At 71.5% G+C, this 55,707-nt stretch carries 51 protein-coding genes; 17 read left to right on the top strand and 34 right to left on the bottom strand.

What is annotated here, in order from left to right:
* Positions 1-55 precede the first annotated feature (55 nt).
* Together G4G93_RS10440 and G4G93_RS10435 are read right to left on the bottom strand one after the other, a co-directional pair.
* Entirely contained in the window at positions 56-1,066 is a 1,011-nt protein-coding gene (locus G4G93_RS10440; RefSeq protein WP_165083868.1) for a zinc-binding alcohol dehydrogenase family protein, read from the bottom strand.
* The gene (locus G4G93_RS10435; protein ID WP_165083866.1) at positions 1,063-2,229 is read right to left on the bottom strand and encodes a mannitol dehydrogenase family protein; all 1,167 of its coding nucleotides are present in this window, start codon (positions 2,227-2,229) and stop codon (positions 1,063-1,065) included. Before G4G93_RS10435 ends, G4G93_RS10440 begins: the two co-directional genes overlap by 4 nt.
* Positions 2,230-2,758: 529 nt before the next feature.
* On the opposite strand from G4G93_RS10435, the gene G4G93_RS10430 reads away from it, so the two are divergent.
* The gene (locus G4G93_RS10430; RefSeq protein WP_165083864.1) at positions 2,759-4,240 is read left to right on the top strand and encodes a TolC family protein; all 1,482 of its coding nucleotides are present in this window, start codon (positions 2,759-2,761) and stop codon (positions 4,238-4,240) included.
* Positions 4,241-4,483: 243 nt separating this feature from the next.
* Here G4G93_RS10430 and G4G93_RS10425 read toward each other — a convergent pair whose 3' ends face one another.
* The 8 genes from G4G93_RS10425 to rocF all read right to left on the bottom strand — a co-directional run bounded on the left by G4G93_RS10425 (position 4,484) and on the right by rocF (position 11,982).
* A complete protein-coding gene (locus G4G93_RS10425; RefSeq protein ID WP_165083862.1) occupies positions 4,484-6,637 on the bottom strand; it encodes a peptidase domain-containing ABC transporter in 2,154 nt (717 codons plus the stop codon).
* Between the two features lie 19 nt (positions 6,638-6,656).
* Positions 6,657-7,934 (bottom strand): HlyD family secretion protein, encoded by a 1,278-nt coding sequence (locus G4G93_RS10420; RefSeq protein WP_165083860.1) that lies wholly within the window; start codon positions 7,932-7,934, stop codon positions 6,657-6,659.
* Between the two features lie 21 nt (positions 7,935-7,955).
* Positions 7,956-8,900, bottom strand: a complete 945-nt coding sequence (locus G4G93_RS10415; protein ID WP_165083858.1) for a hypothetical protein — start codon at positions 8,898-8,900, stop codon at positions 7,956-7,958.
* A 52-nt stretch (positions 8,901-8,952) separates the two neighbouring features.
* Positions 8,953-9,093, bottom strand: coding sequence for a hypothetical protein (locus G4G93_RS10410; RefSeq protein ID WP_165083856.1), 141 nt, complete (start codon positions 9,091-9,093; stop codon positions 8,953-8,955).
* A gap of 55 nt (positions 9,094-9,148) precedes the next feature.
* A complete protein-coding gene (locus tag G4G93_RS10405; RefSeq protein WP_165083856.1) occupies positions 9,149-9,289 on the bottom strand; it encodes a hypothetical protein in 141 nt (46 codons plus the stop codon).
* Positions 9,290-9,344: 55 nt separating this feature from the next.
* Positions 9,345-9,485 (bottom strand): hypothetical protein, encoded by a 141-nt coding sequence (locus G4G93_RS10400; protein ID WP_165083854.1) that lies wholly within the window; start codon positions 9,483-9,485, stop codon positions 9,345-9,347.
* Between the two features lie 505 nt (positions 9,486-9,990).
* On the bottom strand, positions 9,991-11,043 hold the full coding sequence (locus tag G4G93_RS10395; RefSeq protein ID WP_165083852.1) for an ornithine cyclodeaminase: 1,053 nt from the start codon (positions 11,041-11,043) through the stop codon (positions 9,991-9,993).
* Positions 11,044-11,982, bottom strand: a complete 939-nt coding sequence (gene rocF / locus G4G93_RS10390; RefSeq protein WP_312891866.1) for an arginase — start codon at positions 11,980-11,982, stop codon at positions 11,044-11,046.
* Positions 11,983-12,148: 166 nt separating this feature from the next.
* Between rocF and G4G93_RS10385 the strand changes: the two genes are divergently transcribed.
* A complete protein-coding gene (locus tag G4G93_RS10385; protein ID WP_165083850.1) occupies positions 12,149-12,586 on the top strand; it encodes an Lrp/AsnC family transcriptional regulator in 438 nt (145 codons plus the stop codon).
* A gap of 152 nt (positions 12,587-12,738) precedes the next feature.
* Here the strand turns inward: G4G93_RS10385 and G4G93_RS10380 are convergent, their stop codons facing one another.
* From G4G93_RS10380 to ndk, 3 genes are all read right to left on the bottom strand, one after another.
* Positions 12,739-13,095 carry a hypothetical protein gene (locus G4G93_RS10380; protein ID WP_165083848.1) on the bottom strand — a complete coding sequence of 119 codons (357 nt, stop codon included), beginning with the start codon at positions 13,093-13,095 and terminating at the stop codon, positions 12,739-12,741.
* A 115-nt stretch (positions 13,096-13,210) separates the two neighbouring features.
* The gene (locus tag G4G93_RS10375; RefSeq protein ID WP_165083846.1) at positions 13,211-15,301 is read right to left on the bottom strand and encodes a molybdopterin-dependent oxidoreductase; all 2,091 of its coding nucleotides are present in this window, start codon (positions 15,299-15,301) and stop codon (positions 13,211-13,213) included.
* 83 nt (positions 15,302-15,384) lie between these two features.
* Complete coding sequence (ndk, locus tag G4G93_RS10370) at positions 15,385-15,807, bottom strand: nucleoside-diphosphate kinase (RefSeq protein WP_048429253.1); 423 nt, start codon at positions 15,805-15,807, stop codon at positions 15,385-15,387.
* A 368-nt stretch (positions 15,808-16,175) separates the two neighbouring features.
* On the opposite strand from ndk, the gene G4G93_RS10365 reads away from it, so the two are divergent.
* Positions 16,176-16,682 (top strand): DUF2147 domain-containing protein, encoded by a 507-nt coding sequence (locus G4G93_RS10365; RefSeq protein ID WP_165083844.1) that lies wholly within the window; start codon positions 16,176-16,178, stop codon positions 16,680-16,682.
* 17 nt (positions 16,683-16,699) lie between these two features.
* Here the strand turns inward: G4G93_RS10365 and G4G93_RS10360 are convergent, their stop codons facing one another.
* Entirely contained in the window at positions 16,700-17,377 is a 678-nt protein-coding gene (locus tag G4G93_RS10360; protein WP_165083842.1) for a glutathione S-transferase family protein, read from the bottom strand.
* Between the two features lie 262 nt (positions 17,378-17,639).
* Between G4G93_RS10360 and G4G93_RS10355 the strand changes: the two genes are divergently transcribed.
* Complete coding sequence (locus G4G93_RS10355) at positions 17,640-17,900, top strand: hypothetical protein (protein WP_165083779.1); 261 nt, start codon at positions 17,640-17,642, stop codon at positions 17,898-17,900.
* A gap of 355 nt (positions 17,901-18,255) precedes the next feature.
* Here G4G93_RS10355 and G4G93_RS10350 read toward each other — a convergent pair whose 3' ends face one another.
* A complete protein-coding gene (locus tag G4G93_RS10350; protein ID WP_165083840.1) occupies positions 18,256-19,890 on the bottom strand; it encodes a porin in 1,635 nt (544 codons plus the stop codon).
* A 1,088-nt stretch (positions 19,891-20,978) separates the two neighbouring features.
* Between G4G93_RS10350 and G4G93_RS10345 the strand changes: the two genes are divergently transcribed.
* The 4 genes from G4G93_RS10345 (at position 20,979) to G4G93_RS10330 (ending at position 25,936) form a co-directional block, all read left to right on the top strand.
* Positions 20,979-21,299, top strand: a complete 321-nt coding sequence (locus tag G4G93_RS10345) for a hypothetical protein (protein ID WP_165083838.1) — start codon at positions 20,979-20,981, stop codon at positions 21,297-21,299.
* Between the two features lie 27 nt (positions 21,300-21,326).
* Positions 21,327-21,671: a hypothetical protein gene (locus G4G93_RS10340; protein ID WP_165083836.1), complete on the top strand. Its 345-nt coding sequence runs from the start codon at positions 21,327-21,329 to the stop codon at positions 21,669-21,671.
* A 72-nt stretch (positions 21,672-21,743) separates the two neighbouring features.
* Entirely contained in the window at positions 21,744-24,158 is a 2,415-nt protein-coding gene (locus G4G93_RS10335; RefSeq protein WP_165083834.1) for a HAMP domain-containing sensor histidine kinase, read from the top strand.
* Between the two features lie 68 nt (positions 24,159-24,226).
* On the top strand, positions 24,227-25,936 hold the full coding sequence (locus G4G93_RS10330; protein ID WP_312891862.1) for an ABC transporter substrate-binding protein: 1,710 nt from the start codon (positions 24,227-24,229) through the stop codon (positions 25,934-25,936).
* Here G4G93_RS10330 and G4G93_RS10325 read toward each other — a convergent pair.
* On the bottom strand, positions 25,909-27,342 hold the full coding sequence (locus G4G93_RS10325; protein WP_165083830.1) for a protein adenylyltransferase SelO: 1,434 nt from the start codon (positions 27,340-27,342) through the stop codon (positions 25,909-25,911). The two genes, G4G93_RS10330 and G4G93_RS10325, sit on opposite strands and share 28 nt — an antisense overlap.
* Before the next feature lie 400 nt (positions 27,343-27,742).
* Here G4G93_RS10325 and G4G93_RS10320 point away from each other — a divergent pair, with 400 nt between their 5' ends.
* The 3 genes from G4G93_RS10320 (at position 27,743) to G4G93_RS10310 (ending at position 29,229) form a co-directional block, all read left to right on the top strand.
* The gene (locus G4G93_RS10320; RefSeq protein ID WP_165084263.1) at positions 27,743-28,522 is read left to right on the top strand and encodes a cold-shock protein; all 780 of its coding nucleotides are present in this window, start codon (positions 27,743-27,745) and stop codon (positions 28,520-28,522) included.
* Positions 28,523-28,630: 108 nt separating this feature from the next.
* On the top strand, positions 28,631-28,891 hold the full coding sequence (locus tag G4G93_RS10315) for a hypothetical protein (RefSeq protein WP_165083828.1): 261 nt from the start codon (positions 28,631-28,633) through the stop codon (positions 28,889-28,891).
* Between the two features lie 131 nt (positions 28,892-29,022).
* Positions 29,023-29,229: a hypothetical protein gene (locus G4G93_RS10310; protein ID WP_165083826.1), complete on the top strand. Its 207-nt coding sequence runs from the start codon at positions 29,023-29,025 to the stop codon at positions 29,227-29,229.
* 247 nt (positions 29,230-29,476) lie between these two features.
* Here the strand turns inward: G4G93_RS10310 and ppa are convergent, their stop codons facing one another.
* A complete protein-coding gene (gene ppa / locus G4G93_RS10305) occupies positions 29,477-30,010 on the bottom strand; it encodes an inorganic diphosphatase (RefSeq protein ID WP_165083824.1) in 534 nt (177 codons plus the stop codon).
* Between the two features lie 242 nt (positions 30,011-30,252).
* Positions 30,253-30,759: a GNAT family N-acetyltransferase gene (locus G4G93_RS10300; RefSeq protein ID WP_165083822.1), complete on the bottom strand. Its 507-nt coding sequence runs from the start codon at positions 30,757-30,759 to the stop codon at positions 30,253-30,255.
* A gap of 196 nt (positions 30,760-30,955) precedes the next feature.
* Here G4G93_RS10300 and G4G93_RS10295 point away from each other — a divergent pair, with 196 nt between their 5' ends.
* Positions 30,956-31,681 carry a fused DSP-PTPase phosphatase/NAD kinase-like protein gene (locus tag G4G93_RS10295; RefSeq protein ID WP_165083820.1) on the top strand — a complete coding sequence of 242 codons (726 nt, stop codon included), beginning with the start codon at positions 30,956-30,958 and terminating at the stop codon, positions 31,679-31,681.
* A 6-nt stretch (positions 31,682-31,687) separates the two neighbouring features.
* On the opposite strand, the gene G4G93_RS10290 is transcribed toward G4G93_RS10295, so the two are convergent.
* The 5 genes from G4G93_RS10290 to dapA all read right to left on the bottom strand — a co-directional run bounded on the left by G4G93_RS10290 (position 31,688) and on the right by dapA (position 36,212).
* Positions 31,688-32,605 carry a DMT family transporter gene (locus tag G4G93_RS10290; protein WP_165083818.1) on the bottom strand — a complete coding sequence of 306 codons (918 nt, stop codon included), beginning with the start codon at positions 32,603-32,605 and terminating at the stop codon, positions 31,688-31,690.
* Positions 32,602-34,389, bottom strand: a complete 1,788-nt coding sequence (locus G4G93_RS10285) for an ABC transporter ATP-binding protein (protein WP_206289681.1) — start codon at positions 34,387-34,389, stop codon at positions 32,602-32,604. The genes G4G93_RS10290 and G4G93_RS10285 overlap by 4 nt, the downstream gene beginning before the upstream one ends.
* 96 nt (positions 34,390-34,485) lie before the next feature.
* On the bottom strand, positions 34,486-34,668 hold the full coding sequence (locus G4G93_RS10280) for a hypothetical protein (RefSeq protein WP_165083816.1): 183 nt from the start codon (positions 34,666-34,668) through the stop codon (positions 34,486-34,488).
* A gap of 98 nt (positions 34,669-34,766) precedes the next feature.
* Positions 34,767-35,240 carry an SsrA-binding protein SmpB gene (smpB, locus tag G4G93_RS10275; RefSeq protein WP_091747410.1) on the bottom strand — a complete coding sequence of 158 codons (474 nt, stop codon included), beginning with the start codon at positions 35,238-35,240 and terminating at the stop codon, positions 34,767-34,769.
* Positions 35,241-35,309: 69 nt separating this feature from the next.
* The gene (gene dapA, locus G4G93_RS10270) at positions 35,310-36,212 is read right to left on the bottom strand and encodes a 4-hydroxy-tetrahydrodipicolinate synthase (RefSeq protein ID WP_165083814.1); all 903 of its coding nucleotides are present in this window, start codon (positions 36,210-36,212) and stop codon (positions 35,310-35,312) included.
* 342 nt (positions 36,213-36,554) lie between these two features.
* On the opposite strand from dapA, the gene G4G93_RS10265 reads away from it, so the two are divergent.
* The gene (locus tag G4G93_RS10265) at positions 36,555-38,828 is read left to right on the top strand and encodes a lytic transglycosylase domain-containing protein (RefSeq protein ID WP_165083812.1); all 2,274 of its coding nucleotides are present in this window, start codon (positions 36,555-36,557) and stop codon (positions 38,826-38,828) included.
* 258 nt (positions 38,829-39,086) lie between these two features.
* On the opposite strand, the gene G4G93_RS10260 is transcribed toward G4G93_RS10265, so the two are convergent.
* From G4G93_RS10260 to G4G93_RS10245, 4 genes are all read right to left on the bottom strand, one after another.
* Positions 39,087-39,860: a hypothetical protein gene (locus G4G93_RS10260; RefSeq protein WP_165083810.1), complete on the bottom strand. Its 774-nt coding sequence runs from the start codon at positions 39,858-39,860 to the stop codon at positions 39,087-39,089.
* A gap of 280 nt (positions 39,861-40,140) precedes the next feature.
* Entirely contained in the window at positions 40,141-40,878 is a 738-nt protein-coding gene (locus G4G93_RS10255; RefSeq protein WP_165083808.1) for a Crp/Fnr family transcriptional regulator, read from the bottom strand.
* A gap of 306 nt (positions 40,879-41,184) precedes the next feature.
* The gene (gene htpG, locus G4G93_RS10250) at positions 41,185-43,065 is read right to left on the bottom strand and encodes a molecular chaperone HtpG (RefSeq protein WP_165083806.1); all 1,881 of its coding nucleotides are present in this window, start codon (positions 43,063-43,065) and stop codon (positions 41,185-41,187) included.
* 62 nt (positions 43,066-43,127) lie between these two features.
* Positions 43,128-43,691, bottom strand: a complete 564-nt coding sequence (locus G4G93_RS10245) for a TetR/AcrR family transcriptional regulator (protein WP_206289679.1) — start codon at positions 43,689-43,691, stop codon at positions 43,128-43,130.
* An 86-nt stretch (positions 43,692-43,777) separates the two neighbouring features.
* Between G4G93_RS10245 and G4G93_RS10240 the strand changes: the two genes are divergently transcribed.
* Positions 43,778-44,332, top strand: coding sequence for a sugar O-acetyltransferase (locus G4G93_RS10240; RefSeq protein ID WP_165083802.1), 555 nt, complete (start codon positions 43,778-43,780; stop codon positions 44,330-44,332).
* 296 nt (positions 44,333-44,628) lie between these two features.
* Here G4G93_RS10240 and G4G93_RS10235 read toward each other — a convergent pair whose 3' ends face one another.
* The 5 genes from G4G93_RS10235 to G4G93_RS10215 all read right to left on the bottom strand — a co-directional run bounded on the left by G4G93_RS10235 (position 44,629) and on the right by G4G93_RS10215 (position 49,061).
* On the bottom strand, positions 44,629-45,084 hold the full coding sequence (locus G4G93_RS10235) for a MaoC family dehydratase (protein ID WP_165083800.1): 456 nt from the start codon (positions 45,082-45,084) through the stop codon (positions 44,629-44,631).
* Between the two features lie 2 nt (positions 45,085-45,086).
* The gene (locus G4G93_RS10230; protein ID WP_165083798.1) at positions 45,087-46,472 is read right to left on the bottom strand and encodes an MATE family efflux transporter; all 1,386 of its coding nucleotides are present in this window, start codon (positions 46,470-46,472) and stop codon (positions 45,087-45,089) included.
* Positions 46,473-46,582: 110 nt separating this feature from the next.
* The gene (locus G4G93_RS10225; protein WP_165083796.1) at positions 46,583-46,819 is read right to left on the bottom strand and encodes a hypothetical protein; all 237 of its coding nucleotides are present in this window, start codon (positions 46,817-46,819) and stop codon (positions 46,583-46,585) included.
* Positions 46,820-46,976: 157 nt separating this feature from the next.
* Positions 46,977-47,891, bottom strand: a complete 915-nt coding sequence (locus G4G93_RS10220) for an alginate O-acetyltransferase AlgX-related protein (protein WP_165083794.1) — start codon at positions 47,889-47,891, stop codon at positions 46,977-46,979.
* 141 nt (positions 47,892-48,032) lie between these two features.
* Positions 48,033-49,061 (bottom strand): extracellular solute-binding protein, encoded by a 1,029-nt coding sequence (locus G4G93_RS10215; protein WP_165083791.1) that lies wholly within the window; start codon positions 49,059-49,061, stop codon positions 48,033-48,035.
* Between the two features lie 489 nt (positions 49,062-49,550).
* Between G4G93_RS10215 and G4G93_RS10210 the strand changes: the two genes are divergently transcribed.
* Both G4G93_RS10210 and G4G93_RS10205 read left to right on the top strand, forming a co-directional pair.
* Positions 49,551-50,240, top strand: coding sequence for a response regulator transcription factor (locus G4G93_RS10210; RefSeq protein WP_165083789.1), 690 nt, complete (start codon positions 49,551-49,553; stop codon positions 50,238-50,240).
* 829 nt (positions 50,241-51,069) lie between these two features.
* Positions 51,070-52,176: a PAS domain-containing protein gene (locus G4G93_RS10205; RefSeq protein ID WP_246736678.1), complete on the top strand. Its 1,107-nt coding sequence runs from the start codon at positions 51,070-51,072 to the stop codon at positions 52,174-52,176.
* A 113-nt stretch (positions 52,177-52,289) separates the two neighbouring features.
* Here G4G93_RS10205 and G4G93_RS10200 read toward each other — a convergent pair whose 3' ends face one another.
* A complete protein-coding gene (locus G4G93_RS10200; RefSeq protein WP_165083785.1) occupies positions 52,290-52,820 on the bottom strand; it encodes a DoxX family membrane protein in 531 nt (176 codons plus the stop codon).
* 56 nt (positions 52,821-52,876) lie between these two features.
* On the bottom strand, positions 52,877-54,178 hold the full coding sequence (locus G4G93_RS10195; RefSeq protein ID WP_165083783.1) for a multidrug effflux MFS transporter: 1,302 nt from the start codon (positions 54,176-54,178) through the stop codon (positions 52,877-52,879).
* Between the two features lie 384 nt (positions 54,179-54,562).
* Between G4G93_RS10195 and G4G93_RS10190 the strand changes: the two genes are divergently transcribed.
* On the top strand, positions 54,563-55,707 hold a 1,145-nt coding region (locus tag G4G93_RS10190; RefSeq protein WP_165083781.1), incomplete at its 3' end, for a mannose-1-phosphate guanylyltransferase/mannose-6-phosphate isomerase.

Raw genomic sequence — 55,707 nt, 5'->3', positions numbered from 1 at the left:
TATGGGGAGAGGGGAAACCCGCGCCTTCCCGGTTGGCGGATCGCCCCGCCCCGCCTCACAGCTCCAAGATCGCCTTGACGACCCCCGCCTCCGGCCGCAGCCAGTCGCGGAACAGCGCCGGCCCCTCCGCCAGCGGGCCGCGATGGGTGCGCAGGGCTTCCGTCGGCACCCGGCCGGCCTGCATCTGGCGCACCACCTCGGCGAAGTCGTCCGCTTGGGCGTTGCGGCTGGCAAACAGCGTGGTCTCGCGCTTGTGGAATTCGGGGTCCGAGAACACGATGTCGTCGCGCACCACGCTCACCAGCACGTAGCGGCCGCCATGGCCGACGAAGCCGAAGCCGCGCTGCATCGCGGCGCGGTTGCCGGTGCAGTCGATCACGCAATCGTAGAAATCGCCGGACGTGGCGGCCCCGGCCTTCGCCTCGGCCCCGTCGTCGGCCGTCAACACGGCGTCGGCGCCGAGCGCGCCTTTCGTGAAGGCCAGCCGGTCCTCGCGCAGGTCCATCACCGTGACGTGGGCGCCGCGCGCCTTCGCGAAGATCACCGCCGACATGCCGATCGGGCCCGAGCCGACCACCAGCACCCGATCGTGGGCGGTGATCCCGCCGCGCTTCACCCCGTGGGCGCCGATCGCCAGGAACTCGATCATCGCGGCGTCGTCGAGCGGCGTCTCGCCGACCGGGACGACGTTCCGCGCCGGCACGCTGATGAGTTCCGCCATGCCGCCGTCGCAATGGACGCCGAGCACGGAGATGTTCTGGCAGGCATTGGTCACGCCCTTGCGGCAGGCGACGCAGGTGCCGCAGGACAGGTAGGGCACGATGTAGCAGTTCTGGCCCGCCTGGAGATCGCTGCCGGCGGGCGCCCGCGCGATCGTGCCCGACAGCTCGTGGCCCATCACCCGCGGGTATTGCAGGAACGGGTGCTTGCCCTGGTAGATGTGGAAATCCGTGCCGCAGATCCCGACCCGGCGGATGCGCACCAGCGCCTCGCCCTCGGCCGGGACCGGCTCCGGCCGCTCGGTCAGCCGCAGGCGGCCCGGCTCGTCGCAGGTGAGCACCTTCATCGGGAATCCTGGTCCTTCGGGGAATGGAGGGGCGGGGACGCGGAAGGATAGGCGGCGGCGAGCGCCCGCAGGCTCGGGCATGCCGGGCCCGCGCCGCCCTCCTCCACCCAGGCCAGGAAGGCGTGGACGCGCCGCTCGACCTTCTGGGCGTGGTTCTGGGCGATGTCGGCGAGGCGGTGGTCGAGGGTGGGGTTGAGGAAGCGCTCCAGGGTGGCGGCGACGTACGATCGCGCCTCCTCCGCCATCCCGCGGGCGGAAAAGCCCGGCACCACCTCGTCGCGGTAGAGCGCGTCGAGGCGCGCCCGGATCGCCGGATCGGCCAGGATCTCCCGCACGGTCTCGCCCGCCGGCCGGCCCTCGCGCTGCCAGATCTCGGCGAGGACCGTGTGGCCGAGATTGAGGATGTGGAGCTTCAGCCGCTCGTAGGGTTCGAGGTCGTCGGTGAGCGTGATGCAGGGATGCGTGCAGGGGAGCACGAGGCCGGGCCGGCGCTCGATCGCCCACAGGGCGTAGGGCTCGGCCACGGCGCCGACCGGCTCGATCGGCTCGGAGACGATGCGGTCGACCAGGGTGTCGGTGACGACCACGCCCTCGCGCAGCCAGGCGAGGAACGCGTCCGGCAGGCCGGCCTCGCGGGCGAGGTCGAGGACCAGGCCCTGGAGCACCCGGCCGTTGCGGTGGATCAGCTCGCAGGGCAGCACGGTGAGAGGACGCCCGCCCGCCTGCCAGCGGCGGTACAGGAGCTGGGCCAGCTTGGCCGGGAACGAGGCCGGGGGCGCCGCCGCGATCCATCCGCCGCCGCGATCGGCCGCCGCGAGGGCGTAGCCGGTATCGCCGGTATTGGAGAGGACGATCTCGGCCTCGTCGACGAACAGAGCCGTCACGGCGTCCCAGTCGGTCGTGGCCGAGAGGCCGCGGTCGATGCTGGTGACGGTGACCCGGCGCTCGATCGCGCGGCCGTTCTCGAGGCCGCGGATCACCACCGGATAGCCGCCGGGTGCCCCGAAGGCGGCGACGCGGCCCGCCCGGGACGGGCTGCCTGAGGTCTGCACCACAGCGACCGGGCCGACCGCCTGGCCGGCCTCCCGCGCCTCGTGGATGAAGAGGTCGGCATGGGCCTGCAGGAAGCGGCTGGTGCCGAACTGGACGACGCGCCGGGTCATGCGGCCGGCGCCGCGCCGGAAGGGGGGCGACGGAGACGGGTCAAGGGCGGGTCCTCACCGGGTGGGCTCGTTCTTATCGGTCGGCATGAAGGGCCGCGCGCCGCCCGGCGTCAAACGGTTTTTCCCCGCGGTGGGCGCCGGGGAGACCGTCTCGGCCGTCGGGCCGGCTGGCGGACCCGACACCCTCCTGGTCGTTCCGGGCACCGCTGCGCGGCCCCGGAACGACCAGGAGGGTACAAATTCTGTCGGAGACAAGCATTCATGGTCGGATGATGCATGCGCTGATTTTTATGAGCGGTTTCGAAGGACCGGTCATCATGAAAATGGTGCGTGGTCTTCGCCCTGCGTATCGCTCGCTGACGACTTCCTGATGTCCTGCGAGCTCGATCTCGAGGCCCCGCGCCGCGCCGTTCCCCCTAAGGTAAGGCTTCGTTCACCCTGTTGCGCGAAGAAGAGACCGGACGTCCGCGGGCCTGCATCGGGCGCAACCCTGGGGCCGCTCGTGGATCCCCATCCCTTCGGAGTCGAGATGCCGGTGCGGCGCGCGAGGTTGGAGAGGCTGGGCTGCCTCCTGGCGATCCTGGCGGCCTCCGCCGGGACGGTCCGGGCGCAGAGCCTGGAGGAGGCCTCCGCGGCGGCCCTGGAGACGAGCTTCGTGCTGCGGGCCGAGCGGGCGCGCCAGGACGGGGCCGAGGAGCGCCTGCGCGGCGCGATCGACGCCTTCATGCCCACGGTCGCCTTCACGGCGGACCGGCCGCTCAGGAGCCGCATCACCTACTCGCCCGACGCCGCGCCCCCGGTGGTCGGGCTCGATGCGACGCCGCGGCGGGCGCCGACGGTGGTCGGGCTCTCGGCGAGCCTGCCGCTCTTCGACGGGTTCCGGCGCTGGAACGGCTACCAATCGGCCCGGGTGCTGGCCGAATCGGGCCGGCTGCTGCTGATCGGCCGGCGCCAGCAGGTGCTGCTCGACACCGCCATCGCCTATATCGCGGTGCTGCGCGACACCCGGATCCTCGCGGCGCGCGAGGCGCAGCTGACGGCGATCCAGCGGATCGCCGGCTTCACCGAGAAGCAGTTCGAGCTCAACGACGCCACCCGCACCGACGTGGCGCTCGCCCGCTCGCGGGTGCAGGAGGCCGAGGCCCTGCGGGTGCGGGCGCAGGCCGACCTGACGGCGTCCCGGCTCGACTTCACCCGCCTGACCCGCCTGGCGCCCGAGCGGATGCCGCCGCCGCGCCTGCCCGACGGGCTGCCGCGCAGCGCCGACGCCTTCGCCGAGCTGGTGCGCAAGGCCAATCCCGACATCGCCGCGTCCCAGCTCGAGGCCGAGGCCGCCGGCTACCAGGCCAAGGCGGCGCTCTCCGACCTCCTTCCCAAGGTCAACCTGCAATTCTCGAAGGTCGCGCAGATCGGCTACAGCCCGGTCCTCGACCGGATCACCGACACCACCACCCGGGTGGTCGCCACCGTGCCGATCTACGAGCCCGGCACCCTGCCGCGGATCGGCGAGGCCTCGGCGCTGGCGCGCCAGCGCGGCTACGAGGCCCAGGACCGGGAACTCGCCACCCTCACCTCGGCCCGCATCGCCTTCGCCCGGCGCCAGGCGACGGCCGAGCAATACACCCAGCTGGTCGCGCGGATCCGCGACTTGCGCGAGACGATGCGGGGATTCGGGATCGAGCGCGCGGCGGGCTTCCGCACCGTGCTCGACGAGCTCAACATCCGCGGCGAGCTCGCCAATGCCGAGGTGGCGGCCGAGATCGTGCTGAACGAGCGCGACGGCCAGTCGCTCCAGCTCGCCGCCGCGGCGGCGCTCCTCGACGCGGCGCCCGGCGGCCCGCCGGCCCGGCGCTTCGAGTCGGTCGCGCCGCCGCCGCCGCCGCACCTGCGCCGCTCCCTGGCGGCGGTTCCGCCCGAGGCGCCCGCGCTGCGCGGCAGCGGGGCGCCGGCCGCGCGAGCGCTCCCGGCACCGGTGCTGCGGGTCTCGCGGGCGGAGGGCGAGTCCCGGTAAGAGGCAAGGGTCCTCGCTGCGACCTGACGGATCGTCCCTCGACAGAGCTGGCGATCCTCGGCGTCGATGCTGACGAGGGAAAATAAAGGCCATACCGTGGGGCGTCGCTCGCCCCAGACCGCTAAGCAGACTTGCGTTTGGCAGGCCAACGCCTCGTCCGCTGAGCCTCTTGTTTCGTCGCAGATCTTCGTCGCAAAACCGGCCACCACCTTTGCGAGATCTGCCCAGGGCAGCGCCCGCGCCTCACGCCGCCGCCGGCACCGGCGCCCCGGGCTGGGCCGGCGGCCGCGGTTCCTCGGTGAGGCGGCCGTTCTCGATGCGAAACACCCGGTCGACCTGGTCGAGCAGGCGCTCGGAATGGGTGATGAAGACCTTGGCGGCCTTCACGCCCTTCAGGCTCTCGACGAGGGCGACTTCCGTCGCCGGGTCGAGATTCGCCGTCACCTCGTCGAGGAGCATCAGCCGCGGCCGGCGGCAGATGGCGCGGGCGAGGAGCAGGCGGCGGCGCTGGCCGGTCGAGAGCACGCTGCCCTCCTCCGAGACGTGGGTGGCGTAGCCCTGCGGCAGCCGCTCGATCTCCTCGCGCAGGGCGACGCGGGTCAGGGCCGCCTCCATCTCGGCATGGGAGACGGCGGGGTCGAACAGCGACAGGTTGTCGGCGACCGTACCGGCGAACAGCCCGTCATCGGCGAAGACGACCCCGAGATTGGCCCGGTACTCGCGCTTGCCGAACTGGCCGATCGGCACGCCGTCGACCGTGACCGAGCCGGCGGCCGGCTCGGTCAGGCTCGCCAGGATCCGCATCAAGGACGACTTGCCCGAGCCCGAGGCGCCGACGATCGCGATGGTCTCGCAGCGGCCGATGTCGATGGTGAGCGAGGCCCCGGTCAGGATCGGCTCGTCGCCGCGGCCGAACCGGATCGTCACGTCCTCGACCCGGACCTCCTTGCGGATCGCCCGGTGGAAGGTCGCCTCGTGCAGGCCCTCCTCGGGGGCGTGGCCGATCACGTCGTCGAGGCGCGCGACGTGGACCTTCAGGGCGGCGAGCTGGAGCAGGCTCGAGGTCAGGTGGTTGACGCGGTCGAAGAAGTCGGTGCGCAGCGCGATGAAGGCGTAGAGCGTTCCGATCGTCAGCGTGTTCTTGATGACGCCGGTGATGCCGAGATAGAGCGTCGCCACGGTGCTGACCGCGATGACGACGTGCATCAGGAACTCGGCGTCGAGACCGGCCTTCTTCGCCCGGAAATCGAGGTTGGCGAAGCGGGCGAAGCTCTCGAACCAGGTCATGGCGAAGAGTTCGGTGCTGTTATGCGCCTTCAGGCTGCCGATGCGCTGCAGGCCGTCGATCAGGCTCGCCTGCTCCTGCGAGCGCGCCTCGAGCGAGCCGGCGGTGGCCCGGTCGAGGGTCGGGAAGGTGACGAAGCGCATCGCCAGCACCGCGGCGAGCGTCGCCAGGGTGATCGAGGCCATCACGGGCGAGTAATAGTACATCAGCCCGACGAGCAGGAACGACGTGCCGATATCGGCGAACGACGTGACCAGACCTCCGACCATGAAGTTGCGGATCGTGTCGATCGACTGGATCCGGGTGACGAAGTCGCCGGGATGGCGCAGCTCGAAGTAGCTCAGCGGCAGGCGCAGCGCGTGGCCGACGACGTTGCGGGTGAACTGGAGCTGGAGCAGCGTCGAGGCGCGCAGCGCGATATAGCCGCGCAGCCACTGCCCGAACGCCTCGAACAGCATCATCAGGACGAGGCCGGCGGCCAGCATCTGCATCAGGTCGAGGTCGACCTGCGGGATCACCACGTCGAGGGCGATCTGCAGCAGCACCGGGGTGGTGAGGCCGAGCAGCGAGATCGCCAGCGAGACCAGCGTGATCTGCCAGACCGTGCCGCCGAGGCCCCGGGCGCTCCTCAGGATGTCGAACAGCTTGAGCCGCCCGCCGACCTTGATCGCGCGGAAATCCATCCGGGGCGCGAATTCGAGTACCACGCCGCCGAACAGGCGCTCCATGTCGGCGCGCTCGTAGATGCGCAGGCCGAATTCCGGATCCTGGACGTGGTAGCGGCCCCGAGCGATCTTCTCCAGCACCACGAAGTGGTTGCCGCGCCAGTGCAGGATCGCCGGGAGCGCCACCTGCTCCAGCTCGGTCACCCCGTCGAGGGCGTAGCCGCTGGCGTCCAGGTCGAGGCTGTCGGCGAGCTGCACGATGCTGGCGAGCGTCATGCCATTGCGCGACAGCGGGAACAGGGCCCGCAGGTAGGCGAGGTCGATGTCGTGGCGGTGGTAGTTCGCCACCATGGCGAGGGCGGCGAGCCCGCACTCGTTGGCCTCGTTCTGGAGGATCGGGCGCACCCGCCGCTTGGGCGCGAGCGCGCGCTTGAGCCAGTCGGTCATCGGTTCATTCCTTGCCCGCTCATCCTCGGCCGCGCATCGCCCGGATCGGATCGAGCATCCAGTCGATCAGCCGCCGCCGCTCGACCACGATGTCGGCCGAGAGCGTCGAGCCGATGCGGATCGGCTCGTCGATCCCGTAGGCGCGCATGGTGCGCGAGTCGGGCCGCACCTCGACGCGGTAGACGGATTGGCGGGCGGCAGCCGCCGCCGCGTCGCCCCCGCCCTCCTCGGCCGAGGCCAGCATCGGGTTGCGCAGGGGCGTGCCGGAGATCACCGCGATCGTCCCCCTGGCGATGCCGAAGGTCTTGAACGGGAAGGCGTCGTATTTGAGCACCACCTCCTGGCCGACCTTGGCGAGGCCGATGGCGCGGGCCGGCACTTCGAGGACGATCAAGGGATCGGCCCGCGTGTCGCCGAGGATCGCCACGACCTGGTCGGCGGTGACCGAATCGCCGGGCTGGACGTAGAGGCCGGCGACCTGGCCGTCGGTGGGCGCCACCACGTCGATGCGCGACTGGGCGCCGAGCGCGGTGATCTGCGCCTCGATGGCGCTCAACTCGTTGCGGGTCGTGGCGAGCTGGGCCGCCTTCTCGGTGTCGCCGGTGCGTTGCGCCCGCAGGCGCTCCGACGTGCTCTGCCGCAGCTCGGCCCGGCGGGCGCGCAACTCGGCGATCTGGCGGGCATAGTCGAGGGCGGCGCGGCGCTGGCCGTTGAGGGTCTCGCGGGTGGCGTAGCCCTGCTTGAGGTAGGCCTCGACGCGGGAGACCATCTCCTCCTGCTGGCTCAGGCCCTCCTTGAGGGTGCGCTCCTGCTCGTCGAGGGCGCGCAGGACCGCCGTGACGTTGCGCTCGGTCTCGGTGCGGTCGCCGCGGGTCGAGTCGAGATAGGCCGAGAGGCGCGCCTCCTCGGCGGCGAGCCCGGTGCGCCGCTCCTGCAGGCTGCGCAGGGTCGCGCCGACGGTCGAGACGCCGCCCGTGGTCTGCTCGCGCAGCTGGACCTGCATCAGGCGCTGGCCGCGCTTGACCGTGTCGCCCTGCTTGACGGCGATGTCCCGGACGATGCCGGCGGCCTGGGCGTCGAGGCGGGTGAGGCCCGAGGCGGCCGAGACGTAGCCGCGCACCGATTCGGAGCGGGCGAGGCGGCCGAGGAACAGGCTCGCCACGATGACCACGATGATGGCGCCGAAGAACCACGCCATCCAGACGCTGCCGCGGTCGTGCTGGAGATGGACGGTGCCGCTGAGCCGCCGGCGCTGGAAACTGGCCTCCGCCGGGGGAGGCGCCGCGGGTTCGCTCATCGACCGTCCGCTCGCGAGACCTTACGCCGCGAGGGTCTGCGGCGCCTCCCCGCCTGCCGGAGAGTTGTCCGGCACGGTCGCAGACGAGGGTAAATAATCGGCGAGCGACGGCCACAGGTGCCACTGTTCCGGCCGGGCGGCGATCGCCGCCTGGATGTGGCGGCGCATCAGGCCGGCGACCTGGGCCCGCTCCTCCGGCGCGGGGCCGCGCACCTCGAAGGGCTGGCCGACGCTCACCGTGTCGCCGTGATCGTCCATGGTGGTGGCGATGGGCACCACCGTCGCGCCGGTGAGCCGTGCCATGGTGTCGGTGCCGAAGGCGAAGCGGAAGGGATAGCCGAACATCGGCATGTCGGCGGGAGCGCCGTAAGCGGGGGCGAGGTCGCAGAACACCACGATCACCGCGCCCCTCTGGGCGTAGCGCAAGGCCGCCAGGAAGTCGGCCCGCGCGCTGACGTTCAGGAAGCGGACGTCGGCCCCGGTCTCGCGCAGGCGCTCGATGACTTGCGTCTCCATCACCAGGTCGTCGCGCTGGCGCAGCACCAGCATCGGCCGTCCCGGAAAGTAGCGCAGCATCAGGGTGGCGAGGCCCAGCACGTAGGAGCCCATGTGGAGCGGCGCCAGGATCACCGGCCTGCCGCCGGCGGCGACGCGCTCCAGAACCTCGGGTGTCGTGACCGTGACGCGGTCCATGTCGCGCCGGATCGCCGCCATCGGGCGCCGGTGCAGGGCGCACCACTCGATCTCGGTGGCGATATCGTGGCGGGTGGCGAGCCGCGACAGGCGCAGGGCCTCGCGGCGCGGCAGGCGCAGCACGGTCTCGAAGGCGGCGGTAAAGCCGGTCTCGTCGCGCCGGCCGGCGAGCCCGCGCCCTGCCAGGACCAGGCGCAGGAGGCGGCGGCGCCAGGACAGCGGCAGGCCGGCGAGGCGGGCATAGGTCCAGGGAATGTGCGGGGTCGAGGTCATCGGGATGTCGTCCTTCTCACGCCGGACCCCGCACCGATCCGCGGTTAGCGGCTCAGCACTTCTTCGACTTGGTGCCGCAGCTGCTCGGAGCCGGGGCGCAGGGGGCCGGCGGGCAGGCCGGGGCGCAGACGGGCTTGCAGATCAGGGTGCCGCCGGCGACGGTGGCGAGGGTGGCGACGTCGAGCTTCTTCATGGTGCCTCTCCTGTGATCGGGATGTCGCGGGATGCCTGGTTCGCCGTGGCGGCGATCAGCACTTCTTCGACTTGGTGCCGCAGCTGCTCGGAGCCGGGGCGCAGGGGGCCGGCGGGCAGGCCGGGGCGCAGACGGGCTTGCAGATCAGGGTGCCGCCGGCGACGGTGGCGAGGGTGGCGACGTCGAGCTTCTTCATGGTGCCTCTCCTGTGATCGGGATGTCGCGGGATGCCTGGTTCGCCGTGGCGGCGATCAGCACTTCTTCGACTTGGTGCCGCAGCTGCTCGGGGCCGGGGCGCAGGGGGCCGGCGGGCAGGCCGGGGCGCAGACGGGCTTGCAGATCAGGGTGCCGCCGGCGACGGTGGCGAGGGTCGTGACATCGAGCTTCTTCATCGGAGCCATCCTCATCTCGGGGACTATTGTCGTGCCCCGTTCACAGGACTTGAGATGCCAGATGTTTCAGAACGTGTCGATAGGCCGGACCGGGGCCTCAGGGTATTGTTAACCAAAGCGATTTCCGAAAACGGATCGTTGACAAAGCCTTACGCAGGGAGCCCGAAGACTGCGTAGGTAATTTCGTTGGGGAAGGCCTGTGCATGACTCCGCCGCGGCCGAGGCCGGGTCCTGGGCAGAACGATGCGACTGCCGGCAGCGGGTTCCGTAGTCGTTCGGTCTCCGGACGACTGTCGTGACGAAGAAACCCCACTTTGCCGTCACGTTCTCAACTGTCGCGGCACCGGTGGAAGGCAGTCGCGCAGGAGGCGTCCAGCACGCAAGCGTAGACGCGAAGGTCACGGCCGGCGCGCGCGGCGCCCTCAAGCCAGGAAGACGTGGCTCCCGGGCGGGGAAGATGTCGGAAGTATTCGACGCCGTCCCGGACGACGGTCCGGATGGACGCTCACGCGACCAGGCGCGGCGGGCGCGCCCGCTGCAGCATGCCGAACAGGTCGCGCGGGTCGTCCGGATCGGCGAGGAGGTCGAGGTCCTCGTAGGTCGGGTGCTCGGCCAGGAGATCGCGGACGGTGCGCAGCGCCGAGAAATCCTCGATCGCGAAGCCGACCGAGTCGAACACCGTGACCTGGCGCGCGCCCGTGCGCCCCGGCGCCGATCCGGCCAGCACCCGCCACAGCTCGGTGACCGGATGGTCCGGGGCCAGCTGCTGGATCTCGCCCTCGATGCGGGTCTGGGGCTCGTATTCCACGAACAGGGCGGCGCGGCGCAGCAGCGCCGGGGCGAGCTCGGTCTTGCCCGGGCTGTCGCCGCCGACCGCGTTGATATGCACCCCCTCCCCGACCAGGTTGTCGCCGAGGATGACGGCGTTGCGCTTGTCCGCCGTCACGGTGGTGACGATGTCGGCGCCGCGCACGGCCTCCTCGGTGCCGGCGCAGGCCGTCAGGTCGAAGCCGAGCCCCGAGAGGTTGCGCAGGCATTTGCGCGTCGCCGCCGGGTCGATGTCGTGGAGGCGCAGGGTGTCCACCCCGAGGAGCGCCCGGAAGGCCAGGGCCTGGAATTCCGCCTGGGCGCCGTTGCCGATCAGCGCCATGGTCCGCGAGCCCGGCCGCGCGAGGAAACGGGCGGCGAGCGCCGAGGTGGCGGCGGTGCGGAGCGCCGTCAGCAGGGTCATCTCGGTGAGGAGGACGGGGTAGCCGTTGCCGACATCCGCCAGCACCCCGAAGGCGGTGACGGTCTGGCGACCGCCGACGGCGTTCTTCGGGTGGCCGTTGACGTATTTGAAGCCGTAGGTGTGGCCGTCGCTGGTCGGCATCAGCTCGATGACGCCGTCGGGGCTGTGGGCGGCGATGCGCGGCGTCTTCTGGAAGGCGTCCCACCGCGCGAAATCCTCCGCGATGGCGTCGGCGAGGCGCACCAGCATCGCCTCGATCCCGACCGCGTGGATGAGGCGCATCATGTTGTCGACGCTGACGAACGGGACGACGTTGAGGGCCGGCATCTAGAAGCTCCGTGTCGGTCGGTCGAGGATGCGGCGGCCGAACAGGCTCGCGGCGAGATCGGCCATCAGCAGGGCGGTGCGGCCGCGCTCGTCGAGGAAGGGATTGAGCTCGACGAGGTCGAGGCTGCGCACCAGCCCGGAATCGTGCAGCAGCTCCATGATCAGGTGGGCCTCGCGGAAGGTGGCCCCGCCCGGCACGGTGGTGCCGACGCCGGGCGCGATGCCGGGATCGAGGAAATCGACGTCGAGGCTGACGTGCAGGAGCCCTTCCGCGGCCTTCACCTCGCGCAGGAAGTCGCGCAAGGGGGCGACGATGCCGGTCTCGTCGATGTCGCGCATGTCGTGCACCCGGGTGCCGCTGTCGCGCAGGACCGCGCGCTCCGCCGGATCGACGCTGCGCAGGCCGATCATGCAGATCCGCGCCGGATCGAGCGCGGCGTCGAGCGGCGGGAAGTAGCCCGTAAAGCCCGGCTGCCCGGTCAGGTAGGCCAGCGGCACGCCGTGCAGGTTGCCGCTCGTCGTCGTGTCGAGGGTGTGGAGGTCGGCATGGGCGTCGAGCCAGAGCAGGAACAGCGGCCGCCCCTCGGACCGCGCCCGCAAGCCCATTCCCGCCACCGTGCCGGCCGAGAGGCTGTGATCGCCGCCGAGGAAGATCGGCCGTGCCGCCGCGCTGTGGCGGTACGCGGCCTCGGTCAGCGCCAGCGTCCAGCCGGCGGTCTCGGCGAGGTGGTGCACCGCCGGGTTCGGGTGCGGCGGCGGCGCGAAGGGTTTCGGGGCGACGGTGCCGGCATCCGTCACCGCGATTCCGAGGTCGCGGATCGCTTGCCCCAGGCCCGCCGCCCGGTAGGCGCTCGGCCCCATGTCGCAGCCGAGCCGGTTCGTGCCGGACTGCACCGGCGCGCCGACCAGGATGCAGCTGTCGTGAAACTCGCCTGCCACCCGCCCGCTCTCCTCTGGAACGGCGCGAGCGTAGCAACCGGCCGCGTCACTTCGAACACGCTAACCCGGTCGATTTTCCGGGCGGATTGCGCAATCTGGCAGGCCGCATCGCGCAGAGTGGCGGCAAGGGCGACGGAGCAAGTGGGCCGGAGCAAGGGAGCTTGAGATGGACGCGCTCGATCAGGCCCTCATCACCTTGCTTCGCCACGATTGCCGACGGCCGGTGTCGGAACTGGCGGCGCTCCTGAAGGTGTCGCGCGCCACCGTCCGGGCGCGCCTCGACCGGCTCGAGCGCGACGGCGAGATCATCGGCTACACGGTGGTGCTGCGGGCGGACGCTCAAGCCGCGGCGGTGCGGGCGATCACGCTGATCGCCGTCGAGGGGCGCCGCGCTGGGGACGTCATCGACGCCCTGAAAGGCTTCGCCGAGATCACCTCGGTCCACACGACGGTCGGCACGTGGGATATCGTCGTGGAAGTGTCCGCCGGCAGCCTGCCGGAGCTGGACGAGCTGTTGCGGCGGGTGCGCCTGGTGCCGGGCGTGACCACCTCGGAGACGCACCTGCTGCTGTCGACGCCGCGGAGTGCGAGGGCGCGGTTGTAAGCGGTTCGATCGGGTCACGCGAGATTTCCGACCCCCTCTGCGTCATCCCGGGTTCCGCTTTCGCGGTTTCCGGATGACGCGGAGGGTGTCGGAATCGTCGTGGGTTGGCCGTGCGCGGACGCGCGGCGGACTGCGCTGGCAGCCCCGCCCCGTCAGACCGGCCGCTGCAGCTTGCAGCTGTCGATGGCGCCGAGCGCCTTGGCGCGGGCCGAATCGTTGAAGTAGCCGGTGGTGCGGTAGGCCTCGATCTCGGAGGCGTCGAGCGAGCGCAGGGTGGCCTTGGCGTAGCAGCCGCAGGGGCGCTCGAGGCTGGTCTCCGCGGTGTTCTGCATCCGGGCCTGGACGACGGTGCAGGCGCGGCGCACCCGGGCCTCGAGGTCCGACTTGGGCGCGGTGCGCAGCGACGGGTCGGGCTGGTAGGCCTCGAGCTGCGACGAGGACGCGCCGGCGAGGGCCGAAGCTGCGCCGAGCGCGAGGAAGCCGGCGGCGAGGAAGATGCGGAGACGCATGGGAGGAGGAGTCCGTTGGGCTGCGTGTCGTCAAGCTCGACCGTTGGACGCCGAAACTCCCCGCCCGCACAAGGGCGGGCGGGCCACACCGGAGGATTAAAGGCCGCGGGCCGCGCTACTGCGGGAGGGCCGCGATCGATACGCGGTTGTCGTGGAAGGCGGCGCCGCCGAACGGGGCCGGCGCGTCGGCGCCCGTCAGGGTGTTGATGCCGCGCCCGTCCGGATAGGCGTCGTTGGGCCAGATCGACTCGGCGATCAGCACGCCCCGGCGCAGGCCCGCAAACAGCGTCGCCCGCAACGTCACGGCGCCGCGGTCGTTCGCGAGGCGCACCCACGCCCCCTCGCCGATCCCGAGCGGGCCGGCATCCTCCGGGTGGATCATCACCGTCGGGTGGCGCTCCTTGGCGAGCGAGGTCGGGGTCTCGGTGAAGCTCGAATTGAGGAAGTTGCGCGCCGGGCTGGTGGCGAGGCGGAACGGATGCTCCTCCGTTGCCGCCATCAGCGGCGCCTCCCAATGGTCGGGAAGCGGCGGCATCGCCGGGCCGCGGGGTCCGTCCTGCGCCACCGGCACCTTCGTCCAGTCGGGCCGGAAGCGGAAGCGCCGGTCCGGATAGGCGAAGCCGTCGAGGAAGTGGGCGCGCTCGTAGGCGGGCTGCACGTCGAGGAACCCCTCGCCCTCCATCTCCGCCAGGCTGCTGCGGCGCGAGGCCTTGAGCGTGGCGTCGATCAGCTCGCGCGGGGTCATGGAGAAACCCGGATGCTCGGCGCCGAGGCGCTCGGCCAGGCCCGCGATCACCTCGTGGTTCGAGCGGCAGAGAGGCGGCGGGTCGATGCGCTTCAGGCCGAGCTGGATGTGCTGCTGGCCGCCGCCGGTATAGAGGTCGTCGTGCTCCAGGAACATCGTGGCGGGCAGGACGAGATCGGCCATGCGGGCGGTCTCGGTCATGAACTGCTCGTGGACGCAGACGAACAGGTCCTCGCGGGCAAAGCCCCGCTTCACCAGCTCCTGCTCGGGGGCGACCGAGACCGGGTTGGTGTTCTGGATCAGCATCGCGGTCACCGGCGGGCCGTGGCGCAAAGCCTCCGCGTCGCCGGTGAGCACCCGGCCGATCTGCGACTGGTCGAGCATCCGGGTGCCGGGGCGGATGGCGTCGAGCCCCTCGATCAGGCGCTTGTCGAGGCCGAACACGCCGCTGTTCGAGTGGAAGGCGCCGCCGCCGCGGTGCTGCCAGGCGCCGGTCACCGCCGGGATGCAGAGCGCCGCATGCATGTTGGCGGCGCCGTTGCGGCTGCGGGCGAAGCCGTAGCCGAGGCGGAAGAAAGTGTTTCTGGTGCGCCCGACGAGGTGGGCGAAACGCTCGATCTCCTCGACCGTCAGGCCCGTGACGGCGGCGGCCCAGGCGGGGTCGCGGCTCCGGAGATGCGCCTCCAGCTCCTCCGGGCAGTCGGTGTAGCGGGCCATGTAGTCGCGGTCGGCCAGGCCGTCCCGGAACAGCACGTGCATCACCGCGCAGGCGAGCGCCCCGTCGGTCCCCGGCCGCAGCAGCAGGGCGAGGTCCGCCTGCTTCATCGTCGGGTTGTCGTAGATGTCGACGACGACGACCTTGGCGCCCCGGTTCTTCCGGGCGGCCTGGACGTGGGTCATCAGGTTGACCTGGGTATGCACCGGGTTGGTGCCCCAGATCACCACGCAGTCGCTCTCGGCGATCTCGCGCGGATCGACCCCGGCGAGACGGCCGGTGCCGGCGATGTAGCCCGACCAGGCGAGCGTGGTGCAGATGGTCGAGAACTGGCCGGAATACCCCTTGGCGTGGCGCAGCCGGTTGATGCCGTCGCGCATCACCAGCCCCATCGTGCCGGCATAGTAATAGGGCCAGACCGCCTCAGGCCCGTGCACGGCCTCCGCCTTCCGGAACTCCTGCGCCACGTGGTCGAGCGCCTCGTCCCAGCCGATCGGCGCGAAAGTCCCCGAGCCCTTCGGGCCGGTGCGGATGAGGGGCTGGGTCAGCCGGTCGGGATGGTGGATGCGCTCGGCGTAGCGGGCGACCTTCGCGCAGACGACGCCGGCCGTGTAGCTGTGGCGCGGGTTGCCGCGCACCCGGCCGATCGTGGCGCCGTCGATCACCTCGACCTCGAGGGCGCAGACCGACGGGCAGTCGTGCGGGCAGGTGGAGGTCGTCCGCTCGATCCGTGGCTGCGCCGTCACCGCTCGCTCTCCCTCGCACAAAAAAGGCCCCCGCCTCGCGGCGGGGGCCCTCACCCTATCGGGGTTTCCCGTCCGGGAAAACCTTAGCCGACGATGTCCTTGTCGTCGAAGAACTGCTTGATCTCGATGCCGGCGTTCTCGAGGCTGTCGGAGCCGTGGACGGTGTTCTCGCCGACCGACTTCGCGAACTTCTGGCGGATGGTGCCCTCGGCGGCCTGGGCCGGGTTGGTGGCGCCCATCACCTCACGGTACTTGGCGACGGCGTTCTCGCCCTCGAGCACCTGGACCACGACCGGGCCCGAGGTCATGAACTCGACGAGCTCGCCGTAGAACGGACGCTCGGCATGGACCTCGTAGAACTTCTTCGCCTGGGCGTCGGACATGCGGATGCGGCGCTGGGCGACGATGCGCAGGCCCGCCTCCTCGATCACGGCATTGACCGCGCCGGTGAGGTTCCGGGCGGTGGCGTCGGGCTTCAGGATGGAGAAGGTGCGCTCGGTGGCCATGGGAGGTCCGTTCAGAAGAATAGCGGTGGCGTGGGCGGTGGGAGGCCGCGCGGCACCGGACCCTGAGGTCCGGCTTCAAGCCGGGCGCGAGCGCCCGCGCGCCGGGTCCTTGAGCGGACGTCCGGCGCCGGGCTTATAGCCGCGGGCCGGGCGCCCCTCAAGCGCGGAAGGCGACGGGGCCGCCCGTCCGGATGCGTCCTTGCCGCAACACGGCCGAAAAATCGCCCCAAATCTCGGGCTTCCTGGCTTCGACGTGACCATTCGGCCACGCGGCCCGGTTCGGCCGCGGCGGCGTCCCTCAGCCTTCCGCTCGATGGCAGCGGCCCCGCCAGCGGGCCGCCCGACGCGGACAGCCAGGAGCTTCCTGCATGCGTTCGATCCTGATCCCGACCCTCGCCGCCTCCCTGCTCTCGGCCGGCGCCGCCGCCGCGGCTCCTGCCGGCGACCCCTCCGGCACCTGGCTCACCGAGGACGGCCGGGCCAAGATCAAGATCGAGAAGTGCGGCCCGGGCGCGGCCCATGCCTGCGGCAAGGTGGTGTGGCTGAAGGCGCCGCTGAACGACCAGGGCCAGCCGCGCACCGACATCAAGAATCCCGACCCGAAGAAGCGCAGCCGCCCGGTGATCGGCCTCACCCTGATGGACGGGCTGAAGCCCGAGGACGGCGCCTACAAGGGCCAGATCTACAACGCCGAGGAAGGCAAGATCTACGACGTCTCGGTCAGTCGCGAGAGCGCGAGCGAACTCGCGATCTCGGGCTGCATGCTGAAGATCCTGTGCGGCTCGCAGACCTGGACCAAGGCCCCCGACGAGTTCGCCCAGGTCGCGCCGGCCCCCGCCAAGGCGAAGCCGGCGGTGAAGCCCGCATCCGAGTGACCCCCTGACCCCGCGCGTCAGCCGCGGGGTGCCGGTCCCGGCGGCTCGTCCGGGTCCGGCTTGAGCCGGAAGCCGCGCTGGACTCCCGGCCGGGCCTTCATCCGCTCGATCCAGGCGGCGACGTTCGGAAAGGCCGCGATGTCCTGGCCCTGGCGCTCCCACAGCTTGGCCCAGGGCACGATCGCGATGTCGGCGATGGTGTAGTCGTCGCCGGCGACGTGAGGGTGGCGGGCGAGCTGGGCGTCGAGCGTGGCGTAGAGCTTCGCCGTCGCGGCGGTGAAGCGCTCGACCGCGTAGGGGATCTTCTCCGACGCGTAGATGCGGAAATGATGCGTCTGGCCGAGGGTCGGCCCGAAATTCGCCGCCTGCCAGAACAGCCAGATGTCGACCGTGATCCGCGCCCGCTCCTCGGCGGGGTAGAACAGGCCGGTCTTGCGGGCGAGGTACTGCAGGATCGCGTTCGACTCGAACACCGTGATCGGCCGAGCCCCCGGCCCGTCGGGATCGACGATGACCGGGATCTTGCCGTGCGGCGCCACGGCCAGGAAATCGGGTGCCGTCTGCGCGCCCTTGCCGATGTTGATCGGCACCATGCGGTACGGCAGGCCGCATTCCTCGAGCATGATCGAGGCTTTCCAGCCGTTGGGCGTCGTCCAGTAGTAGAGGTCGATCGGCGGCGTCGTCACGGCCGACATGCGGCTGGTCCTTCTCGCACGGCGGGGACGGGGTGCGTCCGTCGCGCATCGGGCTTCGCGAAGAGGTAAACAGGGCCGGGCCTACCCTGTACAGGGTGAAGGTTGTCTCAATCGACGATCGTGCGACGAGCGCGCCGGTTTGCCCCTCCGCCGGCGCGGCCGGCGCCCGGCCCGTCGACAGGCCTCTTGCCGTAACGTCATGCTGTGGCACTCTCGGCCTCGCGCCCGCCGGTCCCGCGGGCCCGTCCTGCGAGCCCCGTCCATGATCCCTCCCCTCGCCCGCACGATCCTGGCGGCTCTGCTGGTCGCCGCGCCCGCCTGCGCCTTCGGCCAGACCGGGCCGGGTGTCGAATCCGCGCCGCGCCGCGAGCCGAGCGTCCGCGGTCTCGCCGCCCGGGAGCGCCAGCGCAAGTGCGGCGCCGAATGGCGCGCCCTCGGCCGGCCCGAAAAGGAGGCCCAGGGTCCGCGCTGGCCGCAATATTACAGCAAATGCGTCCGCCGGCTGAAGGAGCAGCGGGCCTGACCCTCCGCAAGGCTTCCGGCGAGCGGTGCCGACGCCGATCCTCATGCCTATCGCCCCGTGCCGCCGCCCTTTCCGGGTCGCCTGTCCGGCCCTCACGGAGCGCATCTGTTCGGCATCGGACATTGTTAGTGCTTGGGCGAGCGGCAATTTTTATCTTCGTGTTCTGCTCGTGAGCGATTTTTGTTAGTTGAACGGATCTGCGTAAGCTGCTACAAGAAAGACATCCTGAGTTTCGAGACCCAGGGCACCTGCAAGGCGCACTCATCGAGTGCGCCTTTTTTCTTGCCTGAACATCAAGACAATAAAAAGGGCCCCGGCTCGCGCCGGGACCCCCGATTTTTGATCTAAGCTGAGCTTAGAAGTCGCGCTGGACGCGCATGCGGATCTGGAACGTGTCGGTCGCGCTGGTGGTCGGCAGGACGCCGCCGCCGGCGACGACCGGCACACCGTTCACGACGTTGACGACCTGGGCGCCGCCGATGCCCGGAGCCTTGTTCTGGTCGATGACGCGGCCGCTCTGCAGGGCCAGGCGGGCGTAGTTGCCCTCGAGGCCGATGTCGAGGTCACGCACCGGCGACCAGATCAGGCTGGCGCCCGCGACGATCTGGTTGGTGTCGCGCAGCTGGTTCGTGAAGGCGAAGCCGGGAGCGAACGGGCTCGGCAGCGGGCCGGTGGTGAAGCCGCCGAGCTGGTTCACGAAGCCGAGATTGGCGCGGCTGCTCTTGCCGTACGACATCTCGCCGTAGCTGCCGAACACGGCCGAACGCCACTCGGGAGTCCAGTAGTGCAGGTAGGCCGCCGAGACGGTCCAGGACTTCGACAGGTCGAGCTTGCCGGAGAGCGGATCGACCACCGCGTCGACCAGCGAGGTGCCGAACGTGGTGCCGGTGGCGAGCGACGAGAAGTTGGTGTAGCCGCCGAGCCACATGTTGTAGCCGGTGTAGCGCGTGGCGCCTTCGCCGTAGGAGCCCTGCAGGTAGAGCAGGTCGCCGGGGGCGATGAACGGCGTGTTGAGCTTCAGGCCGCCCTGGATGGCCCAGCCGTATTCGGTGGTCGGACGGGGAGCGACGGCGCCGACGGTCGAGAAGCCGGCGAAGGAGCGCACCTGCGAGGCGTTGGCGGCATTGATCTCGTGCACGGCGGCCGAGAGCTGAGCCGAACCCCAGGCGGCGTCGTAGCGGAGCGCGCCGACGAAGTCGGGCATGCGGATGCGCTGGACGACGTCGTAGTCGGCGATGACGGGCTGGCCGAAGGCATTGGTGCCGAGGACCGGAGTGAAGTTGCCGGCGCCCGGCTGGAACACCTGGAAGGGCGTGAAGGTCGCGCCGCCGTTGGCGCTGCCGTAGATCGGGGTCTTGCGCAGCAGCGGGTCTTCCATCGACAGCGTCGCCGAGAAGCCCTGACCGAAGGTCGCCGTGTAGGCGAGCAGGTTGGTCGAGGAGGTGTCGGAGCCGAGCGACGAGCCGATGAACTCGAGGTCGTGGGCGTAGAAGTCGAAGAACGAGGCCGCGCGACCGGCGGTGAAGCCGGCGAACTGGATGAAGGCCTTGTCGAGGTTCACGCCGTTGGTGACGCGACCGAAGGTGTCGACGCCCAGGGCCGGGAAGCCGGTGCCGGCGAGACGCGCGGTGCCGGAGGCGAGGAACGGACCGGTGCCGTAGGACAGATCCATACGCACGAAGGCGCGCAGGGTGCCGTAGGCGGTCGACGTACGGGCGTCGAGGTTGAGGCGGCCGAGGCCCTGGTAGCCGGTCAGGTCGCCGGAGCGGGCATAGGCCTGCAGGTAGGTGGCCTGGAACCGGGCGCGGCCGGAGACGCGCAGGCAGGTGTCGGTGCCGGGGATGTAGAAGAAGCCGGCACCATGCGTCGAGCAGACGCGGACGTACTCGACGGGCACAGCCTTCTTGATCGGCAGATCGGCGGCGTGCGCACCGGCAACGACGGTCAGGCCAGCAGCCGAACCAAGCAGAAGGCTCTTCACGAGCTTCATTGAGACCTCCAAGATTTCGGACCCGAAAGGGGTGAACGACTCTGTTCCGAAGACCTCGTCGGCCTCGAGACCATGTCCCTCTTATGCCCCTGAACATCCGGCGGCCGCACCGACCTGCCGAACTGCACCGAATCTCATCCGGTGCGAGGGAACAATCTTTCATGCCGCTGAGTTGATCAATCGCTTCCAAGCACTAACAGGCCTGAATGACTCCCAATGGACACGGTTGTGGCAGAATCACCACATTTATAACTTCAAGGCTGTAACAAGAGATCTTTGATCTTACAAAGATCTCAAGTTCTTACAGATTTTAAATGTGGGGTTGCCTACGTCATGCACTGGCGCTAACAAACTAGAAACATAGCTCAAAATATCAATATATCATAATTTAAACTCTGTTAGTTCAAAATCAAAATGCGGTTCAACCGCACGATAGAGGTGAAACTATGTGTCCAAATTGTTTCTTGATAGATTATAAAAATATTTATTTTTGAAATACCAGTGAGTTCACTTCATGCTCCAGCGGCGGCAGGCCCGAGCCGGCGGCTGCCCGGTTCGGGCCTGCCGTTGGGTTGGCGAGGTATCGGCAAGGCATCGGGGGTTGCCGGTCCCGCCGCCGAGGGATCGCGGACCGCCCCGTCCCCGCGGGTGAACGGGCAGGACGGCGCCGTGAGGATCCAACGGGAGGTCGGGTCGGATGGCCTGAACGGGCCGCGCCCGGGTCGGCCGGGTCGTGCGCTCGTCCCGCTCGACGGAATGACCCTCCGGCCGGATGGTCCTGACATCCCAGGTCGGACCATTCCGACTTGGGAGGTCGCGCGACCTGGTCCGACGCGGGCGGAGGCCTCGTCCGGCGGCTCGCCGACGGGTCCGCCCTCCTCACCCGTTCGGTAGGGGGCTCCTGATGGGTAGCCGAGCAGTCCGATGCGGGGCTGAACTTTCGAATGTTTCGTCCGACGCGGTTGACGAAACACGAGTGGGTTCGTTTTGCCGAAATTCGAACGATGAAGCAAAATTGCGGACACGCACCGCACCTATACCCCTCGCCACAAGGGCCCGGACGCAAAAAGGGCTGCGAGGAGGCGACGATGATTGTGGCGCGGCTGATCCTGGTGAGCGCGATGCTGACGGCGGGCGTCGTCGAGGCGACGCGGAATACGGTCCCGCATCTGGCCGAGGAGGCGCCCGCTGCCGTCTCCGGCCGGGCTCCCGCCGATTCCGCTCCCGCGTCGCCGGCCGCGGCGGTTCCCGCCGCCGGCCCGGCCTGCGCGGCCGCCACCTGGCCCTACCTGCCCGAGGGCTGCCTGCAACCCGGCTCGTCGGCCGAGCCGCGCCGGCCGGTGCGGGTGATCGAGGAGCAGCGCCCGCCCGCGCCGGCCCGGATCCCGGGCCGGGTGTCGGTCGGCTGACGCGGCCGGTGGGGCGACGAGGCCGTCATGCCGCATTTCAGCGCCGATCTCCTGGACGCGCTCCTCGACGGCGATCCCGCGGAGCTGGAGGCGTTGCGCGCCATCCTGGGCGGGGAGCCCGCCGCCGTTGTCGCGGACGCGCCCGGGATTCCCGGCCGGCCGGCCCGGCCGGACCGCTGCGCCGCCTGCCGGCCGGCTCCCCTGTCCCCGCAGGCGGAGGTCCCCGGCACCCCGGCGAAGCTCCACGCGGCGCGCCCGGCGCGAGAGTCCGGAACAGGGGCCCGGAACACCGGGCGCCGCCCGGGCCGGCCGGCCGTCCGCTCCCGCGGCGGCGTGCGCGGCCACCCGGCCCGGAACCTGTCCGGCCCGTGAGGGGCGGCGGCCCGGTCTGGCAGACCTTGAGAATTAATGCATAGTCGTCACCCGCGGCGGAACGGGGCGACGATGCGGGTCGGCCACAAGATCTTCCTCGTCGGCGGCCTGCCGATCACCATCGCGGCGCTCATCGCGCTCGCCGGCTGGCTGCTGCTCGCCCAGGCCGAGAAGGCCCGCGACGGCGCGGTGCTGGCCGGTGCGATCTACCGCACCCTGACCCTGTCGACGACGGTGCGGGACGAGTTCCTGACGGCGCGGCCGACGGAGCGCACCGACCACGCCGAGCGCTTCGCCCGCCTGACCGCCGAATCCGCCGGCTCCCTCGACGACCTGCGCCGCTACGCCCGCACCCCGGACCAGGCGGCCCGGATCGAGGCGGCCCGCGCCGCGCTCAAGGATTCGATCGACCAGATGCAGGCCCTGGTGCGGATCACCCGGGAGAATGACGGGCTCATCGCCGAGATGGCCGCCCGCGCCGACGCCCTGGTGAGCCTCGCCGACCAGGCCCGGGACCGGCAGCGCGCCGCCAATACCGACCTCGTCGTCTCCCTCACCGCCAAGGCCGCCACCCTGCGCCAGGTGCGCGACGTGGTCGGCGCCGTCAACGAGCTGCGGGCCCTGGTGGCCGAGGCCGAGATCGAGGCCCTGCGGCGGGCCGGCGCCGCGTCGCCCGGGGAGCGCTCCGCCGAGACCGCCTCGACGGTCCAGGTCTCGATGGTTCACGTGCGCAACGCCGCCCGCGACCTCGCGGCGGCGCTCAAGGGCGACGGGCGCGCGGCCGAGGCCGAGGAGCTCCTGATCCTGGCCGCGGCCTACGAGGCCTGGCGCGGGGGCGAGGAGCCGCGCCCCGTCGCCGCCGGCGGCGCTACCCCGGTCCCCGCGCCGCTCCCCTCGCCGGTCAACGTCCTCGACGAGTGGTGCGAGCGGGTGCTCAAGATCGACGGCTCGGCCCAGCGCGCCCTGCACGACGAGGTGACGCAGCTCCTCTCCTACGCGGTGCAGGCCAACGAGACCGAGCAGGCGGCCCAGAACATCGCGCTGGAGACCCTCAAGCTCGGCCAGCGCACCGCCGAGGCCCTGCGCCGGCGCGACGTGCCGGCGGCGGCCGCGATGCTCGAGGACGGGCGGCGCCTGTCCGAGACCGCCGCCGCCCTGCCGATCTCGCCGCTGATCCAGGGCGAGATGATCGAGGCCATCGACGGCTGGCGCGAGCGCCTCGGCACCACGGTCGAGGGGCTGCGCCGGCAGAACGAGGGCATCGCCGCGATGGACGGCCTCGCGGCGGTGATCGGCGAGGCCGCCCGCAGCCTCAACGAGATCTTCATCGACGACGCCGACCGCTTCGGCACCTTCCTGCTGCGGCTGCTCCTCGTCGGCGCCGGGGCCGGCTTGGTCCTCGGCTCCACGGTCGGCCTCGTCGTGGCGGGGTCGATCACCGCCCCCTTGCGCCAGCTTCAGCGCGGCATGCTGGCGCTCGCCGCCGATCCGGGCCGGCGCGAGATGGCGGCCGGCGATGTCGGCGCCGCGTTCGGGCGCCGGCGCGACGAGCTCGGCGACATGGCACGCTCCACCGCGATGTTCGTCGAGGAGATCGGCCGGCGCGAGCGGGCGCTGCGCCGCGCCAAGGAGGAGGCCGACCGGACGCTGGCCGAGCTGCGCCAGACCCAGTCGGACCTGATCCAGGCCGAGAAGCTCGCATCCCTCGGCCAGCTCGTCGCCGGGGTGGCGCACGAGATCAACACGCCGCTCGGCATCGCGCTCACCACCGCCACCCTGGTGCGCGACGAGGCGCGCGATTTCGGCGAACTGGCGAAGACCGGCCAGCTCTCGCGCTCGCGCCTGACCCATTTCGTCGAGCGGATGCAGGAGGGCTCGCACCTCCTCACCGCCAACCTCGCCCGCGCCGCCGACCTCGTCCACAGCTTCAAGCAGGTCGCGGTCGACCGGGTGAGCGACGAGCACCGCCGCTTCGCCCTGCGCGAGTGGCTGGGCGAGTTGCTGCGCAGCTTAGGCCCCCTCCTGCGCCGGGGCGGGCACCGCCTCGAGCTGGACGCCCCCGACGAGTTCGAGGTCGACACCCATCCCGGCGCCCTGGCGCAGATCATCACCAACCTGGTCAAGAACGCCGTGGTCCACGCCTTCGCGGAGGGCGAGGCCGGCCGCATCACCGTGGCGGTCTCGCACGAGGCCGTCGGGGTCTCGCAGGACGGCGGGCGCGACGGGGATTTCGTGCGGATCGAGGTGCGCGACGACGGGCACGGGATCGCGGCGTCGGACCGCGAGCGCATCTTCGATCCGTTCTTCACCACCGCCCGCCACCGCGGCAGCTCGGGCCTCGGCATGCATATCGTCTACAACCTCGTCACCGGGCAGCTCCAGGGCCGCATCGCGGTCGAGAGCCGGGCCGGGCGCGGCACGGTGGTGCGGGTCGAGTTCCCGGCCCGCCTCGCGCCGCCGGCACGGGCTGCGGTGGCGGCGCAATAGGAGGCCCGATGGTGCCGCGTTGGAAACTCCGCCCGTCGGCGCGTCGCCGCGCCGGGCCGGGCCGGGCCGTGAGAAAGTTCAGGCCAGGATCGGACCGCCCCGGCGGCGGCCTGAGCCCGGGGGCCCTGCTCGCGGCCCTGTGCGCCGCGCTCGTCCTCGCGGCTTTCCCCGCCGCCGCCAAGACCCTGGTCTTCTGCTCCGAAGGCAATCCGGAATCGCTGAACCCGCAGCTCGTCACCACCACGACCGGGATGGATGCGGCCTGGCCGGTCTTCGACACCCTGGTGGCGTTCGAGCCCGGCACCACCACGATCCGCCCGGGCCTCGCCGAATCCTGGACGATCTCGCCGGACGGGCGCGACTACACATTCAGATTGCGCCCCGGCGTCGCCTTCCACCGCAACGCCCGGTTCCGGCCGACCCGGCCGCTCTCGGCCGAGGACGTGGTGTTCTCGATCACCCGCCAGTGGCGGCCCGACCACCCGTTCCACAACATTTCGGGCGGCCAGTACGCCTATTTTCGCGATCTCGGCCTGCCCGAGCTGATCGAGGCGGTCGAGGCGCCGGATGCCCGCACGGTGCATATCCGCCTGCGCCAGGCCGACGCCACCTTCCTGCCGAACATCGCCATGACGCTGGGGGCGGTGCAATCGGCGGAATACGCCGCCGCGCTCCTGGCCGCCGGCGAGCCCGAGCGCTTCGACCGCGAGCCGATCGGCACCGGGCCGTTCAGCTTCGTGGCGTTCCAGCCCGACATCGCGCTGCGCTACCGCGCCTTCCCGGAGCATTGGCGCGGGCGCCCGGCGATCGACAGCCTGGTCTTCTCGATCACCCCGAACGCGGCGGTGCGCCTCGCCAAGGTCCGGGCCGGCGAGTGCCACCTGATGCCGTTCCCCAACCCGGCCGACCTCGCCTCGATCCAGGCCGATCCGGGCCTGACCCTGATGCGGGAGGAGGAGCTGAATATCGGCTACCTCGCTCTCAACGTGCTGAGGCCGCCCTTCGACGACCTGCGGGTGCGCCGCGCCGTCGCGATGGCGATCGACAAGGCGGCGATCGTGGCCGGGATCTACGGCCCGGGCGGCACGGTGGCCCGCTCGCCCCTGCCGCCGAACCTCTGGGGGCACGACCCGGCGCTGAAGGATCCGCCCCTCGACCGGCCGGCGGCGCAGCGTCTCCTCGCCGAGGCGGGCTTCCCGTCCGGCTTCGAGGCCGAATTGTGGTATCCGCCGGTGAGCCGGGCCTACAATCCCAACGGCCGCCGCGTCGCCGACATGATCCAGGCCGATCTCGCCCGCATCGGCGTGCGGCTGCGGCTGATGACCGACGAGTGGAGCGCCTACCGGGCCCGGATGCTCGCCGGGCAGCCCGCCATGGCGCTGTTCGGCTGGACCGCCGACAACGGCGACCCGGACAACTTCCTCGGCGTCCTTCTGGCCTGCGTCCCGGCGCAATCCGGCGGCAGCAACGTCGCCCGCTGGTGCAACCCGGACTTCGACGCCCTGGTGACGCAGGCCCGGCGCATCACCGACCAGGAGGCCCGGGCGGACCTCTACCGGCGGGCGCAGGGCATCTTCGCCCGCGAGGTGCCGTGGGTGCCGATCGCCCATTCGGCGGTGTTCGTGGCGGCGCGCCGGGAGGTGACGGGCTACCGCATGGATCCTCTCGGCCGCCACCTGTTCCGCGACGTCGACCTCAAGGGAGGGGGCGATCCGCGCGCCGCCGACGCCCCGGAGGCCCGGCCGGCGCGTCAGGGCGCCGCCGGCCGGGTGCCGTAGGCCTCCGCCATCGCGGCGATGTCGGCGAGCTTGGCGTGGTAGGCCGACCAGTCGTCGTCGGCCGCGATCGGCGCCCACAGGGCCTCGACCTCGTCGATCAGCATCGTGCAGGGGACCGCCCGCGCGAAGTACGGGTGATCGAGCCGCGCCGCCGGATCGGGGCTCAGCCCGTCGAGCGCTTGGCGCACCCGGGCGAAGCCCTCACCCTGATAATGGGCGGCGGACGGGCTGCGGGCCGCGCGGGCCTCGCCGGCGAGCCCGCCATGCCAGTCGAAGAAGGCCTGCTCGAACGGCGCCCGGCTCGTCTGCAGGAAGGCCCAGAACGCGCCGACGAGGGTGTGCATCGCCGTCTCGTCGGCGGGCACCGCGAGGCCGAGGCGCCGCAGGATCGCGCGGGCGAAGGCCTCCTGCAGGGCCGGGCCGTAGACGTCCATGGCCGAGCCCAGCCGCGTCTCGTCGGAGAGCGGCAGCAGGCACTCGGCCAGCCGCGCGAGGTTCCACCCCAAGGCCTCCGGCTGGCGCCCGAAGGCGTAGAGGCCGTACTCGTCGAAATAGGCGGCGGTGAAGGCCGGGTCGTTGACGGGCGCGAAGCGCCACGGGCCGTAATCGAAGCTCTCGCCGGTCACGTTGATGTTGTCGGTGTTGAGCACCCCGTGGACGAACCCGGCGGCCATCCATTGCGCGCCCATCCGGGCGACGCGGCGGCAGACCTCGGCGAGGAAGGCGGCCGCCCGGTCGGCCGGGTCGTCGCGCCAGGCCTCCGGCAGATAGGTGCGGACCGCGTGGTCGAGGAGCCGGAGCAGGTTGCCGGTGTCGCCGTGGGCGCGGAAGCGCTGGAAGGTGCCGATGCGGACATGAGAGTGGCTGAGCCGCACCAGCACCGAGGAGCGGGTCGGCGACGGCTCGTCGCCGCGCATCAAGGCCTCCCCGGTCTCGATCAGGCTGAACGACTTCGAGGTCTCGACGCCGAGCGCCTCGAGCATCGCGGTCGCCAGCACCTCGCGCACCCCGCCCTTGAGGGTCAGCCGGCCGTCGGCGGTGCGCGACCAGGGCGTCTGCCCGCTGCCCTTCGTCCCGAGATCGAGCAGCCGCCCGTCGGCGAGATCGTGCAGTTGTGCGAACAGGAAGCCGCGGCCGTCGCCGAGATCCGGGTTGTAGCTGCGGAACTGGTGGCCGTGGTAGCGCAGGGCCAGCGGCTCGGGGAAGCTGCCGGGCAGCGGCGCGAACCGGCCGAAATGCGCGATCCATTCCTCGTCGGTCAGGCCGCCGAGGCCGACCCGCTCGGCCCAGGGCTGGTTGCGGTGGCGCAGGATGTGGGCGGGAAAGCGGGCGGGCGCGACGACGTCGTAGAAATCGGGGCCGAGATCGGCGTGGCGGCGCGACGGGCGGAGGGTGTGGGCCGGCATCGGATCCTCGGCAAAGACGAACGGGCGCGACGGATGAGGCGCGACGGGCGCGGACCCGGAGCCAACGCGGCGCAGCGGTGCTGGGGTCCCTCCCCGGCGCTCAAGCCCCTCTTTCGGAGAGGGGCGGGCGTGCTCATACGCCACACTGGTGCAGGAGGGACACGGGGAAAAGATGGCGAATCGGGCTGTCAATCCGCGCGCCGACGTGAGAAAGTAACCCCCGTCATCGCCACGCGTGGCAGATCCGCCTTGCGGTACGGTCTGAGTTGCGTCAGGAGTGTGGCGGTCATCTTGGTCACCGCAACCGGGAATGGAACGATCTCGAGGCGTCCGCTGTCAGGTACAGAACGCAACGGGGTACAAGGGTGGTCGGCGGTTTTTACGTTTTGGCGAGCTTCTAATGGGACGTGGTCGTGATTTCAGGGAGCCGCGCCGTCGCGGCTTCGACGAGGGTGGTGGCGAGCCGCGGTGGCCTGATCAGGCTCAGCCGAGCGGCGGCTACGGTGGCGGTGGCTATGGTGGCGGTGGCGGCGGCTACGGTGGTGGCGGCGGCGGTGGTTACGGCGGCGGCGGCTTCGGCGGCAGCGGCGGTGGCTTCGGCGGCGGTGCCTCGCGCGGTGCTGCCCCCTCCGGGCCGGAGCGTGACGCGACGGTCAAGTGGTTCAACAAGGAGAAGGGCTTCGGCTTCGTCGAACTCGGCGACGGTTCGGGCGATGCCTTCCTTCACATCCGCGCCGTCGAGGCGGCCGGCCACGCCGATCTGATGCCGGGCACCCGCCTGACCGTCCAGACCGCGCAGGGCCAGAAGGGCCCGCAGGTGACCAACATCACCAGCGTGGACACCAGCACGGCCGAGGCTCCGGTCCGTCGCGATCCCCGTCCGCCGCGCAGCGGCGGCGGCTTCGGCGGCGGCGGCTTCGGCGACCGTCCCGAGCGCGGTGGCGGCGGTGGCCGCTTCGCCTCCGGTCCGTCGACCGAGATGAGCGGCACCGTGAAGTGGTACGATCCGGCGAAGGGCTTCGGCTTCGTGTCGGTCAATGACGGCGGCAAAGACGTCTTCATCCACCGCTCGGCGCTCGCCCGCGCCGGCCTCGAGTCCCTCGCCGAAGGCCAGCCGGTCACCATGGGCGTGGTCGAGGGCATGAAGGGCCGCGAGGCGCAGAGCATCAGCGTGGACTGATCCTCGGTGCATCTCTGCACGCACGAGCCAACAAGACGGATGGAGCGGTGGCCCCTGGCCACCGCTCCTTTCCGTTCGGGCGCTGCCCTTTTCCGTTCGGGTGCTGTCTTGGCGGGACTCGCCGTCATCGGTGCCCTCTCCGCCACCCCGGTGGCGGCCGAGGATTTCACCGGCTTCTATGCCGGGATCAATGCCGGCTACGGCTGGAGCAAGGAGCGGACCGAAGGCGCCGCCAAGCCCGGTGTGCCCCTGCCTGCCGGGGGTACGCCGCAGGGCGCCGACGGCCTGCCGCCGAGTGCCGCCCGGGCGGCCGACCGCAACCCGGCCTTCTCCGGAGCTAGGATGGGAACCCAGGGCGCCGCCCGCTGACGCCGTCCTGCGCGCGAAACAGCGGGGACAGGGTTTGGGGCGTGGCGCCGTCGCGACAAGTGTGGCGTGCGGAACGGCAGCGCTTGTGGCATGATGGCGCTCGAACCCAACCGGGCTCGGGACCCCTTCACATGACCACCGTTCACGACGTGACCCCGGACCAGCTGCGCGGGCTGGAAGCCGCCGGCGAGGCCGCCCTCAACGCGGCGCTCGGCCGTCTCTCGGCCCGCGAGCGCGAAGCCTACTGGGCCTCGGTGCGCCGGGCCTACAACGCGCCCTACAACGATGCGGTGAAGAAGGCGCGGGTGGGCGCCGTGGCCGAGACGCGGGCGGTCTGAACGGGGAATCGTCGACCGGGGATACGATCCGCGCCGGTCGCGCGCACAAAACCCTTCCGCTTCCGCGGGACGGGGTGGCCTGCGGAGCAGGCCGGGAGAGGGTCAACGCGACGCTGTGGTCCAGGCGCGCCCATCGGAACGGTCGCGGCCCTCTCCGGAAGCGGCGGCTCCCTCTCCTGCCCCGCTCCGGGGGCACCCTCCCCGGCAGAAGGGGGAGGGGTGAGGGCGCGGTGGGCGCCCGTCGTCCTTACTTCGCCTTCTTGGCGCGCTCGATGCCCTCGAGGATCAGGCGGTGCGCCTCGGCCTTGTCGCCCCAGCGGACGATCTTCACCCACTTTCCGGGCTCGAGATCCTTGTAGTGCTCGAAGAAGTGCTGGATCTGGTGGATCGTGATCTCGGGCAGGTCGGTGTAGTTCTCGACGCGGTCGTAGCGCTTGGTCAGGTTGCGCGACGGGACGGCGATGATCTTCTCGTCCTCGCCGGCATTGTCCTCCATCACCAGCACGCCGACCGGGCGCACGCTCATCACGGCGCCGGGCACGATCGCCCGGGTGTTGGCGACGAGCACGTCGCACGGATCACCGTCGCCCGACAGGGTGTGGGGGATGAAGCCGTAGTTTCCCGGATAGTGCATCGCGGTGTAGAGGAAGCGGTCGACGATCAGCGTCCCGGCATCCTTGTCCATCTCGTACTTGATCGGCTCGCCGCCGACCGGAACCTCGATGACGACGTTGACGTCTTCGGGCGGGTTCTTGCCGATGGAAATGGCGTCGAGGCGCATGTGAGAACTCCCTGCAAGGGCGAGAGCGCCCCTGAATGGCGCGGTCCTTAGAGGGCTGCGGGCGCCGGCACAAGCGCCGGGATGCAACGGAGGCCGTCACAGTCGAGGACAAGTTCCGCGGCGGCCCAGCCGATCGCGACGACCGGCGGGCCGGAGTCCGTTGCTGCAAATGAGCAATGTTTGAGCAGGTTGCCGCGCCCCGGCGACCAGGCGACAGGCAAGGCGGGCGCGGCGCCCTCCCCTCACCCGAACAGGTACGCGACCTTGTGCAGGTCGGCCCCGGCGATGCGGTCGCAGGCCTCGGCGACGACGCGCCCGCCCATCCGCTCGTAGAAGTCCCGCGCCCGGTCGTTCTCGGTGAGCGACCACACCGCGACCCGGCGCACGTCCCGGTCGGCGAGGTCGTTGCGCACCGCCCGGAACAGCCGGGTGCCGTAGCCGAGTCCCTGGTAGGTCGGCGCGAGGTAGATCTCGTCGATCTCGCCCTCGGCCTTGAGGGCCCGGTCGCGGCAGCGGCCGTAGGAGACGTAGCCGATGACGCTCTCGCCCACCTCAAGCACCACCAGCGGCCGGCTGCGGCCGAGCGTGGAGCGCCACCAGCGCGGCCCGCGCCGGGCGAGCATGCGGTCGAGGGCGACGCCCGGGATGATGCCCTGATAGGCCTCGCGCCAGGCGGCGTCGAAGATCTCCGACAGCATCCCGGCATCCTGTTCCCGGGCCCGGCGAATGCTGACGACCTGAGTGCTCACGGTCTTCCCCCTCGATTGTTAGCCGACGGATCGCGTCCCTACGATGCGGGGGAGACGTCGCAAGCGCAATGCCAGGCTTAGGGGCCGGCTCATCTGCCGGACCGTCGTTGCGGCCGGGTCACGCGGCTGCTAGAGCGGCACGCTGCCCGTTCTCGCGAATCGCGTATTGTCCCTTAAAGCCAGGCGCCTGCCCCGCGTGCTCAACCGCTTCCTCCCGCCCGAGACCCGCTACGCTCGCCGCATGGCCCGCATCGCCCGCTGGGAGCAGCCGATCGCCGGCCCGGGCGGACGCCTGCGCGCCTGGGCCAACATGCTGCTCGTCGATCACGGCGTGTTCCGCCTGGCCTATCTCAACCGTCACCGGATCGGGCGCGGGCTGGTTTGGCGCTCGGCCCAGCCGGGCCCTCACGACCTCGCCTGGTTCCGGCGCCAGGGCGTGCGCACGATCATCTCGCTGCGCGGCGGGCGCGAGCACGGCTCCTGGCAGTTGCAGCGCGAGGCCTGCGAGCGCGAGGGGCTCGCCCTGGTCGAGTTCGTGATGCGCTCGCGCGAGGCGCCCGACAAGGCGACGCTGCTCGCCGCCAAGGACTTCTTCGCCGGCCTGGCCTACCCGGCGGTGCTGCACTGCAAGTCCGGCGCCGACCGGGCGGGGCTGGCCGCCGCCCTCTACCTGATCCTGCATGAGGAGCGCCCGGTGCGCGAGGCGGCGCGCCAGCTCTCGGCCCGGTTCGGCCATTTCCGCTTCGCCAAGACCGGCATCCTCGACGCGTTCTTCGAGCGCTACCTCGCCGAGGGCGAGCCGAAGGGCCTGAGCTTCCTGGACTGGGTCGAGCACGTCTACGACCCGGAGGCGCTCAAGCGCGAGTTTCGCACGGGCCTGTGGTCGGACATGGTGGTGGATCGGCTGTTGCGGCGGGAGTGACGTCCCTCACCCCCGCGTCGTCAGCAGCACCCCCGCCCCGATCGCCAGGATCGCCCCGACATGGAGCGGGTCCGGCACCTCGCCGAGCACGGGAATCGCCAGCAGCGTGGCGATCACCGGCACCAGGGCCGTGAAGGCCGGGGTGCGCCGGCCGATCAACGCCAGGGAGCGGTTGAAGGCGATGAGCGCCACCACGCTCACCAGCACGCCCTGGTAGAGCGCCTGGATCGCGAGCTCCGCCGGCGGCGCCTCGGCCAGACGCGACAGGCCCGAGGCGAGATAGACCGGGATGTAGGTGACGAGCGAGGCGACGCAGATCAGCGCCGTCGCCTCCAGGGCCGTGAGGCGCGAGCGGCGCATCCGCACCGTGCCGGCGGCCCACAGGAAGGCGGCGGTGAGGAACAGGGCGTAGCCGAACAACTCGTCGGCATCACGAAATCCCCCCGCCAGGGTGAGCGCCCCGGCGGCGATCAGCCCGAGGCCGGCGAGCGCGAGCCGCCCCGGCCGGTCGCCGAGCACCAGGGCGCCGAGCAGGGCGGCGAAGAGCGGCATCGTGCCGGGCGTCAGCGCCGCCCCGTGGCCCGCCGGTGCGTAGCGCAGGGCGACCGAGATCAGCAGCGCGAACGGCGCTCCCTGCGCGAGGAACAGGATCGCGCCGTCGAGGAGGGCCGCCCGGCCGAGGCCGCGCAGGCGCAACAGCAGCACCGGCAGCAGGATGAGGCCGCCGATGCCGAAGCGCAGGGCCACGAGGTCGGCGGGCCCGAGCGCGCCCCCCGCCCCCACCGTCCGGCGGGTGACGACGAACCAGCCGCCCCAGAGGCTCACCGCGACGAGAGCGAAGGCGACGCCCTCGGCGAGGCGGCGGCCGGCGGGCGCCTCCGGCCCGGCAGGTCTCACGACGCTCGCCTCATGCCGCTGCCTCATCGTGCTTGGACCGCCGAAGCCGGCTCCCGGTCGTCGGCGAGCTGGATCCGGTGCAGGCGGGCATAGGTGCCGCCCCGGGCGATCAGGTCCGCGTGGCTGCCGGTCTCGGCGATCCGGCCGCCCTCCATGGCGACGATCACGTCGGCGTCGCGCACCGTCGAGAGGCGGTGGGCGATGACCAGGGTGGTGCGGCCGCGCATCAGCCGGGTCAGGGCCGCCTGGACCAGCTGCTCGGACTCGGCGTCGAGGGCCGAGGTCGCCTCGTCGAGGAGCAGGATCGGCGCGTCCCGCAGGAAGGCGCGGGCAAGCGCGACGCGCTGGCGCTCGCCGCCCGAGAGCCGGTTGCCGGCCGGGCCGACCCGGAAGTCGTAGCCCTCGGCCTTGGCGGTGATGAAGCCGTGCGCCGCGGCGGCCTGGGCGGCCGCCTCGATCTCGGCCCGGCTCGCGCCCTCGCGGCCGAAGGCGATGTTCTGCGCGATGGTGTCGTCGAACAGCACCACCTCCTGCGACACCACCGCGACGGCGCGGCGAAGCGAGGCGAGCGTCACGTCGCGCACGTCCTGCCCGTCGATTCGGACCCGGCCCTCCGCCACGTCGTAGAGCCGCGGCACGAGCGACAGCAGGGTCGACTTGCCCGAGCCCGAGCGGCCGACGAGCGCCGTGGTGCACCCGGCCGGGACGGTGAGGTCGATGCCCTCCAGCGCCGGGGCGTCGTCGCGGTAGCGGAAGCGCACGCCCTCGAACCGGACCTCGCCGCCGGCGACGGCCAAGGCCGGCGCCCCCGGCTTCTCCCGGATCGTGGGCGCCTCGTCCATCAGCGCGAAGGTGCGCGACAGGGCGGCGAGCGCCTCTTGCAGGATCGCGTTGAGGTTGCCCAGCGCCCGGGCCGGCTGGGCGGCGAGCAGGAGCGCCGCGACGTAGCCGGTGAAGTCGCCCACCGTCTTCTCGCCCGAGAGGATGCGGTGGCCGATGAAGGCGAGCACCCCGGCGACGGCGAGGCCGCCGCCGATCTCGAGCAGCGGGTCGAGCCGCCCGCGGGCATTGGCGGCCTTCATCTTGAGCCGGCGCACCTCGTCGAGGGCGTCGCGGGTGCGGCCTTTCAGGTAGCCTTCGAGGCCGTAGGTCTTGGCCACCCGGGCGCCGGCCAGGCTCTCGCTGATCAAGCTCGCGGTGGCGCCGACCTGCTCCTGGGTCGAGGTCGAGACCCGGCGCAGCTTCTTGCCGATCCGAGCGATCGGCCCGGCGACGAACGGCACCGTCACCCCGGCGACGAGGGTCAGCCACGGATCCATCCACACCATGGCGCAGACCAGCGCCGCCAGCATCGCCACGTCGCGCAGCAGCACGGTGGAGATCCGCGTCAGCGCCTCCTTGATGAAGGCGAAGTCGGTGGTGAAGCGTTGCGTGAGGCTCGCCGGGCTCTCGCGGCCGAGCTGGGCCAGGTCCTGCTCGATCATGTGGCCGTAGAGCGCGGCCTGCATGTCGGCCTCGATCCGGGTGACGACCCGGTTGGTCAGCACCGTCTGGCCGAGGAGCGCGAAGCCGCGCACGGCGGTCACGGCGATCACCAGGACGGGGCCGTAGGCGAGCGCCCCGGCATCCTTGGCGTCGAAGGCGTCGAAGGCGGCCTTGATCAGGGTCGGGTAGAAGCCGGTGGCGACGCCGATCACCGCGATCAGCACCAGCACGACGGCGAGCGTGCCGGCATGCGGGCGCAGCCAGTCGCGCCACAGCCGGGTGAGCAGCGGCAGCATGTCGCCGGAAAGGAGGGGGCGCCGCGCCATGATGCTCGCTTCGTCCGTGGGTGGGGACGTCGCGCTAGCACGCGGGTCGGGCGGGCGGCAATTCGGGGCGGCGCGGAGCGGGCCTGCGGGGACGTCCTAGTGCATCACCGCGATGGCGGCGTGGATCAGCGTCGCGCCGCCGATCGGGGCCATGAACCAGAGCAGCACGTTGACGACGATGATCCAGACCAGCACCCGCTCCTGGCGCCCGGTCAGCCGGCGCTGGGGCGGGCGCGGCGGCGGCTCCCAGGGCGCCTTCCATCCCCCTTCGACGAACATCGGCGCCTCCCGCGAGCCTCCCCCACCGAGCTAGGAGTGACGGCCGGCGGCGACAGTGCGGCGTGTTGTGCCGCGCAGGGCGAAACGGCCCTTGCGGATCAGCCCTTGTCGCGCAGCAGCCGCGCCTTGTCGCGCTGCCAGTCGCGCTCCTTGGCGGTCTCGCGCTTGTCGTGGAGCTTCTTGCCGCGGCCCAGGCCGAGCTCGACCTTCGCCCGGCCGCGCTCGTTGAAGTAGATCTTCAGCGGCACCACCGTGTAGCCCTCGCGCTGCGTCGCGCCGATGAACTTGTCGATCTGGCGACGGTGCAGCAGCAGGCGGCGGGGCCGCTTGGTGTCGTGGTTGAAGCGGTTCGCCTCGAGGTATTCGGGGATGTAGGCGTTGAACAGCAGCAGGTCGTTGCCGGAGGGGCCGGCGAAGGCCTCGCCGATCGTCGCCTTGCCGCCGCGCAGGGACTTCACCTCGGTGCCCGTCAGCGCGATGCCCGCCTCGACCGTGTCGGTGATCTCGTAGTTGAAGCGGGCCTTCCGGTTGTCGGCGACGACGCGGTTCTTCGGCTCGGGTTTCTTGGCCATCGTGCGGCGGAGATCCTGGAAGGCGGGCGACGGGAGCCCTCGGGGCTCCCGTCCTATATGGGGTGCGGCTCAGCCGTTGGTGAGGCCGGCGTGGCGCATCGCCCCGTCGACGAGGGCGCGGGTCGCCTCGCCCACCGGCACCATCGGCAGGCGCAGCTCCTCGCGCATCAGGCCGAGGCGGGCGAGCGCGTACTTGGTCGGCGCCGGGCTGGTCTCGGCGAAGAGGTTCGCGTGGAGCGGCATCAGCCGGTCCTGGAGGCCGAGCGCCTTGCGGAAATCCCCGGCGAGGCAGGCTTCCTGGAAGTCGGCGCAGAGGCGCGGCGCGACGTTCGAGGCGACCGAGATGGTGCCGTGGCCGCCATGCGCCATGAATCCCAATGCGGTCGCATCTTCGCCAGAAAGTTGGACGAAGTCTTCCCCCATGGCTTGGCGTTGGAGGCTGACCCGGGCCACGTTGGCGGTGGCGTCCTTCACCCCGGCGATGTTGGGCAGCTCGTAGAGCCGCTTCATGGTGTCGACGCTCATGTCGACGATCGAGCGGCCGGGGATGTTGTAGATCAGGATGGGAATGCCGACCGCATCGTTCACGGCCTTGAAGTGCTGGTACAGCCCTTCCTGCGTCGGCTTGTTGTAGTAGGGCGTGACGATGAGCAGCGCGTCCGCCCCGGCCTTCTCCGCATGACGGGACCGCTCGATCGCCTCCGCGGTGGAGTTGGAGCCGGCGCCGGCCACCACCGGCACCTTGCCGGCGGCCTCGTCGATGCAGGCCTCGACCACCCGGTCGTGCTCGGCGTGGCTGAGCGTCGGGCTCTCGCCGGTGGTGCCCGTGGGCACCAGGCCGTGGGTGCCGTTCTCGATCTGCCAGGCCACGAAGGCCCGGAAGGCGTGCTCGTCGAAGGCGCCGTCGCGGAACGGCGTCACCAGGGCGGTGAGCGAGCCCCTCAGGCGCTGCGAAGTCTGCGTCGACGTCATGCTGGCGTTCCTCGCCCGGGCAGGGCGGCGGCGCCCCCGGGATGTCTGGTTGGGAGGCCGGCCCGCATGAGGATCATCGCAGGGACCAACTCGGCCGTCCGGCGTCCGACACATAGGGCTTCGACAGCCTGCGCGCAAACGCTCCGGCACGGGGCTTCGACAGCCTGCGCGCAAACGGTCAGGCGCGCGGTCCCGGGCGGTTCGCGCCCGGGAGGCCGCGCGCGAACGCCCCGGCAGCCCGTCGCGTTCCGGCGCGATCGGCGGCCAGGGTTAATCGCTTCTTAATTCGACGCTCCCACCATGGGCGTCCGGTCAATCGAGCTCTTCAGGGGAACGGGAACCATGCTGCTCTCGCCTCGCCGGCGCCGCCTCGCGGTCCTCGCCCTCACGGTGTCGGGCGCCGCGCTGACCTCGCTGTCCGCCCTCGGCGGCTCGACGACGGCGCCGCCGCCCGACGCGGCCGCTCCTGCGACGACCCTCCCGGCCGCGACCTTGCCCGCGGCCGCGCCCGTCCGCGCGGTCGAGCGCACCGAGGAGGACGGCCCCGCCGAGGCCGGGGCGCGGTTGCCGCTCTCGGCCGCCGCCTATGCCGCCGCCGACCCGGAGGCGCCGATCCCCTTCCCCGCCCCGGACGCGGCGATCAACCCGCCGGCCCCGGTGCCGAGCGTGCCCGATCCCGGCCGGCCGGTGCTCGGCACCGAGGTCGACGGCCCGGCCCTGCGCGGCGCGGTCGAGGCCTACCGGCGCGGTCAGGTGAGCGAGGGCGACCGGATCCGCGACGGACTCAAGGACCCGGCCGCCCGCACCCTGCTCGACTGGGTGGCGATTCGCGCCGGGGCCGGCATCGGCTTCGAGCGCACCGTGGCGTTCATTCGCGACAACCCGGACTGGCCGGTCGGCGCCATGGTGCGCCGGCGCGCCGAGGAGGCCCTGCTCTCCCAGCGCAAGTCGCCCTCCCTGGTGCGGGCCTATTTCGCCGCCCGCCGGCCCCAGAGCGCGCCGGGCAAGTTCGCCCTGGCGCTGGCCTTCAAGGCCGACGGCCTCGACGAGGACGCCGCCGGCCTGGTGCGCGACCTGTGGCGCGAGGACAATTTCGGCCGCACCCTGGAATTGCGGGTGCTCGACGCCTTCCCCGGCCTCATCGGCGAGGTCGATCACCGCTACCGCATGGAGCGGGCGCTGATGCGGGAGGACTGGGACGCCGCCGGCCGCGCGGCCGCCTACGCGGGCAAGGCCTACGGCACCCTGGTGCGGGCCCGCCGCGCCGTCGAGGCCAAGGCCTCGAATGCCGGATCGGCCCTCGACGCCGTGCCGCCGAGCCTGCGCCAGGATTCCTCCTACCTGTTCTCCCGCGCCCAGTACCTGCGCCGCCTCGACAGGCCGGCGGAGGCCGCCGCCGTGATGGCGCAGGCGCCGCGCAACCCCGAGGTTCTGGCCGATCCCGACGAGTGGTGGATCGAGCGCCGCATCGTCGCCCGCAAGCTGCTGGATTCCGGCGACGCGAAGACCGCCTACGCGGTCGCCTCGGGCCACAGCGCCCGCACGGTCGAGAAGCGCATCGAGGCCGAGTTCCATGCCGGCTGGATCGCGCTCCGCTTCCTCCACGACGCCCCCGCGAGCGCGAAGCACTTCGCGACCGCAGCCGCCATCGCCGAGACGCCGATCTCGGTGGCGCGGGCGGCCTATTGGCAGGGCCGCGCGGCGGAAGCGATGGGCGAGGCGCCGGAGGCGAAGGCCTTCTACGAGCGCGCGAGCGCCCAGCCGATCGCCTATTACGGCCAGCTCGCCCGGGCGAAGCTCGGCCAGTCCTCCCTCGCCTTGCGCCCCTGCAGCACGCTGGACGAGACCGCCCGCACCGCCTTCGAGAACCGCAGCGCCGTGCGGGCCCTGCGCCTGCTCGCGGCGGCCGGCATCAAGGAGCTGATGCTGCCGCTCTACATGGATTTCGCGCAACGCCTGACGGACCCGGCGGAGCTGAATGCGCTCGGCGACGTGGCGATGTCCTTGAACGATCCCCGTGCCCTGGTGGCGATCGGCAAGACCGCGGTGCAGCGCGGCCTGCCCCTCGACCGCCACGCCTACCCGACCAACGGCATTCCCTCCTACGAGGCCTCGGCCGCGGTGCCGCAGGTCGAGCGCGCGATGGTCTTCGCCATCGCCCGGCAGGAGAGCCAGTTCGACCCGCGGGCGCAGTCGAGCGTTGGCGCCCGCGGCCTGATGCAGATGATGCCGGCCACGGCGCAACGCACCGCCCGCCGGGTCAGCGCCGCCTTCGACACCGACCGCCTGACCAGCGACCCGGCCTACAACGCCCGCCTCGGCCAGGCCCATCTCGGCGAGCTGATGGAGGATTGGCGCGGCTCCTACATCCTGTCCTTCGCCGCCTACAATGCCGGCGGCGGCAACGTGAAGAAGTGGATCGACGCCTACGGCGACCCCCGCACCCCGAACGTCGACCCGGTCGACTGGGTCGAGCGGATCCCCTTCACCGAGACCCGCAACTACGTCCAGCGGGTGACGGAGAACCTGCAGGTCTACCGGACGCGCCTGGCGGAGGCCGGGGATGGGCGCAGTGCGTTGTTGATCGCGGACGACCTGCGGCGCGGGGCGCGGTGAGGGAGCGACACCCGGCGCGTTCGGGCGCCGCGTCACGACCTGAGCTTATCGGCTCGGGGGTTCGAGACGCGCGGCGCCCGACCAGAGTTCGCGGCGGGTGACGGGACCGCCAGGGACTCTCGCGAGCGGGGCTTGAAGTTGGTGACGGCAGCGGCGTCACCCCCGTCAGCGTCTTGTCTTCTGCTCGTGGGCCGCCCCGGCTATTTCCGTCTGCCATCTTGCCTTTATCAATTATGACTTGGCGTCTGCAGGATAAATTCATTCCGGCAAGTATATCTTTCGATAATATGCGGGATATGAAATCACGGCGACAAGTTGTGATTTATCATCGAAGAAGCGAGAAATTTGCGGTCCATCGGCGCTGAGCTTGACTTCCTTGGCCTTCTTCCCGCCCTGGGCCGTGGTGTGCACGATCTCTGTTACCTGATCGACCTTGTAGATGCGGTAGAACTCCGGATGGAGTGCGGAGTAGACGTGCGGCTCGGCATGCGCCCAGTTGCCGGTACCGCGGTCGTATCCGACGTCGAAATCGATCCTGTCGCCCTTTTCGGACCGGATCCGCCACTGCTCGGTCACCGCCGTCGCGGCGTCGCCGTCCGATCGGGACGTTTTTGCCATGGTGACCGAAGCCGGAGCGTACAGGCCGTAGGCGCCGGGCGCGGTGCTTGCATCCGACACGAACCCGCCACTGACCATGAAGCCCGGCTCGCCGGTCTTATCGTTCTTTGCCGGAATGCCGAGAACGACGGTCTTGCCTTGATACAAGATCGACTTCCCCTCGGCATCGCTTCCCGCCACTCCTTCGATGAGCACAATAACGAAATTCGCATCCTTCAACGGACCGACATTCTGGGCAGGGCTCCAGCCGGCTGGGAGCAAATTCTTGATCTTTCCGTCATCGGATTTGACGAACAGGTAAGTCCGCCTCTCGGTGGCCGACTGGACTAGACGTTCGGCGCGGGAGAGACTCGGAAAGCTGACGATGGAGGCGAAGAGGCACCCGTAGAAGGTAAGGCGTTGAAAAAAACGCATCTGATTTCCTCCTCTATCGGAACCTTCGATTGTAGTTCCTGAGAGAGGTCGGCTCCAGAAGCGCTATCGTAACTCGCAGGTTAAGACTCGCGAGCAGACTCTCCCGGAGCCTGCAGCGGGCTCGGTCGGGACTGCTCGTGGCGGGCCCGACATACCCGGGTCCACGCGCCGACCTGACACGAAACAAAGGACGAACAAGAGGCGCAACGGCTCGCCGCGCACGATCCGCGACCAAGCGCCCGGCAGTTCCACCCGAACGCAAGCCGCTTGCCGTCCGACCTCAGCACGCCGCGTCGAACTGCTCGCCCTCGAAATCCAGATGCAGATAATCCGGATCGAACCGGGCGACCTGCCTCAGCCCCTCGACGTCCGGGATCGCCAGGGTCTTGTCGCGCCAGTCGATGAGGCCGGAGATGCGCAATTCGCGCAAGGTGCGGTTGACGTGGACCGCCGAGAGGCCGAGCGCGTCGGCGAGCTCGACCTGGGTGATCGGCAGGTCGCAGCGGCCGTCCTTCGCCCGGCCGACCGCCTGCTGGCGGAAATACACCTCGCAGAGCAGGTGGGCGACGCGCTCCAGCGCGGTGCGCCGGCCGATATTGACCAGCCATTCGCGGTGGATCGCCGCCGTGACCAGGACCTCCCACCACAGGGCCCGGGTCAGGCGCGGGTCGGCGTTCAGCATCTCCTGGAGGAGGTCGCGGGAGATCTTGGCGACCACCACCGGCGTGAGGGTGCCGAGGGCGTGGTCCATCCGGCGCAGGAGGAAGATGTTGAGGTCGCACAGGTCGCCCGGCAGCAGGAACGACATGATCTGGCGGCCGCCATCGGCGAGCTGCTTGTAGCGGCAAACCCACCCGGCGAGGATCAGGTTGACGTCGGTCGGCTCCTCGCCCTCGGCGATGATGTCCTGATGGGTGTCGTAGTTGATGATCCGGGCCGTGGCGGCGTGCTGCAGGAGACGCTTGTCCGCGTCGCTCAGGCGGGTGAACCGTTCGAGCTTGCGGATCAGCGGATTCATCGTGCCGGCCTCCCCCGCGGCGCGGCGCGGGCCCTCGTCGTTCCGGGCGGGAAGTTAGCGTCTGCCGCGCGACAGTAAAGCGGGCCGGCGGGCGCACGGGGGCGGGCGTGGGGCACGTCGCGCCGTTTCAGCCCCGTCGATCCGCCGGGGCCTCTCCCTGTTGCGGGCCGGCGGGACGGGCATGCGCTGCTTGCGCCGGCCGGGCGGTCGATTGCCGGGGCGGGCCGGGCCCTTACGGCAGCGCCGGCCGAGTCCCCGTCCGTGAGCCGCCCCCGGTCCGTCGCGCGGCCGGGGGCGGAGGGTCGGTCAGCCCTGCGCCAGGGCGGCGGCGACCCGGCGGGCGAAGGCGACGGGGTCGCGCGGCGGGTCGCCGCCCTGGACGTGGGCGAGGTCGACGAGGGTCTGGGCCGCCTCCCCGACATCCTCGCCGGCGGCCGCGCGCTCGGCGATGCGGCGGATCAGCGGATGGCGCGGGTTCAGCTCCAGCACCGGCTGGCCGCCCATCCCGCCACCCATGCCGCCGGCGCCGCGGCCGGCGCGGCGCAGGAGGCGCTGCATCTGCAGGTCGGGCCCGAAGGCCGGGGCCGAGAGCAGGACCGCGCTGTCGACGAGGCGCTGGCTCGCCTTCACGTCGGAGACGTCGTCCTTCAGCGCCTCCTTCAGCTTCGGCAGCAGGTCGGCGAGGTCGGCCGGGGCGTCGCCCTCACTGACGGTGGGCTCGAAGGCCGAGAGGTCGTCGCCGCCCTGCGTGATGCTGCGGATCGGCTTGCCCTCGAACGTGTCCATGCGCTCGGGCCAGAACGCGTCGACGTGGTCGGAGAGCAGCAGCACCTCGAGGCCGCGGGCGGAAAAACCCTCGATCTGGGCCGAGCGCTTCAGCGCCTCGGTGTCGTCGCCGACCAGGATGTAGATCGCCTCCTGGTTCGGCTTCATCCGCGCGACGTAGTCGGCGAGCGAGGTCCAGCCCTCCTGCGTCGAGGAGCGGAAGCGCAGGAGGCCGGCGATGTCCTGGCGGTGCTCGGCATCCTCCCACAGACCCTCCTTCAGGACCGGCCCGAAGGCCTGCCAGAAGGTGGCGTAAGCGTCCGCGTCCTTGGCGCGGGTCTTCAGCTCGGACAGGACCTTGGCCATCACCGCGCGGCGGATGCGGGCGAGCACCGGCGTGGCCTGCAGCATCTCGCGCGAGACGTTAAGCGGCAGGTCCTCGGTGTCGACCACCCCCTGGACGAAGCGCAGCCAGGACGGCAGCAGCCCGGCCTCGTCGGTGATGAACATGCGCCGCACGTGCAGGCGCACCTTGCTCTCGCGCTGCTCCTCGACCGCCATGAAGGGCTTCATGCCGGGCACGAACAGCAGGGCGGTGAATTCGAGCTGGCCTTCCGCCCGCCAGTGCAGGGTCGCCCACGGCTTGTCGAAGGCGTGCGCGACCTGGCGGTAGAACTCGGTATACTCCTCCTCGCTCACCTCCGACTTGGACTTGCGCCAGAGCGCCGTGCCCTTGGTGGAGGGCACCTCCTCGCCGTCGCGCACCAGGGTCACCGGCACGGTGATGTGGTCGGCCCACTTGCGCACGATGGTCTCGAGGCGGATCGGCTCGAGGTATTCCTCGGCATCGGCCTTCATGTGGAGCACGATGTCGGTGCCGGGCTCCGCGCGGGTGGCCGGCGCCAGGGTGTACTCCCCCTGCCCTTCCGAGGCCCAGGTCCAGGCCTCGTCGGTGCCGGCCTTGCGCGAGGTGACCTCGACCCGGTCGGCGACCATGAAGGCCGAGTAGAAGCCGACGCCGAACTGGCCGATCAGGCTCGGGCGCTCCTCGGGCTTGGCGTCGGCGAGCGACTGGCTGAAGGCCCTCGTGCCGGAGCGCGCGATGGTGCCGAGATTCTGCGCCAGCTCGTCCTTGCCCATGCCGATCCCGGGATCGGACAGGGTCAGGGTCCGGGCGGCCTTGTCGGGGATGATCCGCACCTTGGCGTCGGCGGGCAGCGCCAGGGCCGAGTCGGTCAGGGCGCCGAACCGGCGCCGGTCGACCGCGTCGGCGGCGTTGGCGACCAGCTCGCGCAGGAAGATCTCGCGCTCGGAGTAGAGGGCGTGGACCACGAGGTCCAGGAGGCGCCCGACCTCGGCGCCGAAGCTGTGCCGCTCCACAGCCTCGGTCGGTCCGGTCTCGGTCGCTTGGGTCTCGCTCACGTGTCGGTTCTCCGGTGGGAACAATTCGTCGCGGGCGGATATGCGGGGCCGCTCCCGGCTTTTCAAGGAAGCGTGAGCGGGCTGCCGGCGAGTCGGGCGACGATCGCCCGCACCTCGTCGCGGCCGGCCGGTTGCCGGTCGACGGAGCGGTGGATCGACAGCCCCTCGATCATCGCGTCGAGGGCCCGGGCGGTCTCGGGGGGGAAGTGCCGCTCCAGGGCCGTCCGGCTCTTGCCCATCCAGTCCTGCATCACCCGGCGAAAGGCCGGCACGCGGGCGGCGTAGGCGTAGAGCTCGTAGCTCAGGAGCAGGGTGCGGGGCGTCGCCCAGGCGTCGTCGACGACGAGGTCGACCACCGCCTCGCAGGCCTGCTCGCGGGTCGTGGCGGCGGCGAGCCGCGCGGCGAAGCGGGCCGCGACGGTGTCGGCGAGCAGGGTGAAGGCCTCGGTCAGGAGGTCGTCGAGGCTCGCGAAATGGTAGGTCGTCGAGCCGAGCGGCACGTCGGCGGCGGCGGCGATCCGCCGGTGGGTCGTACCGGCGACGCCGTGCTCGGCGATCACGTCGAGGGCGGCCCGGACGAGGCGGGCGCGGCGGTCGGGGTCGTGGCGGCGCGGGGCGGCGGGCAAGCGGGCGTCTTCCGGCGGGGTGGCCTTCGGGGCGATATGTACATATGTACGCATCGCGGCCGAGCGCCAACCGACAGCGAGGACGAATGACGAGCCAGAAGCAGAGGATGCTCGCGGGCGAGCTCTACATCGCCGACGACCCGGAGCTCATCGCCGACAACCGCCGCATCTCGGCGTGGATGGACCGCTACAACGCGACCCAGACGCTCGGCCAGCCGGAGCGGCAGGCGCTGCTGGCGGAGGCCTTCGCCCGCGTCGGCGAGGGCTGCACCATCCGCCCGCCCTTCTTCTGCGATTACGGCTACAACATCAGCCTCGGCCGCGGCGTCTTCCTCAACTTCAACTGCTGCATCCTCGACGTGGTCCAGGTGACGATCGGCGACATGACGCAGATCGGGCCGGGCGTGCAGATCCTCACCGCCGACCACCCGCGCGATCCGGGCCGGCGCCGGCAGATGCTCGAATTCGGCCGCCCGATCGCGATCGGGGCGAATGTCTGGATCGGCGGCGGGGCGACGATCCTGCCGGGGGTGACGATCGGCGACGACGCGATCATCGGGGCCGGCAGTGTCGTGACCCGGGACGTGCCGGCGGGCGGCGTCGCGGTGGGGAATCCGGCGCGGCTCAGGGCGGCGATGTGAGGATTCCTCCGAAGCCGGTAGACTGACACCTGCCGCCGACGTTTCCCTCTCACAGGGTCATCCCGGGGCCGCGTAGCGGAGCCCGGGATCCAGAACCGCAGGTCATCCAGGATGATGCGGAACGCTGCGAGCCTGTTCCGGGACCACTCGCGGTTCTGGATTCGGGGTTCCGCTGCGCGGCCCCGGAATGACGCCGCGGCTCGAGCTTTGCCGCATTTTCTGAGACGAACCGGTATCCACTTCGTCGGAAAATGCTTTGGCAATCCTGTCGAGAGAAGCGATTACGTCGTCTCCCCTCACCCCTCCGGCCGCCTCACCACCAGCAAGTTCGCCACCAGCACCTGCACCGGCTCGCCGTCCTGGTTGAGTGTTGTCGTGCGCACCTTGGCGAGCCCCTGGCTAGGCCGCGAGCGCGACGGGCGCACCTCGATCACCTCGCTCTCGAGCCGGATCGTATCGCCGGGGCGCAGGGGCCTGGGCCAGCGCAACTCGTCCATGCCGGCCCCGATGATGCCGCCGTGAAGCCGCAGCTCGCTGTCGACGAGGAGCCGCATGGTGAGGGAAGCGGTATGCCAGCCGCTCGCCGCCAGGCCGCCGAAGAACGTGCCCTTGGCCGCCCCGGCATCGAGGTGGAAGGGCTGCGGATCGAAGCGTTTCGCGAAGTCGACGATGTCGGCCTCGCTCACCGTCGCTTGTCCCGAGCGGTAGACCTGGCCCGGCGCCAGATCGTCGAGATAGAGCTCCCGCGTCATCGTCACTCCCCTCCCGCCGCGACGAGGCCGGGCAACGCCGCCCGCTCGCCGCGAAACCATGCCCCGGCGGCGACCGCGCCGGCATTGATGAGCCCGAGTGCGGCGAGCCCGAGGCCGAGCGCCAGGAACACCCCGTCGAGCCCGAAGCCGAGGCGGAGCGCGAGCAGCCCGCCGCCGATCGACACGGCCATGCGCGACAGTCCCGCCACCAGCGGCCAGCCGACCCGGCCCGCCCCTTGTGACGCGAAGTAGAGCGCGAGCCCGACCCCGGCGAAGCCGTAGAACGGTCCGACGAGGTGGAGGTAGCGGGCGCCGGTCGCGAGCATCTGCGGGTCGTGGCCGAACAGCTCCAGGAACGGCAGCGGCCACAGGGCGGCGGCGAGCCCGATCGCCTCCGTGAGCCCGCCGGCGATCGCCGCCCCGGTCCAGGCGACCCGCAGGGCGCGGGCCCGGTCGCCGGCGCCGATGCAGGTGCCGACCATCGCGCCGATCGGCGCCCCGAGGCCGAAGACGAGAGGCACCAGCAGATATTCGAGCCGCGCACCGGTGCCGTAGCCGGCGACCGCGGCCGGGCCGGCGGCGCCCGCGAAGGCGGTGGCGGCGGCGATCGTCACGTTGGTGGTGGCGCTGACGATCGACGAGACGGCGCCGATCCGCAGGATGTCGCGCAGCGGCGCCCAGGCGAGGCGCGGCGGGCGGGGGCCGGGCCGCAGCAGGCCGCGCCCCGCCCAGAGGTGGTGGACGAAGACCAGGGAGCCGGCGGCGTAGTAGGCCAGAACCGCGACCCCGCCCCCGACGATGCCGAGGCCCGGAACCGGCCCGACCCCGTAGATGAGAGCCGGCGAGAGCGGCACCAGCACGGCGGCTCCGGCGCTGATGACGATCGCCGGCAGGGCCATGTTGCCGGTGCCCCGAATCACCGCGGCGAGCGCGTTGAACAGCCAGATCAGCACCGCGCCGGAAAAGACCACGCCGCCATAGGTGGTGGCGGCCGTCAGCGAGGCGCCCTCGCCGCCCATCGCCCGGTAGAGCAGCGGCCCGAAGGCGAGGTCGAGCGCGGTGGTGAGGAGGCCCAGCACGAGCCCGATGGCGGCGGCGTACCACGGCAGGGCGTCGGCCTCACGCCGCCGCCCGGCGCCCAGGGTGCGCGCCACCGCCGACAGGATCCCGCCGCCCATGGCGCCGGCGGAGATCATCTGCACCAGCATCAGGACGGGGAAGACCAGCGCCATGCCGGCGAGCGCGTCGGTGCCGAGCCCGGCGACGAAGGCGGTCTCGATCAGCCCGACCAGGGCCTGGACCAGCATCACGACGACGTTGGGTGCCGCGAGCCGCAGCAGGGTCGGCCCGATCGGGGCGTGGAGCAGGCGGTGGGTGCGCGCATCCATCGGGCGGCGCTCCTCGTGTCGGTCGTGACGGCCGGCGATTCCGGCGCCGGCTAGTTAGTGGCATATGCCAGTTTTTCGTCAAGCGGGAAGGGGGCGGAGGTCGGGGGGTGTCAAGCGACGCGCAAGTGGGAGAAATCGATCGCCCGACGGCCGGCGCTCACACTCGCCACGTAGAGGTCGTCGGTGAGCAGGAGGGAGTCATCGTCCTGCACCTCGAGGAGCGCGGCATCCGTCAATCCCAGGGATCGGAATTCAGGCCGACGCACGGCCGCGCGGCTTGCGACCGTCGTCTCGACGCAGTCGAACGCGAAACGCTGCAGAATGGGTCGCAACGGCGTGCCTGGCATCCAGGATCGTGTCCGTCTCACCCTTGCGATCCGGGGGCGCGGAGCCGCCGGTCGCGGGCCGATCAATCGGGTTGATCGACGTGATGTAGCGGCGCTCAGGCGGACAGGCGAGGCCTGCGGCCCGGTCCTGGAATCGCCCCGGGATTGTCCTGAGCCCCTACGCCGCCACCCCCAAAGCCGCCAGCCGCTCCGCCTCGGTGGCGGCGAGGTCGAAATCGTCCTCCGGCACGCGGAGCAGGAAGCGCTCGACCTGCTCGACGAGGAGGATGTCGGGCAGGATCCGCTCGATGTAGCCCCAGTCGAGGTTCGACGACCAGATGAAGTGGACCTCGCGGAACGTCTCGGCCAGCATCGCGGTCAGGCCGTTGGGGGCGAAGTTGGCGCAGGAATCGCCGAACAGCACCAGGGTGCGGGGATCGGCCTCCGGCGACCGGTTGCGGTAGACCGCGTGGGCGCCGGTATGCAGCTCGCCGAGGCGGCCGGCGGCGGTGTAGGCGTCGATCAGGGCGCCGCCGCCGACCCGCTCGGCGTCGCGGAAGAGCCGGTAGTTGCGCACGGTCTCGAGGGGCTGGGCCTCGAGCTTGTTGCCGATGTCGAGCACGGCCTCGAATTCCTGGAACGGCCGGTCGAGGAAGTCGGTCCGCGGGGTGGCGCGGCAGGCCCGGCAGACCAGCCGGTAGGCCAGCAGGCAGCCGTGGATGTTCCAGTGGGTGTCGGTGCGGTAATGCAGGTCGGGGCCGTCGCGCCGCGCCCGCATCGGCCCGAGGAGGTCGATCCAGGCCCGGCGCCCCGGCCACCACCAGCGCATCAGGGTGCCGAGGCGGCGGGCCGGCCCGAGGCGCGGGTCGAGGGCGAGACCGTCGAAGCGGTCCTCGTAGACGCTGAGCTTCTCGGGGACCACCAGGTGCAGGTAGCGGGTGCCGAGGCTCTCGCAGCGGCGGATGCGCCGCAGGATGCGACGACGCCACAGCCGCAGGACCCGGTTCATCGCGGGGATGCGCCGGTACTGGTCCGCGACCTCGTTCGTGCCCCCGGTGAGGAACAGCCAGCCATCCTTGCCCGCGTGATACATCCGGTTCCCTGCCCGCAGCCGTGCCGCGGAAAGATCTGCGACCCGGGCGGTCTGCTACCGCAGGATGGAAAAATAAAGGTGACCGAGCGGCATCGCCGGCACCCGGGCCGCGGCGCGGCCCTCCCGGTGCGTGCGCGCACCTCAGCGGGCACGGACCTTGGCGCCGTAGCGGCGCGCCCATTCGGCCAGGATGCGGTCGCGGTTGCGGGCCATCCAGGCGAGGTCGTTGCGGATCATCCGCGCCTCGGCATGGAGCGGATAGACCGGGCTCGGGCTCGCGACGCTCGGATGGGCCACGATGGCGAAGCTGCGGGCGTAGAGCGCGTTGGCCTCGCGGCTCGCGGCCCAGTCCGCCACCCTCCGGGCGAGCGCGAGGTGCGGCCGGCCGGCGACGACCGCGAAGCCCTCCGTCTCCCAGCCGGTGCCGTCGACCGGCACCACGATGTCGATCGGCGCGCCCGCCGCCTTCTCGGCGGCCGCCCGCATGTCGAGGGAGAGGCCGACGGCGTAGCGGCCCGCGGTGGTCTCCCGGCACGGGGCCGAGCCGCTCGGCAGGTAGGCGTCGACGTTCTCGTGCAGGGCGTCCATGTACGCCCAGCCCGCGTCCTCCCCGAGGGTCTGCAGCCAGCCCGCCACGAGGAGGTAGCCGGTGCCGGAGGCGGCCGGGTTCGGCATGACCACCCGCCCCTTGAGGCCGGGGCCGAGCAGGTCGCGCCAGAAGTTCGGGCGGGTGATCCGATGCCGGGCCGCCACCTCGACGTTGAAGCAGATCACCCCGAGATAGGCGTCCATGCCGGTCCAGCTGTAGGGCGGGGTCGGGTCGCGGAAGAACGGCCGCAGCGCCTCGACTCCGGCCGGGCGATAGGGATCGAGCAGGCCGGCGGCCTCGAAGCGCAGCAGGCTGGTGGCGGCGAGGCCGAGCACGAGGTCGGCCTGCGGCGCGTCCCGCTCGGCCAGCACCCGGTCGGTGACGATCCCGGTCGAGTCCCGCAGCCAGACGATCTCCACCTCCGGCACGGCCGCCTCGACGGCCCGACGGATCGGGTCGAGCTGCTCGACCTCGAGGGCGGTGTAGGTGACGAGCCGGGTCCGCTCCGCGGCGTCGGCCGGGGGGCAGGCCAGGAGACAGGCCGAGAGATAGATCAAGAGACAGGCCGGGAAACAGGCCATGAGGCGAGCCGGGAAACGGGCGGCCATCCGGTCCGGCCGGAGGCCGGCCGGTCCGGGGCGGACCGGGTTGCCGCCGCCCGCGCGGGCGCGTCCGGACCGGGCTCCGCCCCCTCCCCCTTCGCCGGATGCCGGCCTCCGCATCGTGCTCCTCCCGGTCCCGCCGCGACCCGATCCTCGCTTCCAACGCGGACATGTCCCAGGATAGAAGTCTCCGGCAACGGTGCGGTGACGCGCCGCAGGCGGCGGGGGCTGCGCCCGGCGCAAGCGCCGGCCCGCGGCCCGGCCCGGCCCGGGGCGCCGATCCGGCGACAGGGCACGCGGCCCCGGAACTCGGCACGGGAGCCCGGCCGGACTTCGCGCACGCCCGCATGACGGCCGAACCGTGCGATAGGTCGTTGATATTGCCAGTTATTCCGTGCCGGAGGGGTCCCCCGCCCATCCGAATTGCTCTACGATCGACAGACGGACCGTTTCCAGAGACGCCACGGTATGACCCAACCGACTCCGCCAGTCGCCCTGATCGCGGATGACGACGATTTCTTCCGCCTCGCCGTGGTGGCGATACTGACCCGCAGCTTCGGCTTCGGCGAGGTCGTCGAGACCGGCTCCCTCGATGCGGCCCTCGACCAGCTCTCCACCCGCCGCGGGGCCGTGACCCTGGCGCTGTTCGACCTCGCGATGCCCGGCATGGAGGGGCCCGGGAGCCTGAGCGCGGTGCGCGAGTGCTTCCCGGCCGTGAAGGTGGCGGTGGTCTCGGCCTCGACCGAGCGCAACAAGATCCTCACTGCCCTCGAGGTCGGGGTCCACGGCTACGTGCCGAAGGGGATCGGCTCGGCCGAGCTGACCCGGGCGGTGGGCATGATCCTCGAGGGCCAGATCTTCGTGCCGGCCTCCCTGGCCGTGCTCGACGGGGTGCCCCCGCGCCCGGCGATCGAGCTGCGGCCGCCCGGCCCCGACGGGCGCCAGGACGGACGCCCGTCCCGCATCCCCGATCTCACGCCACGCCAGCGCGACGTGCTGGCCCTCCTGGTCGAGGGGCGCTCGAACAAGGAGATCGCCCGGCGGCTGCAACTCGGCGAGGGCACCGTCAAGGTCCACATGGCGGCGCTGCTGCGCAGCCTGGGGGTGCAGAACCGGGCCGCCGCGGCGGTGGTCGGGGCGCGTCTGCTGGCGGAGTGATCCCATTTCCGGACGATGGCTTCCGGAAATGGGATCGCCGGCCCGCGCGGCGTCCGAGCGAAGCCGAAATCCGCATTGCGAACGCGATTGCGCGGCAATCGCCTAGCAATCAGTCGGATTTTGTATGATTCCAACGGTCGTTGAAGACGACCCTTGGTTCTGCTCTTGAGTTTCCGTCAGGCCCACGATTTCGGACTTCAGGGTCTGGTGTCGAAAATTCGAGATGGATCGACGGCCCCGTCGATCTCGGGCCTGCCCGAGGTCGATGTCGATGCATCGGCATCTCGGGCCGTTGGTATGATTGCTGCGCAAGGCGGATCTCGGTTTCGCTCGCGCGCCGCGCGGGTATCACACCGCTTCCTGCGATCGTGCCGCGGTCGCCCGAAGCGATCGCCGGACATCGGGTGAGCCGGCGCGGCAACGCTCAGTGACGATCCGGAAAAAAATTGCAGGCCGACCTGCAATATAGGGCCGGCCTCCCAGGGTTGCCGGCCGGTTTTTCTCATGCCTGGACAGACAGATCTGTCCGTTCGACCGTTTTCGATGGAAGATGCGACGTCGGTCGATTTGTGGATATTGACCTTGCGTCATCGTAGTGGTACGACTGGTCACTTGACACTGCAATCCCCTGTCGTATCACCTTGCGATGAGGCAGATCGCACGACGACAAGCGCTTGCTTGGCGCTCGAACTGTCAATCGTGGCGGGACCAACGGGGTGTCGCGTCGCAGGGACAACCTGATCTGCCGCCGGGCGGAGCGCGACGGGATCAAGCAATGGATCGGGAAGCGATCGGAACCGAGAATATCCTCGCTGCCCTCGATGCCCTCTTGACCCTTCCACCATTGAGGAAGTCGCCGCAGCTCTCCGCCTTCCTGGCCTACGTGGTGCGCGAGAGCCTGGCCGGGCGCGGCAGCCTGCTCAAGTCCTACACCATCGCGACCGATGCCCTCGGCCGCTCGACCAGCTTCGACCCGGCCACCGACGCCATCGTGCGGGTCGAGGCCCGGCGCCTGCGCCAGGTCCTGCAGCAGGTCTACGCCGATCCCGCCTGCCCGCTCGGCGTCCGCATCGACCTGCCGCTCGGCCGCTACGAGCCGAGCTTCCGGCAGGTCGCGCCGGCGGCGGGCGGATCGCCCCCGGCGAGCCCCGACGAGCCGGCGGACGTGCAGGAGAGCGAGCAGCGCTACCGGGCGCTCGTCGAGGCGAGCGCGGCGGTGGAGTGGCGTGCGAATCCGGAGGGCGGCCTGACCCAGACCTTCGGCCTGCACGCGCGGACCGGCCTGGGCGACGCGGAACTGCACGGCTTCGGCTGGCTCGACACGCTGCATCCGCAGGACCGCGCCGCCGTCGCGGGCCTGTGGCGGGCCTGCTGCGAGAGCGGCACTCCGCTCGACGCGACCTACCGGCTGCGCCACCGCAGCGGGCTCTACCGCTGGATGCTCGGCCGCGCCGTGCCGCTCGAGGGTCCCGACGGGGCGATCCGCGAATGGGTCGGCACCATGGCCGACATCGACGAGCAGGTCCGGGCCGAGGAGGCCCTGCGCACCAGCGAGGAACGGCTGCGCCTCGCCATGGTGGCGGCCGAGATGATGACCTGGGACATCGACGTCGCGACCCGCCGGGTCACCTGCTCGGAGATCGGGAACCAGCTCATGGGCGTGACGAACGGCCCGCTCGACGAGTTCCTGGCGATGATCGTGCCGGAGGACCTGCCGTCCGTCCTCGCCAGCCTCGAACCCGCCCTGCGGGGCGAGGGCACGTACGACGCCCTGTACCGCATCGTCGACCACGAGGGGCGCCTGCGCTGGCTCACGGCCCGCGGCAGCCTGGTGCGGACGCCGAGCTGCGGCACCCGGCTGATCGGCGTCGCCTGCGACGTCACCCGCCGCTACGGCGACCCGCACCGCACGGATGACCGCAGGCTGTCGGCCTGAGACCCGAGAGTGTCGGCCTGAGACCCGAGAGTGTCGGCCGGACGGCCGGAGATCCCGGCCTCGATCCCGTGAGCGCCGCGTCAGGCCGCGGGCTCGCTTCTATGGACGCTGCGTCAGGCCGCGGCTTTGGCCGGGCGGGGTCCGCGCGGCGCGGGGGCGCGCTTGCGCGGCGCCTTCGCGGCGGGGACGGCCGGTGCCGGGGCGCGGGCACGCTCGCTGCCCTGGCCGCGCTCGCCGCCGCCGTGCCACCAGCCCTGCCAGCTCCAGCCGCCCGGGCCGGTGACGGCATAGAGCACGAAGCCGGCCGCGAGGCCGAGCTGCGCCAGGAACAGCTCCTGCTCGACCCGCCCGACGGCGCCGGAGAACTCCCAGAACCGGTGCAGCAGCAGCCCCGCCACCACCGCGTGGACGCTCAAGCCGAGGCCGACGAGGCGCGGCAGCACGCCGAGCACGAGGAGCAGCGGCCCGAACAGCCCGATCACCACCGAGGCCGTCGCGACGGCGTTCGGCGCGGGCATGCCCGTCGCGGCGAGCGTCAGGGCGAAGCCCGAGGGGTTGAGCGCCCGCCCGATCGCCGCCGGCAGCAGGGCGGAGGCCAGGAGCAGCCGCCCGGCGAGCAGGATTCCGTCGTTGCGCGCAGCCATCCCGAGACACCCTCCGTCGTGAGGCGCGACGATGGCCGGTGAGAGTTAAGCGGGAGCTACCGCCCCCCGCTCCCGAACAGCCGGCCGCGCTCGGTCCACAGCACCATCGCCAGGGCGAGGCCGCTCAAGGCGGCATAGCCGATGGCGAGCGGGGTCACGGTGCCGTCGAAGGACTGGCCGACGAGGAAGCCGCAGAAGGCGGCGAGCAGGGTGGTGTAGAAGCCGATGAACGAGGAGGCGGTGCCGGCGATCGCCGCCAGCGGCTCCATCGCGAGCGCGTTGTAGTTCGGCATCGCGAAGCTCATCAGGAACTGGCACGCCGCCAGGGTGGCGATGAACAGCCAGAGCGGCGGGCGTCCCGCGAAGGCGAGCATCAGGGCGAGCTGCAGGCAGGCGACGAGGAACAGCCCCAGGGTGCCCGCATGGGCGAGCCGCCGCATGCCGAGGCGGCGCACCAGGCGGGCATTGATCAGCGTCGCCAGTCCCATCGCCCCGGCGATGAGCGCGAAGGCGACCGGGAACAGGGGGCCGAGATGGTAGAGGCCGGTATCGAAGATGGCCTGCGCCGAGCCGACATAGCCCATGATGCAGCCGGTGGTGAGGCCGAGCGCCGTGGCGTAGCCGAGGGCGGCGCGCGTGCCCACCGTGACGGCGATGCCTGAGCCGATCGCCCGGGCCGAGACCGGGCGGCGGAAGGCCGGGTGCAGGGTCTCGGGCAGGCGCCAGCCGAACCAGGCCAGGGTGACGAGGGCGAGCGCCAGCATCAGGCCGAAGATCAGGCGCCAGCTGCCGGCGAACAGGACGGCGCCGCCGAGCGAGGGGGCGAGGATCGGCACGATGAGGAAGACCATCATGCAGAACGACATCACCCGGGCCATGTCGCGCCCCTCGTAGCGGTCGCGCACGATCGCCACCGCCAGCACGCGGCCGGCGGCGCCCCCGACGCCCTGGATCGCCCGGGCCAGCAGCAGCACCTCGAAGCTCGGGGCCAGCATCGCCAGCACGCTGCCGGCGAGGTAGATCGCGATGCCGGCCATCAGGGCCGGGCGCCGCCCGGTCCCGTCCGAGACCGGCCCGTAGACGAGCTGGGCGGTGCCGAAGCCCAGCATGTAGACGTAGACCAGGAGCTGCAGCCGGTTCGGGTCCTGGACCGCGAAATCGCGCTGGATCGCCGGAAAGGCCGGCAGGAAGCTGTCGATGGTGACGGCGGTCAGCCCCATCATCAGCGCCATCAGGGCCACGAACTCGACGAAGCGGGGTCCCGCCCAGGCGGTCTCGGCCGGATTCCGGCCGGGGCTCTCGCCGGCGGGGCCTGTGGCGCGGCCCGGTGCCGTCTCGCCGCGTGCGCTGCTCGCCATGGTGCTCCCGGGGGGACGGCCTGTCGGAGATGTCGGCATGCCCCGAGCAGTGCCGGACGGCGGCGGAGCCGGCAAGGCGTGCGGGGGCATGGCAGCCGAGACATCGCCGGCCGGGACGTCGGGGCGGCGACCGGGCCGCGGCGCGGCCGTGCCCGCACCCGGGCGGTCCGCCGCTCTGCGCACCCTCGGAACCATGCGGCGCGACATCGCGCAGGATTGCCGGAAGGCGGGGCATCCTCTTCTTTCGATCCGCTTGATTGCCGTGCCAAACTCGGCACGTTATTGCCGTGCCGGGGTTCCCCGGGGGACGTCCCCGAGGGAGTGCCCGGACGGCACCCGTGAAACCCGCCGATCTGCGAATCCCGCGCGGCCCGGAGCCTTCTCATGTCCTATGCTGGTGACCTGATCCACCCGGTGATCCTGTGCGGCGGATCGGGGACGCGGCTGTGGCCGGCCTCCCGCGAGAGCTTTCCCAAGCAGTTCATCCCCCTCGCCGAGCCCGGTCGCTCGTCGTTCCAGGCCACGGCCGCGCGCCTGTCCGACCCCGCCACCTTCGCCCGCCCGGCCGTCATCACCGCCAACGATGCCCGCTTCCTCGTCGCCGAGCAGCTCACCCAGGGCGGGGTCGAGGCCGACATCCTGCTCGAGCCGTGCCGGCGCGATTCCGCCCCGGCCGTCGCCGTCGCCACCCTCCACGCCGCCGCCCGCGACCCGCAGGCCCTGGTGCTGATCCTGCCCGCCGACCATGCCATCGGCGACGCCGCCGCCTTCGGCGAGGCCGCCCGCGCCGCCCGCGCCGGCGCCCGGGCCGGCCACATCATGACGCTCGGCATCGCCCCGACCTCCCCCTCCACCGCCTACGGCTACATCCAGCCGGGCAGCCCCCTCCCCGGCGCGGCGGGCGCGACCGGCGCCCGCGCCGTCGCGCGCTTCCTCGAGAAGCCCGACGCCGCCCGCGCCGCCGGCCTGATCGCCGAGGGGGCGCTGTGGAACGGCGGCTACTTCCTGTTCCGGGCCGACGTGATGCTCGACGAGCTCGAGGCCCATGCCCCCGCGGTGCTCGACGCCGCCCGCGCCGCGCTGGCGGGCGCCGTGCGCGACCTCGACTTCGTGCGCCTGGGCGCCGAGGCGTTCGGGCAGGCGCCGCAGATCTCGATCGACTACGCGGTGATGGAGCGGACCGAGCGGGCCGGCGTGCTGCCGGTGGGCTTCCCGTGGTCGGATATCGGTACCTGGGGGGCGCTGTGGGACATCGCCGCGCGGGACGGCGACGGCAACGCGCTGCGCGGCCGGGTGGCGTTGCAGGGCACGCGCAACAGCCTGGTCCATTCCACCGGGGAGATCCTGACCACGGTGGTCGGGCTCGACGACGTGGTGGTGGTGACGACGGACGACGCGGTGCTGGTGGCGAGCCGGGAGGCGGCCGGCGAGGTGAAGGGCCTGGTCGAGGGCCTGCGGCGGCGGGGCGAGCCGGAGGCGGATGCCCACCGGCTGATGTACCGGCCGTGGGGCTCCTACCAGCGGATCGA

This window comes from Methylobacterium sp. DB0501, assembly GCF_011043735.1.
Classification (GTDB): Bacteria; Pseudomonadota; Alphaproteobacteria; order Rhizobiales; family Beijerinckiaceae; genus Methylobacterium; species Methylobacterium alsaeris.
This window is presented reverse-complemented; position numbering and strand designations above follow the sequence as displayed.

Excerpts from the sequence above, each read along its gene's own strand:
- dapA (WP_165083814.1), bottom strand. The coding sequence starts at position 36,212 with ATGACGTCGACGCAGACTTCGCAGCGCCTGAGGGGCTCGCTCACCGCC.
- G4G93_RS10400 (WP_165083854.1), bottom strand. The coding sequence starts at position 9,485 with ATGAAGAAGCTCGATGTCACGACCCTCGCCACCGTCGCCGGCGGCACC.
- G4G93_RS10395 (WP_165083852.1), bottom strand. The coding sequence starts at position 11,043 with ATGCCGGCCCTCAACGTCGTCCCGTTCGTCAGCGTCGACAACATGATG.
- G4G93_RS10325 (WP_165083830.1), bottom strand. The coding sequence starts at position 27,342 with ATGCCGGCCCACACCCTCCGCCCGTCGCGCCGCCACGCCGATCTCGGC.
- G4G93_RS10280 (WP_165083816.1), bottom strand. The coding sequence starts at position 34,668 with ATGTTCGTCGAAGGGGGATGGAAGGCGCCCTGGGAGCCGCCGCCGCGC.
- G4G93_RS10195 (WP_165083783.1), bottom strand. The coding sequence starts at position 54,178 with ATGGCGAGCAGCGCACGCGGCGAGACGGCACCGGGCCGCGCCACAGGC.
- G4G93_RS10380 (WP_165083848.1), bottom strand. The coding sequence starts at position 13,095 with ATGCGTCTCCGCATCTTCCTCGCCGCCGGCTTCCTCGCGCTCGGCGCA.
- G4G93_RS10255 (WP_165083808.1), bottom strand. The coding sequence starts at position 40,878 with ATGAATCCGCTGATCCGCAAGCTCGAACGGTTCACCCGCCTGAGCGAC.
- G4G93_RS10425 (WP_165083862.1), bottom strand. The coding sequence starts at position 6,637 with ATGACCGACTGGCTCAAGCGCGCGCTCGCGCCCAAGCGGCGGGTGCGC.
- ndk (WP_048429253.1), bottom strand. The coding sequence starts at position 15,807 with ATGGCCACCGAGCGCACCTTCTCCATCCTGAAGCCCGACGCCACCGCC.
- ppa (WP_165083824.1), bottom strand. The coding sequence starts at position 30,010 with ATGCGCCTCGACGCCATTTCCATCGGCAAGAACCCGCCCGAAGACGTC.
- smpB (WP_091747410.1), bottom strand. The coding sequence starts at position 35,240 with ATGGCCAAGAAACCCGAGCCGAAGAACCGCGTCGTCGCCGACAACCGG.
- G4G93_RS10285 (WP_206289681.1), bottom strand. The coding sequence starts at position 34,389 with ATGGCGCGGCGCCCCCTCCTTTCCGGCGACATGCTGCCGCTGCTCACC.
- G4G93_RS10410 (WP_165083856.1), bottom strand. The coding sequence starts at position 9,093 with ATGAAGAAGCTCGACGTCGCCACCCTCGCCACCGTCGCCGGCGGCACC.
- G4G93_RS10355 (WP_165083779.1), top strand. The coding sequence starts at position 17,640 with ATGATCCCTCCCCTCGCCCGCACGATCCTGGCGGCTCTGCTGGTCGCC.
- G4G93_RS10235 (WP_165083800.1), bottom strand. The coding sequence starts at position 45,084 with ATGACGCGGGAGCTCTATCTCGACGATCTGGCGCCGGGCCAGGTCTAC.
- G4G93_RS10350 (WP_165083840.1), bottom strand. The coding sequence starts at position 19,890 with ATGAAGCTCGTGAAGAGCCTTCTGCTTGGTTCGGCTGCTGGCCTGACC.
- G4G93_RS10335 (WP_165083834.1), top strand. The coding sequence starts at position 21,744 with ATGCGGGTCGGCCACAAGATCTTCCTCGTCGGCGGCCTGCCGATCACC.
- G4G93_RS10415 (WP_165083858.1), bottom strand. The coding sequence starts at position 8,900 with ATGACCTCGACCCCGCACATTCCCTGGACCTATGCCCGCCTCGCCGGC.
- G4G93_RS10215 (WP_165083791.1), bottom strand. The coding sequence starts at position 49,061 with ATGGCCTGTTTCCCGGCCTGTCTCTTGATCTATCTCTCGGCCTGTCTC.
- G4G93_RS10240 (WP_165083802.1), top strand. The coding sequence starts at position 43,778 with ATGACGAGCCAGAAGCAGAGGATGCTCGCGGGCGAGCTCTACATCGCC.
- G4G93_RS10440 (WP_165083868.1), bottom strand. The coding sequence starts at position 1,066 with ATGAAGGTGCTCACCTGCGACGAGCCGGGCCGCCTGCGGCTGACCGAG.
- G4G93_RS10430 (WP_165083864.1), top strand. The coding sequence starts at position 2,759 with ATGCCGGTGCGGCGCGCGAGGTTGGAGAGGCTGGGCTGCCTCCTGGCG.
- G4G93_RS10210 (WP_165083789.1), top strand. The coding sequence starts at position 49,551 with ATGACCCAACCGACTCCGCCAGTCGCCCTGATCGCGGATGACGACGAT.
- G4G93_RS10405 (WP_165083856.1), bottom strand. The coding sequence starts at position 9,289 with ATGAAGAAGCTCGACGTCGCCACCCTCGCCACCGTCGCCGGCGGCACC.
- G4G93_RS10320 (WP_165084263.1), top strand. The coding sequence starts at position 27,743 with ATGGGACGTGGTCGTGATTTCAGGGAGCCGCGCCGTCGCGGCTTCGAC.
- G4G93_RS10420 (WP_165083860.1), bottom strand. The coding sequence starts at position 7,934 with ATGAGCGAACCCGCGGCGCCTCCCCCGGCGGAGGCCAGTTTCCAGCGC.
- G4G93_RS10290 (WP_165083818.1), bottom strand. The coding sequence starts at position 32,605 with ATGAGGCAGCGGCATGAGGCGAGCGTCGTGAGACCTGCCGGGCCGGAG.
- G4G93_RS10435 (WP_165083866.1), bottom strand. The coding sequence starts at position 2,229 with ATGACCCGGCGCGTCGTCCAGTTCGGCACCAGCCGCTTCCTGCAGGCC.
- G4G93_RS10310 (WP_165083826.1), top strand. The coding sequence starts at position 29,023 with ATGACCACCGTTCACGACGTGACCCCGGACCAGCTGCGCGGGCTGGAA.
- G4G93_RS10345 (WP_165083838.1), top strand. The coding sequence starts at position 20,979 with ATGATTGTGGCGCGGCTGATCCTGGTGAGCGCGATGCTGACGGCGGGC.
- G4G93_RS10225 (WP_165083796.1), bottom strand. The coding sequence starts at position 46,819 with ATGCCAGGCACGCCGTTGCGACCCATTCTGCAGCGTTTCGCGTTCGAC.
- G4G93_RS10220 (WP_165083794.1), bottom strand. The coding sequence starts at position 47,891 with ATGTATCACGCGGGCAAGGATGGCTGGCTGTTCCTCACCGGGGGCACG.
- G4G93_RS10260 (WP_165083810.1), bottom strand. The coding sequence starts at position 39,860 with ATGCGTTTTTTTCAACGCCTTACCTTCTACGGGTGCCTCTTCGCCTCC.
- G4G93_RS10230 (WP_165083798.1), bottom strand. The coding sequence starts at position 46,472 with ATGGATGCGCGCACCCACCGCCTGCTCCACGCCCCGATCGGGCCGACC.
- G4G93_RS10385 (WP_165083850.1), top strand. The coding sequence starts at position 12,149 with ATGGACGCGCTCGATCAGGCCCTCATCACCTTGCTTCGCCACGATTGC.
- G4G93_RS10200 (WP_165083785.1), bottom strand. The coding sequence starts at position 52,820 with ATGGCTGCGCGCAACGACGGAATCCTGCTCGCCGGGCGGCTGCTCCTG.
- G4G93_RS10340 (WP_165083836.1), top strand. The coding sequence starts at position 21,327 with ATGCCGCATTTCAGCGCCGATCTCCTGGACGCGCTCCTCGACGGCGAT.
- G4G93_RS10265 (WP_165083812.1), top strand. The coding sequence starts at position 36,555 with ATGCTGCTCTCGCCTCGCCGGCGCCGCCTCGCGGTCCTCGCCCTCACG.
- G4G93_RS10365 (WP_165083844.1), top strand. The coding sequence starts at position 16,176 with ATGCGTTCGATCCTGATCCCGACCCTCGCCGCCTCCCTGCTCTCGGCC.
- G4G93_RS10360 (WP_165083842.1), bottom strand. The coding sequence starts at position 17,377 with ATGTCGGCCGTGACGACGCCGCCGATCGACCTCTACTACTGGACGACG.